Origin of the sequence: Streptomyces sp. NPDC058671 (assembly GCF_042716475.1) — a bacterium.
GTDB lineage: Bacteria > Actinomycetota > Actinomycetes > Streptomycetales > Streptomycetaceae > Streptomyces.
In genome coordinates this window covers 115,344-170,967 of sequence record NZ_JBHXSA010000016.1, presented here as the reverse complement: position 1 = coordinate 170,967, position 55,624 = coordinate 115,344, and the positions used below count along the sequence as shown (strand labels likewise).

Sequence of the window (55,624 nt, the reverse complement as noted above, 5' to 3'; positions counted from 1 at the left end):
GTGGTGTGCTCGGCCCGGTCGGCGGACCCGGGTTGCGTACCGGACGTCACAGGAGAGGGTGGGGGTATCCGCCCGCGCACCCCGCAGGGAGAGTCATGAAGCTGGACCTCACCGCACTCGCCGACGAACATCTCGCCGCGGCCCGCACCGCGCCGCACGGGCGCAGCGCGCATCTGCTCATGCATGACGGGGTGCTTCGGCAGACCGTCATCGCCCTCACGTCGGGCACGTCCCTCGACGAGCACAACGCGCCGCCCGCCGCGAGCCTCCAGGTGCTGCGGGGCCGGGTCAACCTGACGGCGGCCGGGTGGGCGGAGGAGCTGACGGCGGGCGAGCTGCGGATGATCCCCAAGGAGCGGCACGGGCTCACCGCCCTGGAGGACGCGGTGGTCCTCCTGACGGCGGTGAACGACTGACGGGGGGCGCAGGATCCGCGGTGACGACGGAGCCACGGTGGCGAAGGGCTGACCACGGCTGACGGCCCACCGCGGCGACCTGCGACCCGGTGCGCGCGGCCTCGGCTGCCAGGTGAGGGGCAGCCATACCCGGTGGCCCGGATTGTGGCGTCCTCGCCCATGGAGTACGGCTCCGGACCACCCGTAGCCTGCCGGCCGACCCTCCGTCAGGAACGAGCCAGCCGGGAGATCACATGCGTTCATTCCGTTCCCGCGGTCCCGACCGTCCCGCCCGTCCCGCCCGTCCCATCCGCCTCCGTCGGCCACGCCGGCTCGCGGCCCTGCTGTTGTGTGCCGCCGCCGTCCTGTTCCCCACCGCGGTCCCCGCCGGGGCCGCCGCTCCCCCGCCCGTGCCCGGCACGCTCACGGCGTACGACATAGGTTCCGTCCTCAGTGCCGGCGTGTCGTCCGGCGGCTACATGGCCACGCAGCTGCACGTGGCGTACTCGGGTACGTTCGAGGGTTCGGCGGTGTTCGCGTCGGGGCCCTACGACTGCGCCCGCGGGCAGCTCGCCACGGCGCTCAACGCCTGCATGGACACCACACAGAACCTTCAGCTCGCCGCCCTGGAGCAGACCACCCGCGACCGTTCGGCCCAAGGCCAGGTCGACCCGGTGGGGAATCTGGCCGGTGACCCGGTGTACGTCTTCAGTGGCTCGGGCGACTCCACGGTGAAACGGCCCGTGGTGGACGCGCTCGCCGACTATTACGGTCGTTTCGGCGCCCGCGTGCGCTACGACCGCTCGACGGCGGCGGGGCACGCCTGGATCACCCCGCTCGGGCCCAACTCCTGCACGGTGACGCAGAGTCCGTATCTCAACAACTGCGGGATCGACGCGGAGGGGGCGCTCCTCGGTCACCTCCTCGGCTCGGTCGCCGCGCCCGGGTCGGGCACGGGCGGCTCGCTGATCCGCTTCGACCAGAACACGTACGCGCCGGGCGGTTCGGCCGCCGCGATCTCGATGGGCGGGGAGGGTTTCGCGTACGTGCCGGTGTCCTGCGCCGAGGGGGCGCGCTGCCGGCTGCTCGTGGCGCTGCACGGCTGCAAGCAGGGGTACGCGTACCAGGGGTTCGGCACCCGGTTCGTCGAGGGCGCGTACCTCAACGAGTACGCCGACACCAACGACCTGATCGTGCTGTACCCGCAGGCGGCACCCACCGCGACCCTGGAGAACCCGAACGGCTGCTGGAACTGGTGGGGCTACCTCGGTGACACGGCCTACGCGCGGCATGGCGGGAAGCAGATCGAGGCGGTCATGGGCATGGTGCGGGCCCTGCGCGGCACGGGAACGCCGCCGCCCGCGTCAGGTCGGGCTGTCCTGTCCAGCACGGACGCCGAGGACGGATACGTGAAGGCGGCGGCGGACGGCTCGGGGGCGGCGATCGGCACCCTGGAGGACGTGTCCGGTCTCGCGCTCGGCCGGGGTACGGACGGCAGGGTGAACCGATCGCTCGTCTCCTTCGACACCTCGCGGATCCCGGCCGGCAAGGAGGTCACCCGGGCGTGGCTGACCGTCACACGGTCCGGAGGCTCCGGTGATCCCTGGGCCTCTCCCGCGGGCAACCGGCTCCAGGTCGACCTGCGCACGGGTTGCTTCGGCGGATGCGCGGTGGAGCCGGCGGACTGGTCCGCGGCGGCGTCGGTGGCGGATGCGGCGCGGATCGGGGCGTTCACCTCCGGGAGCGCGGTGTCGACGGATCTGTCGGCGGCGGCGCTCGCGGCGCTGAACCGGGGCGGGGTCACGCAGTTCCGGCTCGGGTTCGCATCGGCGCCGGCCGGGACGGCGTACCTGTTCGTGAACCGGGACACGCCGGTGACCCTGACGGTCGAGTACCGGTAGACCGGGGGTGGGTGCGGCCGGCCGGCTCGCTCAGCGGGACGGCCTCTCCCATTCGAGGGTGACCCGCAGACTCGCGTTCGCGCTGCCCTGCACGACCAGTGCGGTGAGTTTGCCCGCGTCGAGACCGAGCTGGCAGCCGAACTCGACGGTCGCGCGGTCCGGCGCCGCCCGGTGGAGGGCGTCCCCGATCTGCCCGGCGAAGGAGGAGAGGGCCTCGGTGACCGCGGAGAGGTCGGGCAGGCCGCCGCCGAACCCTTCGAGTTCCGAGTCGGGGCCGAGGCGCCGTGCCTCCACGAAGAGGGTCGCGTCGCCGACGTCGACCTGCGTGATGTCCGTCATCGAAGCTCCCTGCGGTCGGTGGGGGCGGTCGGTCCGTCGGAGACGACCAGGGCGGAGGGCGGTCGGCGGCGCGGCTTCCGCCGACGGGACGACGGCTCCCGTACGAGGGGTCCCGGGGCCCTCGCCGTCAGCGGGGCGGTTCCGGAAGCTCCTCGCCCGTTTCCAGCAGGGACTTGAGACTGGAGATGAGCGCGGGCCAGCCCTCGCCGATCAGGTCCTGCATCAGCCCGTCGGCCTCCAGCTCAGCGTGGGTGACCGTGAGCTTGACGGTGTCGCCGGAGGGTTCGATCGCGAACGTCACCTGGGACCGGCGCTCCCGGGCGAGACGCTCGTACACGTCCTGTCCGAGGTGCACCGCCTCCGCCCAGGCCGGGGTGAAGGTGTGCCAGGTGTACGAGAGGAGGCGGCCGGGCTCGGCCGCGAGGACGACCTGTTCGGGGTCGGCCGTGCTGCGGCCGCCCTCGTGCCAGACCATGGGCGCGCCGGGGGTCCATTCCGTCTCGAAGGCCACGCCCCAGTACCGACGGGTGAGGTCCGGGTCGGTGAGCGCCTTCCAGAGCTCTTCGGGAGTGGTCCGCATGTAGCTGGTGTAGACGAACGTGCCGCTGTCCATCGCGCTGCCCCTCGGGTCTGCCGTCCCCTCTGTCCAGCCTAGGCAGGGGCCAGGTGGACGTGCCAGCGAAGAGCCCCCGTACGGCAGGGGCCCAGCGGGTTGAATAGGTGCGGAAGAAACTATTCGCCCTGCTGCTAGCGTGGCCGGATGTCGCTCAAGCACGCCGTCCTCGCGGCCCTCCTGGAGGGCGAGGCATCCGGGTACGACCTGGCCAAGATCTTCGACGTGTCCGTGGCCAACTTCTGGGCCGCGACCCCGCAGCAGCTCTACCGCGAGCTGGACCGGCTCGCGGAGGCGGGACTGATCACGGCGCGTGTGGTGGAGCAGGAGCGGCGCCCCAACAAGCGGATGTTCAGCCTGACGGAACCGGGGGTGCGGGATCTGACCGCGTACACGGCGACGCCGCCGCGCCCCAGTGCCGTCCGCGACGAGCTGATGGTCCAGGTGCAGGCCTGCGACGAGGGGGACACGACGGCCGTCCGGGGGTTCGTGGCCCAGCGGATGGAAGCCTCGCGGGCGAAGCTTGCGCGTTACGACCGGCTGCGCGAGTGGATGCTGGCCGGCCGGGACGAGGAGCGGTACCTGGAAGAGGCCGAGCGGATCGGCCCGTACCTCACCCTGATGCGCGGCAGGTTCTTCGAGGAGGAGAACCTGCGCTGGGGTGAGCAGGTCCTGGCCGTGCTCGACCGGCGCGCGGCCGCGCGGAACAGCCGGCCGGAGGGGGCGCGCCAGGGGTGACGCGCCTACGGACGGGGGCCCGGCCGCGGGTGGTCGGGGGGTGACGGCGGAGCTACTGTGCGGTAACGTCACCGGCCGCGAGCACCGGAGGCGCCGGCGGCTCACTGGGACGGATCGGGAACGGGCCTGATATGAACGTCGGCGACCTCGTCGAGGACTTCACCCTTCCGGACGAGACGGGCGCCCCGCGCTCCCTGACCGGGCTGCTGGCCGAAGGGCCGGTCGTCCTCTTCTTCTACCCGGCGGCGATGACCCCGGGCTGCACCGCCGAGGCCTGCCACTTCCGTGACCTGGCGGCCGAGTTCCGGGCCGTCGGGGCCCAGCCCGTGGGGATAAGTTCCGACGGGGTGGAGCGACAGCAGGAGTTCGCCGAGCGGCACTCCCTCGGATACCCCCTGCTGTCCGACTCGGACGGCGCCGTGCGGGCACGGTTCGGTGTGAAGCGCGGCTTCTCGCTGGCGCCGACGAAGCGGGTCACGTTCGTGATCGGCCAGGACCGACGGGTGCGCGAGGTCGTGCGCAGCGAGCTGCGGATGAGCGCACACGCGGACCGCGCCCTCGCAGCCCTGCGCGACTCCTGACGGGGAGCTACCCGGCCCGGCCGCGCGTGCGCGACGCCCGGCCGAGCCGTCCCCGTGGTCGGTGCGGTGGGGTGGGTCAGCAGCCCATCGACCAGATGTGGGAATCACCGCGGTCGTTGGCCGCGCCGCTGTAGCCGACCTCCTGTCCCGGGGCGAGACAGATGGTCATGCTTCCGCCCTGCCAGGCGCTCTCGTAGACCTTGACGTGGTCCTTGATGCCGGGTCCTGAGATGCCGTGGTTGGCCCAGGAGGAGTCGGTGTCGGAGATCCAGCTCTCCCACCAGCCGTCGTCTCCGCTCCAGTTGGCGCGCTGGCCGCCGAAGTCGGCGTTCTGCCAGACGCAGAACTCGCCGCTGGGGCATTCGGCGGCGCCCGCGGAGGTGGCAAGGGCGAGGCCGGCGGCGGCGGCGAACAGCGCCGCGGCGGCGGTGGTGACGAGAATTCGCTTCACGAGAGGGTGGGGCCTTTCTGCGGGTGGGTCGGCGCGGGCAGATCGGCTGCCCGCCGCAGCGCGCGGTCGCGCAACTGCTTGTACGTGGTGAGCTCCTCGCGGCGCAGGGTGCGCACCGCGGCCAGCTCGGCGGGCTCCAGCCGCGCGCGGACCTCGTCGAGTCCGCTCTCGCGGGCGCAGCGGGTGGCGACGGCCGGGTCGGGGCGCTCGGGGCGGGGCCGGTCGGGCGGGGTCACGCACCGGGTCCAGCGGGCGAGCGCCGCACGGTGGTCGGGGTCGGCGCTCATCCTGGCCTGGGCTTCGACGCGGAGGTTGTCGACGATGACCTGGGCCCGGAACCAGCGGCGCTGGTCGCCGTAGAGCCGGTGCCGGGCGGTGGCGAGGCAGCCGTCCTGGTGGGCGGTCACCGTGGCGCCCGTGGCGAGGGTGACGGAGAGTTCCGGGGGGCCGGCGCCGAAGAGCGCCGCCCGGAAGGTCCGGTCCGCGTCGGGGGCTCGGGGCAGGGAGGTGAGGGACAGTCCCTGGTCCTCCAGGCAGTCGGCGACGAGCCGCTGTTCGGCGGCCTTGAGGAGCGCGTCCTGCGATGCCGTACCGGAAGGGATTCCGGGGGGACCCGCGGGCGCTTCGGCGCCGACGGTCGTGCAGGCGGAGAGCAGAAGCGCGGCCGATGCTGTCAGGAGCGCGCGGCGGGCGCGCGAGGTGGTGCCGAGCACGGTGGTTCCCCCTTGGATCGTCCCTGGTCGGAGGGGCCGGCGAGGGGCGTCTCGGCGGCTCGGGACGATCACTTCCCGGCAGTGCGGCCACCATGCCGGGCCTCACTCGAACGGGTCGAACGCGCCGGGGTGCGCGCCCCTCGGGCGCCGTCGATGTGCCGCGCGGGAGAGGCGGGAACGGCCAAGCCGTGCGGGACCGGCGAAGCCCCGGTTGGACGGGGGATTCCAACCGGGGCCTCTGGCCGTGACGCGAAGGGCGGTCACCTCGAGGGGGGGACCTTGGGGACCGGGCCCCTTCGCCGTCACATACGTATGAACGATAAACCTTTCCCCGATGTTCCGTGCGTTCCCGAGTGGGGCATGTGAGGCATCTCACCCGTTTTGGGTGGCTTGTCAGTCCTTCTCGGGGCGGTAGACGGCGCCCGGCTCGGCCCTGCCGGGGGCGAGGAGCTCCGGCACCGTCACGAAGGTGAAGCCTCGCCGCTTCAGCTCGTCGATGATCGACGGAACGGCCGGGACCGTGCCGTCGTATATGTCGTGGAGCAGGATGATTCCGTCGCCGTGCGCCTGTTCGAGGACGCGCCGGCGTATGAGCGCCGAGTCGGTGGTGGAGTAGTCCTTTGCGGTGATGCTCCAGAGAACCTGGGCGAGCCCGAGTTCCTTGCTGACGTCGGACACCGTGCCGTCCGTGCGACCCTGCGGCGGACGCATGAGGGTGGGCTTGCGGCCGGTGATCTTCTCGACGGCGTCCTGGGTGCGGGACAGCTCGTCGCGCACCTCCGCCTCGTCGAGGTCGGTCAGGATGCGATGGGTCCAGGTGTGGTTGGCGACCTCATGGCCCTCGTCGGCGATGCGCTTGACCACCTGGGGGTAGCGGTCGACGTGCTTGCGGCCGAGGAGGAAGAAGGTCGCGGGAACCTGCTTCTCCTTGAGGATGTCGAGGAGCCGGGGGGTGTCCTTGCCCGGTCCGGCGTCGAAGGTCAGCGCGATGCACTTGACCTCGGCACAGTCGACGCGGCGGGCCGTGGACCCGGCCTTGTCGTCGCCTCCGCCGTCCCCCCGGGCGTCCTGCGGGGTGACGGTGTCGACTCCGCAGCCCGCGAGCGTCAGCATCAGCGACGCGGCGGCGAGCAGGACGGTGGCCGTCCCCCGACGTCGACCCGGCCTGGATCGGAACATGGTGGAACCCGCTTTCCCCTCGGTGTCTTCGATACGGCCGGAAACCGCCTGGTCAGGGCGTGACACTCGGCCGACGGAGCACTCTACACACGGTGTATACCGGAGAGGTCGGCGGGGTCCTTCGAGGCAGCGGGCACAGACGGACCCCGGACGGCGCCCGTCCGCTCCGTCCGGGGAGTTCGCGCCTTCCGCTCAGCGGGAGGCGAGCAGCAGTCGGGCCTCGGTCTCCTGGTCACCGGAGACGGACTGCAGGGACTGGATGTCGAAGCCGGCGGCGAGCACCTTCTCGACCTCGTCGACGGCGTGGTAGCCACCGGTGAGCGTGACCCCGACCAGGGAGGTCAGCGGGGTGGGGCGCACCTCCTGATGCCGTCCCTTGGCCGTGTCGAAGGTGGCCGTCCAGACGGTGGGGCTCGGTCCGGTGGCCGCCTGCGGACCGGGCGCCGTCATGTCCTCGAGCTCGTAGACGCCGTCGAGGACGCCGAACACGGTCCGGGCGTCCTCCCGGCCGCAGTCGTTCAGCTGCACGGTGACGTCGGTGTCGATGTGCAAGTCGTACACGTCGCTCATCTCCTCGCGGCCCGCCGGGCGCTCGCGGCACCCGCGCTCGTCGTACCGGCGCTCGTCGTGCCAGGACTCCAGCATCCCTCTCGGGACGGAGTCGCGCGAGGTCCGACCGGCCTGTCAGTGCCGGCCGACGACCTCCTCGACCGTGTCGGCCTCCGAGGCCGGCTTGTCGGGTCGGTGGCGCAAGACGCGGGCGAAGCGGAGGGTGACCCCGGCCGGGTAGCGGGTCGAGTTCTGGAGCCCGTCGTAGGCGATCTCCACGACTAGTTCGGGCCGCACCCGTACGGTGAACCCGTCGTCCTCCACGGCGAGCGCACCGAGCCGTTCGGTCTGCCAGCGGAGCATCTCGTCGGTGAGCCCCTTGAAGGTCTTGCCGAGCATGACGAAGCCACCGTCGGCCGCGCGGGCGCCGAGATGGAGGTTGGAGAGGAGCCCGGTCCTGCGTCCGTGGCCGCGCTCGGCGGCGAGGACGACGAGGTCGAGGGTGTGGACGGGTTTCACCTTGAGCCAGGTGCGGCCTCTGCGACCGGCCACGTACCGCGCGTCCCATGCCTTGACCAGAGCGCCTTCGTGGCCTCGCGCCAGTGTGTCGGCGAAGAACCGCTCGGCCTCCGCCACCTGCGCGGGGTCGGCCGGGTCGGTGACGAGCACGCGGCGGACCCGCTGCGACTCGGGCAGCAGCCCGGCGAGGACCTCGTGCCGCTCGCGGCCCGAGCGGTCGATCAACCCCGTCCCGTCGACCGCGAGAACGTCGAAGAAGACCGGGGTGAGGGGCAGGAGGGCCTGCGCGCCGGCCACGTCGGTGCGTGACCCGACCCTGGCCGCGATGGACTGGAAGGACACGGGGCGTCCGGTGCCGGGGTCGAGGGCGATCACCTCGCCGTCCAGGATGAACCCGTCGGCGGGCACGGCACGGGCGGCCGCGACCACTTCGGGGAGCCGGTCGGTGATGTCGTCGAGCGAACGGGTGTGGACCCGGACCTCGTCCCCGCGCCGGTGGACCTGGATCCGGATGCCGTCGAGCTTCTCCTCCACGACACAGGCCCCGAGGGCGGCGATCGCCTCCGTCACGGATGCGGCGGTGTGCGCCAGCATGGGCTGCACGGGGTTGCCGACCCGCAGGGTGAACCGGTCGAGGGCGGCGACCCCCTCGGCCAGCACCGCCTGGGCGACCGGGGGCAGCGCGCCTTCGAGCATCACGGCGCGCCGCAGTTCGACGGCGGGCACCGCGGCGGCCAGGGCGACGCCCTCCAGGGCGATGGCGTCGAGGGCCCCCTGGCGCACCTCCCCGGTGAGCAGCCTCAGCAGGAGCTGTTGTTCGTCGTGGGTGGCGGCGGCGAACAAGGCGTGGACGAGCCGGGTCCGCTCCGCTCGTGCGCCGGCTCCGGAGACCGCCGCCAGTTCCGACATCACGTCGTCGACCTGTCCGAGCGTGAGGCCCGGCCTCTCGACGGGTGGGACGGCGGGAGGGACCACGCCCTTGAGGACGCTCCATCCGACGCCGATCCGCCCTTGGGGGAGCCGGCCGGACAGATACGCGATGACGAGGGGGCTCTCCTCCGGCGCCGCCTCCGCGAACAGCTCGGCCAGCAGACCGATCTTGCGCGAACGCGCGGAGGCGGCGGTGACCTCCCGGGACACCTCGGCGACACGGGCGAGCAGCATGGCCCCATCCTCCCCCACGACTTGCGGCCCCCGCACACCGACACCACCGCGCCACCGCGCCTCGTGCCCGCACCCGCACCCGCACCCGCACCCGCACCCGCACCGATCCGGATGACCACTCCTGATACGCAGGCGTCAAGGCCAGGACACCGGGCGCCTCCGTCGCCCGGCCCGCCCGGCGTCCGGCCTCCTGCGGCGGAGGCGGTCGAGAAACCTGATGCGGGCCGGACGACCCGGCGGCCGATCCGCAGCCACCGCACGCGGGAGCGGAACCGAGGGCGGGAGCTGCAGCGGTGCCGGAGGTGTAGGTGCCGGAGGTGCCGGTGCCGGAGGTGTAGGTGCCGGAAGAGCCGTCGATGCCCGCTGCGATGCCGGTGTCGGCGGCCGCGTCGATGCCGGTGCCGGTGTCGGGACCGGTGGCTGCGGTACGAGGGCCCGGCCCGCGGGTCCCACCCCCGGCGCCCCACCCCGCACGAAGGTGCCTGCCTCGCCGGGATACGGGGCCGATCGCTCGGCTCTCGCCTCGTCCAACGCCATCGCCAGGCTCATCCGCTGCCAGAGGATCTCGTCCGGGTCGTCGGCCCGGACGAGCCGCTCGGCGATCTCACGTGCCGCCGTCGCCCCCGGCATCCCCGGCGGCGGGGGCGGGCGCAGCCGGTCGAGGTGGGCGCGCTCGTAGGGGTCGTCCACGACCTCGGCCACCTGGACCGGGTCCAGCATCGAGGCGATGGCCGCCGCCCTCGCCCAGGGATCGTCCGTCGTGCGGAGCAGCACGGAGAGCCGCCTCGCCCGCCAGTTCCTGGGCCGCAGGTCCTCGTGCGCGGCGAGGCGTTCACGAAGGTCGAGGGGCAGCCGTCCCGTGAGCAGCGCCGGGCAGGCGAGGCCGAATTCGGCGACCTCCTCCGCGACGTACGTCCACACCACGGTCCGGTACCGGTTCAGCGAGAACCGTACCGGGCTGACGTGCCCCGTCCTGGCCAGTCTGCCGAACCGGTCCGGGGTGATCTCCAGGAGTGCGGCCGCCTCCCGCGTGCCGACCGCGCGCACCCGATCCCGCAGGCCGTCCGGAAAGTCCGGCGCCGCCCTGAGCCGGTCGAGTTCGCCCCGCTCGATCCGCCGCCGTCCTCCGCCGCCCTCCGCGGTCGGCACGGTCCTCACGAGACCCAGCTGGACCGCGAGCCGGAACTCGTCGCGCCCCAGCTCCAGTTCCTGTGCGGCCCGCGCCGGTGTCACCGCGCGCGCCCTCTCGTCCACCGTCATCCCGTCGCCCTCCCCGTACGTCCGTCCCTGTCTTCTCGGGCCGCGGATCCTTCCACGCCCCACAGGAAGGTAACGCAGAGTGACGACTCTCGCACGGTCTGTGGATAACCCCCTGTGGAAACAAGCCGGGAGAAACGCGACGACCCAGGGCTCAAGCGTCACTCAGGGCGTCAGAGCACCCCGCCGCCCGGCAGGCCCGGCTGCCGGGCCGCCACGCCGAGGTGTTCGCCGACGCGGTTGACCAGGAGCGTCATCTCGTACGCCACCTGGCCGACATCCGCCTCCGCCGCGCTCAGGACGCACAGGCAGCTGCCCTCCCCCGCCGCCGTCACGAAGAGCAACGCCTCGTCGAACTCCACCATCGTCTGCCGCGCCCGGCCCGCCCGGAAGTGCCGACCCGAGCCCCGGGCCAGGCTGTGCAGGCCGGACGAGACGGCTGCCAGGTGCTCGGCGTCCTCACGGGCGAGTCCGCTGCTCGCGCCCGTGACCAGTCCGTCGTTCGACAGCACCAGCGCGTGCCGTATGGATCCGACCCGCTGGGTCAGGTCGTCGAGCAGCCAGTCAAGTTCCTTGTCCAGCGCCATCAGTGGTCCTCCCCCTAGGTGGTGCGTCCTCCGTCGGCCGGTGTTCCGTGGTCCTGCGGTCCCGTGCCGGCGTGGTCCGCCGTGTCGCCGTGTCCACGCAAGCCTTACGCACTGTCGTGAACAGGGCAAGCACTCCACCGCACCCGCGCGTTCCGCCCCGCCTCGCCTCAGCCGGCGGTGTCGAGGAGCCGGGCGGTGTGCATCCGCCCGGCGTACTCGACGAGACGGATGAGCACCTCCTTCCCGGAGTCGCGGTCGCGCGCGTCGCACAGCACGACGGGCGTGCCGCGGTCCAGGTCGAGGGCGCGGCAGACGTCCGCCGCGCCGTACGTACGCGCGCCCGTGAAGCAGTTGACGGCGACCACGAAGGGGATCTTGCGGTGCTCGAAGTAGTCGACCGCGGGGAAGCAGTCCTCCAGGCGTCGCGTGTCGGCGAGGACGACCGCTCCCAGAGCCCCCTGGGACAGCTCGTCCCACAGGAACCAGAACCGGTCCTGGCCCGGTGTCCCGAAGAGGTAGAGGGAGAGCCCGGAGCGGATCGTGATGCGGCCGAAGTCCATGGCGACGGTCGTGGTGGTCTTCTGGTCGACTCCGCCGGTGTCGTCGACGGACTCCCCGGCGCGGCTGAGCCGTTCCTCGGTGCGCAGGGGCCGGATCTCGCTGACCGCTCCGACGAGGGTGGTCTTGCCGACGCCGAAGCCACCGGCGATCAGGATCTTCAGGGCGAGGGCGGTGGTGTCCGCGCCGTCGTCCGTGCCGGTGCTCTCAGAGCGCTCGTAGGCCATCGATTACTTCCCTCAGGATTCTTTCGTCGGGGAGCTGCGCGGGCGGTACGGGTCGGCTGACGCGTACGAAGCCCGATTCGAGGAGGTCACCGAGGAGGACCCGGACGACGCCGACGGGCAGGTCGGCGTCGGCGGAGAGTTCGGCCACCGACTGGGTCTCGGCCCGGCACAGGGCGAGCAGGGACCGGTGCTCGGGACCGAGGAGCGACTCCTCGGCCGGTCCGGGCGGCTCGTCGTCGACGACGACGAGGGCGATGAGGTCGAACCGCACGTTGCTCGGTCCCGGCTTGGTGCGTCCGCCGGTCATCGCGTAGGGGCGTACGAGCGGTCCGGCCTCGGCGTCGTACCACTGACTGCCCGGCGCGGGCGGGCCGCCGCCGGTGCTGTCCTCGTTCATGATCGAACTCCGGGTCAGCCGACGACGGGCGGGGTCACCGTGAGCCGCGGCGGGGTGTGGAGATGCTCACCGACGCGTTTGACGAGGCGGGCCATCTCGTAGGCGATGAGGCCGATGTCGGCGCTCGCGGAGCTGAGGACGGTGAGACAGGAGCCGTCGCCCGCGGCGGCGACGAAGAGGAAGCCGTCGTCCATCTCCACCATGGTCTGCCGGACGCCACCGGTGTGGAACTGGCGTCCGGCACCCTTCGCGAGGCTGTGGAAGCCGGAGGCGATGGCCGCCAGGTGCTCGGCGTCCTCACGACTGAGTCCGCTGGAGGCGCCCACGGCGAGTCCGTCGTTGGAGAGCACCACGGTATGGCGGACCTCCCGGACCCGCATGACGAGGTCGTCGAGGAGCCAGTCGAGCTCGCCGGACCGGTGGTGGGAGATCCTCTCGTGGTCGATCATGCGTGGTCTCCTTCGGTACGGGGGGCTTCGGGGGGTGTCGTGCCATGGCGGAGGTCGTGGCCGGTTCCCTTGCCGAACTCCGCGCGGGGGTCCGTACGGGGTCGGGTGGCGGGGCCCGCGGCGGGGTCGCCGTCGACGCCGGTGCCGAGCGGGCGCCTGCTGCCGGGGGCGGCGCCGCCGCCGCGCTGCCAGCCGTCCCGGTAGGCCGTCATCCGGTCCCGTACCCGCTCCGGGGTGCGGGTGTCCGCGTCGGGCACGGACGGTACGAAGGCCGGTGCGGGCGCGGGGGGCTCGCGCAGCTGCGGGACGAGGCTCGCCTGCCGTACGCGACGGGGAAGTTCGGCCTCGGGTTCGCCGTGCCCGGGAGGGGGGCCGGGCGGCTGGTCCCGTGTCGGCTGCGGTACGGAGGGCCCGCGGCGGCGCAGCTCGGTGACCCCGGCGGGCGGATGCCCGGACTCCGGCGGCGCCGCGAGTGCGGGGACGGCGGTCGGGCGTGGGAACGGCTGCGGTCCCGGTCGTGCGGACGGCGGGGTCTGGGGCTCGCCCGGAGGACGGGGGCCGCCCGTCTCCCGGGGCGGGTTCACGGGCCTGGCGCCGACGGGCGGCCGCGGGGCGGTCCGACCGGGTCCCGGGACGGGCCCTCGGTCGGCGGCACTCGCGATCGGAGGGTCGGCGGGCATGGGCGGGTCTGCCTGTCCCGGAGGGCGGCTCATCGGGGGACGGGTGGCCTGGGCGCGGGCCATCTGGGGGCGGCCGAAGCGGCGCGCCTCGGCGCGGTGCTCCTCCTCGCGCTCGCGTGCGGCACGCGACTCGTCCGTACGCCGGTCGGCGCCGGGCAGGTCGGCGGTGCCGTGTTCGGGGGCGCCGCGCGTCCCCGCGACGGCGGTCGTGCGGTCGTCGACGCGCGGGGCTCCCTCGTCGGCGGTGGGCGTACGGGCATCGCGCGCGTGCGGGAGGCCGGCAGGGGCCGGACCGGGCGCGTGGCCGGCCATCGGGTTGCCCCGGCCCGGTGGCAGCGCGCCCTGGAGCAGGTCCGTCGGGAGGAGCACGACAGCGGTCGTGCCACCGTACGGGGAGGTCCGCAGCTGGACCTTGATGTCATGGCGGGAGGAGAGCCGGCTGACCACGAAGAGACCGAGCCGGTCGCTGTCGAAGAGGTCGAGGGCCTCGGACTGGGCGATGCGGGCGTTGGCCTCGGAGAGGGTCTCCTTTCCCATGCCGAGTCCCCGGTCCTCGATCTCCAGGGCGTATCCGTTGCCGACGGGTTCCCCGCTGACGCGCACCTTGGTGTGGGGCGGGGAGAACTGGGCCGCGTTCTCGATGAGTTCGGCCAGGAGGTGGGTGAGGTCGGCGACGGCGCCGCCGACGACGGCCGTCTCGGGGAGTCGGCGCACCTCCACGCGCGCGTAGTCCTCGATTTCGGAGACGGCGGCGCGGACGACGTTGGTGAGCGGGACGGGCATGCGCCAGGCACGGCCCGGTGCGGCCCCCGAGAGGATGATGAGGCTCTCGGCGTGGCGCCGCATCCGGGTGGTGAGGTGGTCGAGCCGGAAGAGGTCGCCGAGTTCGTCGGGGTCGTCGGCCCGTCGCTCCATGCTGTCCAGGAGGTTGAGCTGGCGGTGGACGAGGACCTGGCTGCGCCGGGCGAGGTTGACGAAGACGCCTGAGATGCCGCTGGCGAGTTCGGCGCGTTCGACGGCGGCGGAGAGGGCGGCGCGGTGGACGGTCGTGAGGGCTTCGCCGACCTGGCCGATCTCGTCCTGGGAGACGGGTCCGGGTGGTGTCTCCGCCCGGACGTCGATCTCCTCTCCGGCGCGCAGCCGGCGCATGGCGGCGGGAAGTTTGCCGCGTGCGATGCCGAGGGCGGTGTTGCGGAGGCTGACGAGTTCGACGACGAGCCCGCGACCGATCCGCACCGAGATGACGAGGGAGGCGGCGACGGCCGCGAGGCCGAGGCCGACCGCCGCGCCGCCCGCGCTGAGGGCACCGCCCGCGAAGGGGTCGGCCCGGTCGGCCTCCGCGGCGCGCGCGTCGGTCTCGATCGCCGTGAGTGCGCTCCGTACGGCGGCGAGGGTGTCGTCCCAGTCAGCGGATGTGACCGTCTGAGCGGCCTGACGGCCGGGGGCCGCGGTCCGGATCCGGTCCTCCGCCCGGGTGAGCCGGGTGTGGTCCCCGCTCGCGGTGAGCCGGGTCCACGCGGCACGTGCGGAGACGGACAGGTCCGCGGTGGCCGAGGCGGTGAGGGTGCGTCGGGTCTCCACTGCGCCGGAGAAGGCGCGGAGCCGGTCCTCCGTGAAGCGGCCGCCCAGGTGGGCGGAGGTGAGGAGGGCGTCCTCGCGGGACAGCATCTCGCCGGCCCGGCCGAATTCCAGGAGTACGCGCGCGTCGGACCCCTGCTGGGTGTCCTGGATGCCGGTGAGGGCGCCGCCGACGGCGAAGGCGGCGGAGACGGCTGCCGTGTACTCCTCGTACACCTGGTCCCAGTCGGCCCGCCCGTCGGTGGCGGCGGTACGGAGCCGGGCGAGGCCCTCGACCTTGCCGACGAACGTGCCCACCCGGTCGCCGACGTCGCCGGGCAGGTCCCCGGTGTCGCCGACGGTGTGCGTGTCGTCCAGACGGAGCCGGTCGACGGCCTCGTCCGTGCGGCGTATCCGGTCCCTGAGTTCGGTGGCCCTGCCGGCGCCGGGGGCGGCGACCTGCCGTACGGCGGCACGGCGTTCGGCCTGGAGGGCGCTGAGGGCGGCCGTCACCGGCTCACGGATCTCCGCGTCGACGCGTTGGAGCTGGCGGAGCCGGGCGACGTCCTGGGCGGTGGTGACGGTGGCGAATCCCCACAGGGCCAGGAGCGAGACGACCGGGACCATGAGCAGCGAGACGATCTTGGCGCGGACGGTGCGGGGCCGTAGGCCGCGACGCTCGGGGCGGAGCCGGCGCGGGGCGGGGGCGGGAGGGGGCGGGGGTACGTCGGCGGCGGTCGTGTGTCCGGTGGCGGTGAAGGCCTGGGGAGCGGGCTGTCGCGGCTCGTCGGCGGGCGGCCCGGCGTGTGCGCGCCGCCCGCGCGCGGCCCCCGTCGGCGGCGCCGTCGCCTCGGCGTCCTTGGTCTTGCGGGGAGTTCGCATGGCCTCCTCGTTCCGGCTGCGGCTGTCTGGTGCGGTGGGTCCCTCGGGAGGGATGGGGCAGGAGGGGCGGGGGTCAGTGGGGCGTACGGGCGGGCCGTGCGGTGCGGAAGCCGGGCGGGGCGACGTCGACGGCATGTTCGTCGGGCTCGGTGAAGCGCCCCGCGGAGGCGTACGCGGCCCGTTCCCCGGCCGTCGGGGACAGGGCGACGAAGGCGGAGGTGATGAAGAGGTACGAACCGAGGCCGACCGCGAGCGGGAAGATGAACTGCATGACCGTGGCGCCCGGCAGGGTCGCGGCGGAGGGGACCACGTCCACCCGTACGGCGAGCATGCCCGTGTAGTGCATGCTGCTGACGGCCGCGCCCATCACGAGCGACGCGACGGCCACGGCGGCGGGCGCGTGGATGTGGAGGGCCGCCCACAGGGCCGCGGTCGCGGCGACGACGGCGATGAGGACCGAGAGCCCGACGAGAACGGGGTCGTACCGGACCTCGCCGTGGAGCCGGAGGGCGGCCATGCCCATGTAGTGCATGCTCGCCACGCCGACGCCTGTGGTCAGGCCGCCGATCAGGAGCGATCGGACCCTGTCACGGCCGTACCCGACGGCGAACACGCCGACGCCGACGACGGCCATGGCGATGACGAGGCTGAGGATGGTGAGCGGAACGTCGTAGCGGATGTCGGTACCGCTCACGCCGAAGCCGAGCATCGCCACGAAGTGCATCGTCCAGATGCCGGTGCCGAGGGCGGAGGCGGCGGTGAGCAGCCAGTTCCGTCGCGAACGACCGGTCGCGTCGAGCGCTCGTACCGTGCAGCGCAGCCCGAGGGCGGCGCCGACGCAGGCCATCGCGTACGACAGTGCAGGTGTCAGCCAGCCGAAGGTGGCGTGGTCCAGGTGTCCCATGGCTCAGGGACGCTAGTGCGCATCGGGGGGCGCACCAGGGGCGCATTTCGAAAGCTGATGGAATATGACAGAGAGATGGTCCCGAACGATCGCGCCGGGCTCGAACGTGCACACAGAACGTCCACCCCATCGGGTGCGGAATCATGAGCGCATGAGCGATGACCCCACACACGTCCGAGAGTTCTTCGGTGCTCGCGCCGCCGACTGGGACCGCCGGTTCCCCGACGACGGCCCCGCGTACGCGGCGGCCGTGGCCGAGATCGGCCTGCGTCCGGGCGACGCCGTCCTCGACGCGGGCTGCGGCACCGGGCGGGCCCTCCCGCCGCTCCGCGCCGCCGTCGGCCCCTCCGGCACGGTACTCGGTGCCGATCTCACCCCCGAGATGCTCGAAGAGGCCGTCCGGGCGGGGCGGGACGGAAAGGGGGGTACCGCGACGCTGCTGCTCGCGGACGTCGGCCGCCTGCCGGTACGCGACGGCGCGCTCGACGCCGTCTTCGGGGCCGGGCTCATCTCCCACCTCGCGGAACCGGTCGCCGACCTGCGGGAACTCGCCCGTGTCGTACGGCCCGGCGGCCGGCTCGCACTCTTCCACCCGATCGGCCGGGCCGCCCTCGCCGCCCGCCACGGCCGCCGGATCACGCCGGACGACCTGCGCGCCGAACCCCGGCTGCGCGCCGTGCTCGCGGAAGCCGGCTGGCGACTCGTCAGCTACGTCGACGAGGACACGCGCTATCTGGCCATGGCCGTCCGCGAGAGCTGAGAGCCGGCGGGCCGCACGCTGCCGTGCGGAGGCCGAGCCGACCTAGCGCACGCCGGCGCCCGGTCCCCGGTCCGGGGCCGATGACACAGGCGCGGCTTGCTGACTTCCACCGTCAACGCACCCTTCTGTCGCGGCACTTCACTCTCTACGGTGGATGTACCGGGCAGTGTGCCCGGGAAAGGCGGTGCGGCGTGGCACGGATACGGGAAAGACTCCGCAGGCTCCTCCCCTCCGCCCGGAGGGCGCCCGAGACGACCGCACCGTCGCCACCGCGCCCCCAGCACGGGCACAACCTCTTCGAGGCCGCGGCGGACTACGTGGCCGCGTGCGCCGAGGACGACGCGGCCAGGGCGGAGGAGGCCGCGGGGCGGGTCTCCCCCGGGATGCTGACGTTCGGCGTCAACGAACTGGCATGCCGGGCCCTCCTCACCCTGGCCCGCGAGCGGAACGAGTCGCCGAACGCCGTGGCGCGGTCGCTGCTCGGGCTCCGGAGTGAGCGGGCGGGTCGGCCGGGGGCATCGGAGGGTGACGCCCCTTGAGAGCCGCCGGCACCGGCTTCGGCTGAGGTTTCGGCTCTGGCTTCCTCTGGGGCTCTGGCTTCGGTTCCGGCCTCACTCCAGCGAGTCCCCATCGGCCTTTCACCAGCCGCTGAAAGACATCCCGTCACAGGTCACGTCATGTGAAGCCGCCGTGAAAACCCGGTGGAAGCGGTGTCAGTGGCCCCGCTTATGCTGCACCGGACTCACACACGGGGCCTGGGGAGGGCGCGGCGATGTTCGGCACGTTGTTCGGCAGGGGTGCGGACGGATCGGGGGCGGATCCGCACGCCCTTCGCGTCACCCGCAGGCACAGGAACGGTACGTACACCCTGCGCGCGCTCGGGGACACGCGGGTGCTCGCGCTGGTGGAGGCGGCCGACGCGGGTGACTGGGAGGCGGTCAAGGCGGCGCTCATACCCTTCGACCTCGGCCGTGACCACCAGGTCCTGGGCGAACTCGCCGACCTGGACGGCGTGCAGGACTGGATCGGCCGGGCCGTGGCCGAGGACAAGGAGCACCGTGCGACCGCCCTGCTGATATCCGGGGCGCGCCACATCACGTGGGGCTGGGAGGCACGCACCGCCGCGCGTGCCGTGGACGTCACGCAGGAGCAGTGGCGGATCTTCCACGAGCGGCTCGACCTCGCCGAGGAGCAGTTGCTGGAGGCCGCCGAGCTGCGACCCGAGTGGGTCACACCGTGGCGTCGGCTGCTCACCTCCGGCCGCGGCATGTCCCTGGGCGCCGCGGTCAACGAGACCCGGCGCGACGCCGCCCTGCGCCGCGAACCGCTGGACCTGGAGACCCACCTCGAATGGCTGTCGCAGTTGCAGCCCCGTTGGGGCGGCGAACCCGGTCAGGCCATGGCGTTCGCCCGTGACGCGCTCGCCCGCGCACCGCGGGGGCACCGGCTCGGCTGTGTGATCGCCATGGCACACATCGAGGACTGGGTCGAGTCGGATCAGGCGGACTGTCTCGTGGACTCCTCGATCCGGGCGGAGCTGCGGGACGCGGCCGATCACAGCATCCTCCACCCCGACCACCTGCGGGTCCCGGGCTGGCAGCACGACTTCAACATGTTCGCCATGGCCCTGTCGCTGGCGGGTGAGCGGCATACGGTCCGTCGGGTCTTCCAGGCGCTCGACGGCGCCCACACCACGTGGCCGTGGACCTACTTCGCGGAGCCCGAGAAGGAGTTCGCCCGCCGCCAGCGCCGCTCCTGAGCGCAACGCCGACCGCGCCCCCGTCCGCACCCGGACCCGACCCGGACGCGCGGACCCGAATCCGCACGCGCCGGACCCGTCCGCACCCACCCCCGCACCCGCCCGCGCTCTGCCGCCCCTCCCACCCCGGACTGCCCGATGACTCTGCCCGACACCTCCGCCGACCGCACCTTCCAGGTGGATCTGCGCGGCCTCGTCGACCTCCTCTCCCACCACCTCTACTCCAGCCCCCGCGTCTACCTGCGCGAACTCCTGCAGAACGCGGTGGACGCGCTGACCGCCCGGCACGGCCTCGAACCGGGTGCCCCCGCCGACGCCTTCGGCATCCGTCTGCACGCGGACGGCTCGGTGGTACGCGTCGAGGACGACGGCGTCGGTCTCACCGAGGCCGATGTGCACACCTTCCTCGCCACCATCGGCCGCAGCAGCAAGCGCGCGGATCGGATCGCCGAGCAACGCGGCGATTTCATCGGCCAGTTCGGCATCGGCCTGCTCTCCTGTTTCCTGGTCGCGGACGAGATCCACGTCCTCAGCCGCTCCGCCCGGACCCCCGACGCGCCCGCGGTGGAGTGGCGGGGGCGCGGCGACGGCAGCTACACCGTCCGTACCCTGCCCGCTTCCGCCCGCCCCCGGCCCGGCACCACCGTCACGCTGACGCCGCGCGCCGACGCGGGCGAGTGGACCCGGCCGGCGCGGGTGCACGCCCTTGCCAGACACTTCGGCTCGCTGCTGCGGCACCCGGTCACCTTCGACGACGGCACGGGCGGCCCGGGTGCGCCCGTCAACCCCGAGCAGGCGCCCTGGGCCCGTACGTACACCACGCCGGGATCCCGCGCGCGGTCGCTCGCCGCGTACGGCGAGGAGGTCTTCGGGTTCACACCGCTGGACACCATCGAGCTCGACCTGCCGGCCGTAGGCCTGAAGGGCATCGCGTGCGTGCTGCCGGAGGCCGTGCCGGCCGGGCGCCGCCACGGTCACCGCGTGCACGTCAAGGGCATGCTGCTGTCCGAGCAGGCCGAGGAGATCCTGCCCGAGTGGGCGTTCTTCGTCCGCTGCGTCGTCGACGCCGAGAGCCTGCGCCCGACGGCGTCCCGCGAGTCCCTGTACGAGGACGACACGCTCGCCGCCGTCCGAGACGCCCTCGCCGAGAGGCTGCGCGCATGGATCGCCAGGGCCGCCGCGAGCGACCCCGACCTGCTCGCCCGGTTCCTCCAGACCCACCACCTGGCCGTGAAGTCGCTCGCGGTGCACGACGACGAGATCCTGCGGATGCTGCTGCCCTGGCTGCCGTTCGAGACCACCGACGGGCACACCACCCTGGACGAGTTCGCGCGCACCCACCGCACGGTGCTCGTGACGTCGAGCGTGGAGGAGTTCCGGCAGGTCGCGGCGATCGCCTCGTCCGCCGGGCTCGGCGTCGTCAACGGCGGCTACACCTACGACCGCGAGCTGGTCCACCGGCTGCCCGAGATCCGCCAGGAGGTCAGCGTCGCCGACCTCGACCCGGCGACCCTCACCGCCCATCTGGACCCCGTCGACCGGGAGACGGAACTGGCCGCGGCGGCCTACCTCGCCCGTGCGCGCGACGCCCTCGCCGTCTTCGACTGCGACGTCGCGCTGCGGACCTTCCAGCCCGCCTCCGCCCCCGCCCTCCTCATCGACAGCCGCGAGGCCAGGCACGAGCGCACCCGCTCCCAGCTCGCCCGCGAGCAGGAGGGCGGGCTGTGGGGTGACATCCTCGGCGCCCTGCGCCAGGAGGCCCCGCGTGCCCAGCTGATCCTCAACCAGCTCAACCCGCTGGTCCGTACCGCTGTCGCCATCGACGAGCCCGAGCTGGCCCGTACCAGCGCCGAAGCGCTCTACGGGCAGGCCGCGCTGCTGTCCCGGCGCCCGCTCAGGCCGTCCGAGTCGAGCCTCATCAACCGCTCCTTCCTCGACCTTCTCGCCCACGCCCTCCGCAAGGACAGCTGACGATGCCGACCGCACCCCAGACCACCGACGAGCTCTACCAGGCGCTCCAGGAGAACCACCAGCGGCCCTACGGCCGTACCCGCACCGTCACCGCCGAGGACCTGGTCGAGGCCGCCGAGCAGTTCGGTGAGCCCGTACCGCTCGCGCGGGCGCTGTTCGAGCTCCAGGAGGCGTACACCTACGGCTCCGAGCCCCGGAAGTCCCCCGTCGTCTTCGCCCGCTTGCTCACCCTCTTCGACGAGCAGCCCGACGTCTTCGACGAGCGGCTGCGCCACCAGTTGTTCTGGCGGTTCAAGTGGGTGGCCAACGCATTGCGCGCGCTGCCCGAGATTCCGCTGACCAGCCTGCGCCAGTGGCTCACGGAGATGCGCGAGCGGTACGAGAAGGCCGGCCTCGGCCTCCAGCCCTACTACGGGCAGGCCTACCAGCTCGCCGCCCACCGGGGTGAGGACACGACCGCCGCCTACGAACTGTGGGCGGGCCGCGCGCGCACCCGGCTGAGCGACTGCGAGGCCTGCGAGATCTGCGAGCGCGCCCTCCACCACCTCGCGGCGGGCGACGACGAGCGGGCGCTGCGCGCCTGGGAGCCCGTGCTGGCCGGCAAGGAGTCCTGCCAGGAGGAGCCGGCCCGCTCCGTCTCGTACGCCCTCCTGCCCCTGCTGCGTGCCGGAAGCACCGACCAGGCGCGCGAGCTGCACCTCGCCGGCTACCGCGCCTGCCGCCGCAACCCCTCGATGTCCGGAGAGGTCGGCCGGCACCTGGAGTTCTGCGCGCTCACCGGTAACGAGGCCCGTGGCCTGGAACTGCTGGCGGAGAACCGGAACCTGTTCGACGAGGTGGACTCCCCGCTGGACCAGCTCGACTTCCTCACCGGCGTCGAAGTGCTCCTGCGGCGGGTCGCTCTCCTCGGCCACGGCGAACTGCCCGCCGCGGGCTACGCGGGCCGCACCTGGACGGTGGCCGGTCTGCGCGCCGAGGTGGGGAACCGCGCCGACGACCTCGCCGCCCGCTTCGACGCACGGAACGGCACCACGGCCCACGCCGACCGCCGCGACGTCCGCCTCGACCGTGCCCCGCTCCTGGACGCGCTGGAACTGACGCTGCGCAGCCGCGGTCTCGACGACGTGGCCCCGGCCGTCCCGGTCGCCGCGCCCGCAGCGCGCACGGCCGCCGCCGAGCCCGAGAGGCTGTCCGGACTCATCCTCCGGGCCAGGGCCCTGGGCGCGCAGGGGCATCCGGACGCGCAGGCCTGCTGGGCGCGCCTGCGCGTCCTCGCCGGCTCCCGCGACTACGTCCACCCCGACGACCCGGCCGTCGGCCCGCTCGTACGGCTGCGCGCCGATCTGCTGGCCGACGAGGCGATGTGGTCGGGCGACGACGAGCGCGATGTCGCCGTCGGTCTGTACGAGGAGGCCGCGGGCCTGTACGAGGACGCCGAGGAGCCCGGGGACGCGGCGGTCGAGCGCGCCGCCGCCCTGCTGACCGCCGCCGAGATCGCGGCGGAGGACGCCGACGGACCGGAGACGCCGACGGCTGCGGAGGGCGCCGCCGACGCCGGGACCAAGACGGCTGCCGACGGACCCGAGGCGAAGACCGGCGCGGACGGCGGCCATCGACCCGAAGCGAAGACCGGCGCGCAAGGCGGCCACGGTCCCGCAGCGGAGGTCGGCCCGGACGGCGGCCACGGACCCGAGGAAGAGGCCGGCGCCGAAGACGCGCGCGACCCCGCGGCGGAGCCGGGTGCCCACGGACCCGAGGCGAGGGCCGGCGCATTCACCACCGCCTACGAGGCCATCGTCCGTCTGCACGAGGAGACGGCCGGGCTCGCCCCGCACCAGGAGGCTCGGCTGCTGCGCCTCCGGGCCTCCGCGCTCGGCCTGCGCCTCCAGACGTCGGGGAGCGAGGAGCACGTCGCTCCGGTCTTCGCCGAGGCGGACCTGCTCCAGGCGTTCGCCGCCCGGTACGACCTGGTGGGGCAGGTGTCGAACGCCCTGCTGGTGCGGGCCAGCGCCCACGCCATGTCCGGCGACCTGACCGGCGCGGTCACCGAGATCGACGCCCTGCTCGACCGGCTCAGGACGCACGGCCCCGCCTGGCACCTGCCCCGCACGCTCGGGCTGCGCGGTCGGCTCCAGCTCGGCCTGCGGGACGCCGAGGCCGCGTACGCGGACCTGTGCGAGGGGCTGCGCCTGGCCGCCGACTGGCCGGTCGACGCGGTCGACACCTCCCGCCTCCACGGCGACCTTGCCGAGGTCTGCATGCACCTGGGGCGCCCGGACGAAGCGCTGCGTCATCTGACGCGCTCCGCCGAGCTGGGGCTGCGGCGCGGCAACCGGGTGGACGCGTTCTGCGCCTACAGCAACGCGGCCCAGCTCAGCCTGGACCTGGGCCGGGTCGAGGACTGCATCGCGCTGCTCGACTCCCTCCTGGCCGAACCTGACGTGGTCGCGGGTGAGCTGGACGACCGGCTCGTCGCACAGCTGCGTCTGACCCGCGCCCGCGCGCTGCACGCCGGGGAGGACCTCAAGGCCGCCACGGCGGAGTTCGTCGCCCTCGCTGCCGAGTCGGCCGGGTGGGACGACGACCCGGGCAGCCACGCCATGATCGCCGCCGAGACGGCGACACTCCTCGGCGAGTCCGGCGACTTCGGCCGGGCCCGCGGGGCCGTGGACCAGGCACTCGCCGCCCACGCCCGGGCTCCGCGCTACGAGCAGCTCAGCAACTGCCTGCGCGAACTGGCCCGCCTCCAGTGCCAGCGGCAGGGCGCCGACGGCCTGACGGGCGCCCTCGCCTTCCTCGCCGACGCCGGCGAGGTCGCCGACGAGGCCCGCGCCGCCGCGTACGAGGCCCGTGGCCGCTCCCTGGACACCGCCCTCGCCTACGAACACGGGCGGGTGAACGCCCTCGCAGGCGAACACGAGGACTCCCTCGCCGCCCTGGAGAAGGCCCTCGCCCTGCTCGGCGAGCCGGGCCCCGAGGACGACCGCGCCGGCGAGTGGGCCGAGTGCGTCCGGCTCGCGGGTGTCGTGGAGGGCATCTATCTGGAAGGTCTCGCCCCCGCCCTGTCGCGCATCGACGCGGCGGTCTCCCACCTGACGGCCCTGGGCCACACCGAGGAGACCGAGCCGCTGACCGCGCTGGCGGCCAGGCTGCGCGACGAGTGACGACGCCCCCTCGGCGCCTGCGTCGCCGTGCACGCTCCCCCGCCGAGGGCGGGTCAGGGCGCACGGCGACGCAGGTCACGGCGCCGAACTATGGACATGTCTCCCTCCTCACTGGTTAAGGTGCGCCGACAACCGGATGGGGAGGCAAGCGTGGCTGGGACGGACCCGAGCGCGGAGGCCGAGGCCGTCGGCGACGCCGACGCGCTGTTCGTGCTCACAGCGGCGCTGCTCACCCCGGCGCGGTTCCCGAGCGTGCTCGGTGACGACTATCCGGCGGCCTGCGCGGCGCTCGGGCTCGAGCCGTACGCCGAGGGGTACGGGCTCGTGTTCGGCCAGGACGGGCTCGGGGCGCGCTGGACGGTCGTGGTCGACGACGTGTCGCTCGTCGCGGTGGCCATCTCCTCCTGGGACTGCGGCATGGCCTACGACCTGTCGCCCGCCGAGCACACGGTGGTGGCCGGGCTGCCGGGCTGGCCGCTCGCCGTGGTGACCCGGGCGCCGGGAGTGCCGGCGCCGCACGATCCCGAGCCGGAGGAGGGCGATCCCGCTCCGCTCGTGCCGCCGTCGGGCGACGAGTGGGGCCCGGCCCAGCGGCGCCTCGGCGCCGACGAGGTGGCCCTCCAGTGGGCGACGTGGCGGGCCCGGGTGAGCGATGTCCCCCCGCCCGGGGAACAGCCGAAGGGCCCGGTCGGAGGCGCGGATCCCGCCGTCGGCACCGGCACGGATCCCGCCCTCGGCTCCGGCGCGGGCGTGGCTCCCGACACCGGCGCAGGCGTGACTCCCGGCGTCGGTGCGGGCACGGCTCCCGGCACGGGCGAGGATCCCGTCCGGGCCGAGGGTGCGCCCGTGGCGCCGGGGGGCGGGGCGGTCCATGACCCGTACGACGGGGTCCGGAGGGCGCTCGACGAACTGCGGCGGTACCTCGTGGAACCGCCGCCGGTCGGTCGGGTGCGGTCCGTGGCCGGTGCGGAAGGGGGCGTGCGTACGCTGCGCGCGGACGGCCCAGGATGGTCTCTCGTGGCCCGGGCGGACGACATGGCCTTCGTCCTGCTCGACGAGCTGCCGGGCGAGGTGTTGCCGGTGGCGCGGGGCGCGCGGCTGCCCGCGCTCCTCGCGGGGCTGGACGCGATGGCCGTACGCCCGTCCTGACCGCCTGTCCGACGCTCCCCCCCCGGGGTCAGGCCCTTCCGAGCGGGCGGTGCGGCCGGCGGGGAGGGTGAGCGATCACCACTTCACGCGTGATCGTTGTGACCCTGCTCGGCCCCTTCGGAGCGCAGCGGCGCGCCCACCTCGTGCAGGTGGCCGAGGGCCTGCCGGTACGAGTCGACGAAACCGGTCTCCGTGTACGGCACGCCCAGGGCGGCGCAGTGGGACCGGACGGCGGCCTGGGCGAGGCGCAGATGGGGGCGCGGCATGCTCGGGAAGAGGTGGTGCTCGACCTGGTAGTTGAGCCCGCCGAGGAACCAGTCGGTCAGGGCGCCGCCCCGGATGTTGCGCGAAGTGAGCACCTGGCGCCGCAGATGGCCCCAGCTGTCGCCGTCGACGTGCTCGTCCGGCCGTTCCATGCCCTTGTGGTTCGGGGCGAACGCCATGCCCAGGTGTACGCCGAACACCATCTGGTGGACGAGGGCGAACACCAGGGCCTGCGCCGGGGTGAGGAAGGTGAGCAGCAGGGCCGTGTAGCCGGCGAAGTGGGCGAGGAGCAGCGCGCCTTCGACGAGCCGCTCGCGCCGGGTGCGACAGGGACCGTCCTTGGCCAGCAGGGCCTGGACCCCGTACACCTTGAGCGCGATGCCCTCGAGGGTCGTCAGAGGAAAGAACAGCCAGGCCTGGTGACGGGTGAGGAATCCGCGCAGACCCGTGCGGCCCGCCGTCTGGTGCTCGGCGAAGACGAGGATGTCGGCCGCGACGTCGGGGTCCTTGTCGAGGTGGTTGGGGTGGGCGTGGTGGCGGTTGTGCTTGTCGTTCCACCACTCCCGGCTCATGCCGAGGAGGAGGTTGGCGTGGACGAGCTGGATGATCCGGCTGATCCTCCGGTTCGCGGTGATCTGGGCGTGGCCGGCGTCGTGGCCGACGAAGGCGGCCCGTGCCGAGAGCAGGGCGAGCGGTACGGCGAGCGGGAGCGCCCACCAGGAGGGGCCCGTCAGGGCGAGACCGGCCACCACGGCGGCGATGCCGAGGAGGTTGACGGCTATGCCGCGGGCGTACCAGCCGGGGCGGTGGTCGAGGAGGCCCTGCTCCCTCACGGTCCGCAGGAGCGGGGTGAACTCACTGCCGCCCCTGGCTCGGGCGGGCGCCGCGGCGGGGGCGGCGGCCGGGGGCAGAACGGTGGCCTGGGCCATGGAGGGCTCCGGTTTCTGTCGGTCGGGCTCCGGTGACGGTTCGGTCGGTGAGCGCCTACCCCGAACGTACGGGTACGTGATCGTCCGGAACGATGGCGTCACCACCCGGTCCGGACGGGGGGTCGTCCGGGGGCCGGGGGTGGGGGGAGCCCCACCCCCGCTGTCTGTGGTGCGGATCACTCGGCGACGGTGCGCGTCGGATCCGTCGAGCGAGGTATCCTCGGCCGCTCAGTCTTCAGGTAGTCAAATTTGAGGAATGCGTTGTCGCTGTCGCCCGGACCCGATGATCCCGCCCGCGAGACACCCCGTGAGACCACCCGGGACCCCCTCCTCGCACTCGCCCACCACTCCGCCGTCTTCCTTCCCGCCGATCCGCCGCGCGCGGGCCGGGTCGCGTTCTGGTCCCCGGAGGGCGAGGCACTCCCGGACGTGCGGGGCGGCGTGGGCGACTCGGATACGGCGGTCACGCCGAGCGGCTCCGGTGAGGTCGGCGGGTCGCGTACGGCGGGCGCCCCAAGCGCCTCGGGGCCGGCGGACACACCCGGCTCGGCAGGGCTCTTCACAGGCCTCGCCCCGGTGGAGCTCACGGTCGTGGACGGCGTCACCCTCCGTCCCCTGACCGTCCCCGCCCTCACCCTCCCCGTACGGGACGCCCTGCCGTTGCTCGCCAGGGCGCGGTTCTCCGCCACCGCGTCCCCCGCGACCGCCTTCTGGGGTGCCGCCTCGCTGCTCGCCCTCAGCCTTGTCGCTCGCGGGCTGCTGCTGCCCGGTCTCACCTCCGGCGACGTCGACGCCTGGCGCGCCGGTCCGCTCGGCCCCGAGGAGTTGGCGGAACTGCGGACGCTCGCCGCGTCGATGCCGCCCGCGGCCCACGCCGTACCGCTTTCTGCGGACGAGCCGCCGCTGCTTCCGGAACCCGAGGCGCTGCTCCGCGCCTTCGCCGACGCCGTCGCGGACACCCTGCCCCGTACCCCTGCGGCTCGACTCGCCGCCGACGGGCCCGCGTTCGCGGCCGACGAACCGCAGCGGATTCCGGGGCAGCGGACGTGGGCGGCCGACGTGGCGGCGGTGCACGACGCGGGCATCCGGCTGTCGCTCCGGCTCGAACTCCCCGGCTTCACCGCCGAGGCCGAGGAGGCGCCGGCGTTCCGCGCGGTCCTGCAACTGCACGCCGTCGCCGACCCGACGCTGGTCGCGGACGCGGCGGAGGTCTGGGCGGGTTCCGGCCGGGACGGGGCGGCCTTCGGCCCACGGGTCCGGATGGACGTCCTGCTCGCGCTCCGTCGCGCCGCCCGCGCTTGGGCCCCGCTGGCGCCCCTTCTGACGGCGGCGGTTCCCGACACCGTCGAACTCGCCGACGAGGAGGTCGCGGAGCTGCTGGGCGCGGCGGGCCGGGACCTCGCCTCGGCGGGTGTCCAGGTCCACTGGCCACGCGAACTCACCGACCGACTGACCGCCGGCGCCGTGATCGGCCCGGTCGGCGCGGACACCCACGGGGAGCCGGGGTCCGTCGGCGTGTCCCGGTCCCCCGGGCAGCCCGAGGACACCGGATCAGCCGAGGAGTCCTGGGCCGTCGGGTCCACCGAGGGCGCTCAGGGCCTTCGAGGCGCTCGGTCCGCCGGAGCGTCAGCCGGTGCCCTGTCCCCCGAAGGTGGCCCGTCCGGAGAGGAGTACACCGGGTCCCGGTCCGCGTCCGGGCTGCCCTCCTTCCTCTCCGCGGACGCCCTCCTCGGCTTCCACTGGCGCTTCGCCGTCGGTGATCAGGAGTTGACCAGGGCGGAGCTCGACCGGCTCGCCGAGGCCGGGCGGCCCCTCGTGCGCCTGCGGGACCGCTGGGTGCTCGTCGACCCGGCCGAAGTGCGCCGGGCCCGTGCCCAGCAGGACCGCAAGGTCACGCCGGTGGACGCCCTTTCGGCCGTCCTCACCGGCACCACCGAGGTCGAGGGGCAGCTCGTCGAGGTGGCGGCGACCGGCTGGCTCGAACGCCTGCGGGAGCGGCTCGCCGAGCCCGAGGGCAGCCGCCCCGAGGTGTCACAGCCGCCCGGACTCGCCGCGAACCTCCGCGACTACCAGCTGCGCGGCCTCGACTGGCTGCACCGGATGACCTCCCTCGGTCTCGGTGGATGTCTCGCCGACGACATGGGACTCGGCAAGACGATCACGGTGATCGCGCTGCATCTGCACCGTCAGTCCGACCCGGCAGCCGCCGGGCCCACCCTCGTCGTCTGCCCGACCTCCCTCATGGGCAACTGGCAGCGGGAGATCGAGAAGTTCGCGCCCGGCACGCCGGTGCGCCGCTTCCACGGTGCGACCCGCGACCTGGAGGACCTCACCGACGGCGGCTTCGTCCTCACCACCTACGGCACCATGCGGCTCGACGCGGCCCGGCTCGCCGCGCGGAGCTGGGGACTCGTCGTCGCGGACGAGGCGCAGCACGTCAAGAACCCGTACTCGGCGACGGCCAGGCAGCTGCGGACCATCGGAGCCCGCGCGCGCGTGGCGCTGTCCGGCACACCCGTGGAGAACAACCTCTCCGAACTGTGGGCGATCCTGGACTGGACGACGCCCGGACTCCTCGGCAGCCTGGGCGCGTTCAGGACCAGGTTCGCCGCCGCCGTCGAGGGCGGCAGGGACCCGGCCGCCTCCGCGCGACTCGCCGCGCTCGTCCGGCCGTTCCTGCTGCGCCGCCGCAAGTCGGACCCCGGTATCGCGCCCGAGCTGCCACCGAAGACGGAGACGGACCGGGCCGTGTCCCTGACACCGGAACAGGCCGGTCTCTACGAGGCGGTGGTGCGGGAGACCCTCGCGGCGATCTCCGAGGCCGACGGCATGGCGCGGCGCGGTCTGGTCGTGAAGCTGCTGACGGGACTCAAGCAGATCTGCAACCACCCGGCGCAGTACCTCAAGGAGGAACGGCCGAGGATCGAGGGCCGCTCGGGGAAGCTGGAGCTGCTCGACGAGTTGCTCGACACGATCCTCGCCGAGGGCGCGTGCACCCTGGTCTTCACCCAGTACGTGGGGATGGCCAGGCTCCTGGAGACACACCTCGCCGCGCGGGGCGTGCGGACGCAGTTCCTGCACGGCGGGACACCGGTCGCCCAACGTGAGGCGATGGTCGCCCGTTTCCAGGACGGGGAGGTCCCGGTCTTCCTCCTCTCCCTGAAGGCCGCCGGTACGGGGCTCAACCTCACCCGCGCCGAGCACGTCGTGCACTACGACCGCTGGTGGAACCCCGCCGTGGAGGCCCAGGCCACCGACCGCGCGTACCGGATCGGGCAGGACCGGCCGGTGCAGGTCCACCGGCTGATCGCCGAGGGGACGATCGAGGACCGGATCGCGACCATGCTCGACCGCAAGAGGGAACTGGCGGACAGCGTCCTGGGAACGGGCGGGGACACGCCGCCGGAACTGACCGAACTGACCGACGCCGAACTGGCGGAGCTGGTGCGACTGCGGGGGGACGGACGATGAGCGGGTACGGACACGGGGACGAGGAGCGTACGTTCGCGGCGCTGCCGCCCGCTTCTGGCGGGGCCTTCACCCGGACCTGGTGGGGCCGCGCGTGGCTCAAGGCCCTGGAGGACACCGCGCTCGACGGCGCGCAGCTCAAGGCGGGACGCCGGCACGCGCGCGCGGGAGCGGTCGGCGCCGTGTCGGTACGGCCGGGCCGGATCACGGCGGTGGTCAAGGACCGCGACGGCACGCCGTACCGCGGTGACGTCCTGGTGCGGGAGTTCTCGGAGGAGGAGTGGGAACGGCTCCTCGACCTCGCCGTGGACAGCGCGGGCCACATCGCGGCACTCCTCGAACGGGAGATGCCGCCGCACCTGGTGGAGGACGCGGCGGCGGCCGGGCTCGATCTGCTGCCGGGGATCGGTGACCTCGATGCGGAGTGCGGCTGCGAGGCCTGGGACCACTGTCCGCACACCTCGGCGCTCTGTTACCAGGTGGCACGTCTGATCGATGAGGATCCCTTCGTCCTGCTGCTCATGCGGGGGCGCGGGGAGCGCACGCTGATCGACCAGCTGCAGACGCGCAGTGCTTCGCGTGCCGTGCGTGGCGGTCCGGACACGGACGACACGCCGGATGAAGGGACCGCCTCGGGCGCCGGTGGGATACCCGGCGTGTCGCCAGAGGAGGCGTACGCGGCGGAGTTCCTGCTGCCGCCGCTGCCCGATCCTCCGGTCGCCTCCGACGCGCCCGGGCGGTCACCGTCCCTGGACACGGAGACGGAGCCGGAACCCGGGATCGACCCGGCGGCGCTGGAGTTCCTGGCTTCGGACGCGGCGGCCCGCGCGCACCGGATGCTCGTCGACGCCCACGGGGCGGCGCCGCTCGACCCGCGTCTGACGGTCGCTCAGGATGCCGCACGGCTGGCGACGGCCTCCCCCGCGCCCTGGATCGCGGCGCGGCTCGCCACGGGTTCGGGCCGGACGCGGGCGGAGCTTGACCTGGCCACGCGCGCATGGCGGTTCGGTGGCGCGGCCGCCCTCGCCGTACTGGAGGAGGAGTGGACGCCGGACCCCGAGGCGCTCACCCGGGCCGGGGCCCGGCTCCTGGAGGCCTGGGAGGACGACGAACGGCCGGTGCTGCGGCGGGCGGGCGGCGCGCGGTGGACGGCGGTGGGCGCGGAGGCACAGCTGCGACTCGGCGAGGACGGACGCTGGTGGCCGTACCTCAAGTCCGGTGCCCGCTGGGCCCCCGCGGGTCCGCCGGACCGTGATCCGGCGACGGCTCTCGCCACGGCCTTCGCCGCCGGTGCTACAGGAGCGGGCGGCTGAGCTTGCCACCGGTGGCGGAGGGAGCGACCAGGCTGCAGGCCACGGTGGCCGAGCCGAGAAGATAGCTGGTCCGGTACGGGTACTGGACGAAGGTGGTCCAGCGCGTGCCGAGCGGCTGCAACGCGGCCTTGCGGCGGAGGGGTTCGCGGCACAGTACGGCCGCCGCCTCGCGGACCGCCGTGTCGGTGGCGAGGACTCCGGTCAGTCGGAGCCGGGAGACGAGTTCGGCGTGGTGCGGCGTGTCGCAGGAGCGTCGGAGGGCGGTGCCCGGCGCGTCGCGGTCGATGTCGAAGCAGTCGCCGACGCGCAGCGCCTCGAAGGAGACGGGCCGGGCCGGTGTGCGGTCGCGCGTGACGGTGCCGGTCGGCCGGGGTGTGGGCGCGGTGGTTCCGCCACGGGAGGGGGTCGGGGACACGCGCGTCACACTGCCGTCGGCGCGGGAGGGCGGGTGGGCGGGTCCGGTGCGGGTCGGTGCGCCGTCGGCGGTCGCGTCGGCCGTCACGGTGGCGTCCGACGGTGTGGCATCCGTCGGTGTGATGTCCGCGCGGGCGTCGGGTGCGCCGCCTCCGGGCGTACCGCTGTGTCCGCCGCGCGTGTCGCTCGCCTGGCCGTCGGTCGATGAGGTGGCGTTCCCGGCGTCGGAGGCTCGGGGCGAGGGCAAGCCGACCTGCTCACCGCCCGGTCGGCCGTCGTGAGCGAGGTCCTGCTCGGCCCCGCCCCGAACGACCACGAAGGCGCCCGCCACCAGCGCGGCCACCAGCAGCGGGACGACCGGCGCGCCGAACCACTGCGCGCGCCCCGCGGCCGGCACCGGCTTGGCCGCGCCGAGCCGGCCGAGGCGTGGCGACCACCCGGACTCGGCACCGGCGCGCGCGGCGAGGACGTCGGAGCCGTCCGGCGCGGCAAAGGCCGCGCGTTCGGCGGACGCGGGGGCCGGTGGGGCGGAGGCCGCGCGTTCGGCGGGGGAGGCGTCCGGTGGGGCAGGCGCGTCGAGGGCCGCGCGTTCGGCAGACGCCGCGGAGACCACGGGCTCGGCTGACGTCTCGGACGCCGTCGGTTCGGTCGAGCCGGGAGCGTCCGGTCGGCGGTGCGGCGGCGGGGTGGCGGGGGACGGGTGGGGCACGGGGTCCAGGTTCGCCCGTCGGGGGGCCCGCGGCCACCCTTTTTCGGAGGATGACCGCCGCCCGTACAGAACCGTGACAATCCCCTGCCGCGCTCCGGTCCGCCACCACCCCTGCCGTCGCCCCGTCATGACTCCCCTACAGGCCGAGCTGACGCTCCGCGCCCTCGACCGTCTGGGCGAGGAGCACGGCGATGGTCATGGGGCCGACGCCGCCGGGGACCGGGGTGATGAGGGAGGCGCGTTCGGCGGCCGTCGCGAAGTCGACGTCACCGACGTTGCCCGGGTTGTAGCCGGCGTCGACGACGACGGCACCGGGCTTGATGTCGGCGCCCTTGATGAAGTTCGGCTTGCCGACGGCCGCCACGAGGACGTCGGCCTCGCGGACGACGGAGGCGAGGTCCTCGGTGCGTGAGTGGCAGTAGGTGACGGTGGCGTCGCGGCCGAGGAGGAGCAGACCGGCCGGCTTGCCGAGGATGGCGCTGCGGCCGACGACGACGGCGCGCTTGCCGCGGAGTTCCACGCCGTACGCGTCGAGGAGACGCATGATCCCGCCGGGCGTGCAGGAGACGAAGCCGGGCAGTCCGAAGCCCATGGCGGCGAAGGAGGCCATGGTGACGCCGTCGACGTCCTTGGCGGGCGTGATGGCCTCGAAGGCGGCGCGCTCGTCGATGTGCGGGCCGACCGGGTGCTGGAGCAGGATGCCGTGGACCTCGGGATCCTCGGAGAGGGCGGTGATCGCGGCGACGAGCTCCCCGGTCGTCGTGGCGGCGGGCAGTTCGACGTGCCGGGAGCGGATCCCGGCCTTGGCGCAACGGTTCTGCTTCATCTTCACGTACGTCACGGAGGCCGGGTCCTCGCCGACGAGGACGGTCGCGAGACACGGCGTGACGCCGGTGCGGCGGGTGATCTCGGCGGCGCGGGCGGCGGTCTCCTCGACCGTCCGGCGGGCGAGGGCCGTGCCGTCCATGAGGGTGGCGGTGCTGGTGGACATGGCGACTCCTGGGCTTCGTCTCCGACGGGTTGTTCGCCCAGGCGCACGGCATCCGGACGGGCCCGCCGGGGGGCGCTCCCGCCGGGCCGCTCCCCGGTGGTGATCCACCTCAAGCGCCAGTCACGGCCCGGGGCCACTGTACGTGAGGGGGCGGGGGACCCTTCCTGACGGGTGCGGCTCGCCAAGCCGTGGGGGCTGAGAGACTGCCGGCTCCCGTCGTTCCCTCCTCGTGACGTCGGTACGGCCGCCCCGGGCGCGTCCGGCTCCGGACCCGCCTGTGCCACGGCCCGGGGCATCACAGCCCCGCCCGGCACACTCGCGGTCCCACCCGGCGGCGCACTCGCGCTGGCGCCCGGCTCCGTCGGGGCTCCCCCGCCCCGCCCGCGCGTGGCTCCTCCGCGCTCGATTCGGGACATGGCCCAGGAACTGGGGGACACCGACACTCTGCACGCCGTCGTCCTGGACAAGATGACGAAACGCCCTGAACTCGCCACGTACGCACGTCGGTGGTCTACGGGCACACGCGGAAGAAGGTCATCGGTCCGATGTGACGCCCAGGGCGAGGGTCGTGGCCCCTCAGGCGACGTCCCGCGGGCGGAACTGCACGCTGATCCGCGGGCCGACCGCACGGCTCGTCTTCGGGATCGCGTGGTCCCAGGTGCGCTGGCAGGAGCCGCCCATCACCACGAGGTCACCGTGGCCCAGCGGAAGTCGGAGCGCGGCGGGCCCACCACCGCGCGGGCGGAGAGCGAGGTCGCGCGGATCACCGAGGGAGAGGATGGCGACCATCGTGTTCCGCGTGGAGGAGCGACCGGTCCGGTCACCGTGCCAGGCGACGCTGTCGCGCCCGTCGCGGTACAGACAGAGGCCGGCCGTGACGAAGGGTTCGCCGAGCTCGGACGCGACATGGGCGTCGAGGGCGGCGCGGGCCGCGTCGAGAGCGGGGTGCGGCAGGGGCTCACCCTCGCGGTAGTACGCGAGCAGGCGCGGTACGGCGACGACGTCGTCGTACATCTTCCGCTCCTCGGCACGCCACGGCACCTGTTCGACGAGCTCCTCGAACAGAACGTCGGCGCCCTGGAACCACCCCGGCAGATGGTCGATCCAGGCCCCGTGCGCGAGGGTGGTCCGCCTGATCCCGTCGAACGGGCCGGGGCGGGGGTCGTCACCCTGGTCGAACAGGGAGCCCTGGAGGCCGGGGATCGGCCGTGGTGCGGTCATGGTCCCAGGATACCCGCACAACCGAACACCTGCTCGAATGTCTCCGTTCGCCCGAGCCCCCTGCACAGCGGCCTGCCCGGGTTCACGGCAGAGGCGTGCCGCCGGTCGCGTTGACGATCTCGCCGGTGATGTAGCTCGCCCCGGGCGAGGCCAGGAAGACGTACGCGGGCGCCATCTCCGCCGGCTGGGCGGCCCGGCCCAGGGGCGACTGGCGGCCGAAGTCCTCCGTGTCCGGCATCGTCGCCGGAATCAGCGGGGTCCACACCGGGCCGGGCGCGACCGCGTTCACACGGATGCCGCGCTCGGCCAGCATCTGCGCCAGACCGTGCGTGAAGGAGATGATCGCCGACTTCGTCATCGCGTAGTCGAGGAGGTGCGGGCTGGGCTGGTAGCCCTGCACGGAGGTGGTGTTGATGATGGAGCCCCCGCGCGGGATGTGGGGCAGGGCACTGCGGGAGAGCCAGAACATCCCGTAGAGGTTGGTCTTCATCACCCGGTCGAACTGCTCGGTGGTGATGGCCTCGATCCCGTCCGGTTGCGCCATCTGGTAGGCGGCGTTGTTGACGAGGACGTCGACGCGCCCGTGCTCCTCCACGGCACGGTCGATCAGGGCCGCGCACTGGCTCTCGTCACGGATGTCACAGGCGACGGGGAGAGCCTTGCGCCCCGCCTCCTGGACCAGACGCGCGGTCTCCGCGGCCTCCTCGTCCTCCTCCGGCAGGTAGGTGAAGACGATGTCCGCGCCCTCCCGTGCGAAGGCCAGGCAGACGGCCCTGCCGATCCCGGAGTCACCGCCGGTGACCACCGCCACCCGGTCGACGAGCACGTCGTGACCGCGGTACGAGTCCTCACCGTGGTCCGGACGGGGTCGCATGGCCTCGGTCGAGCCGGGGTGGTCCTGCTCCTGGTCGGGGAAGGGCGGCCGGGGGTGGCCGGTCACGGGGTCGGGGACGGGTGCTTGTTCCTGAGGGGACATCGGGATCTCCGTGCTCTGGGGCGTTGGACGTACTGCCTGGTGGTGCTGTGCTCCGGGGCGTCGATCACCTCAGGACGATGCCGGGTACGGCACCGACTTGAGGCGGCGGGCGAGGTGGGCGGTGTTGGCGGCGAGGGTCGCGGTCGTGGCCGCGGTCTTCTCCGGCGTCTTCTCGAGGTCCTGGTAGTCCGTCCCCTGCATGGCTTCACCGACCCAGTAGGTGACGGCGTTCGGCGCGAGGGAGAACCCGACGTCGTTGAGCCCCTGGAAGAGGTCGGCGCTCACCTTGTGCGCCCCGTCCTCGTTGCCCACGACACAGACCGCGGCGACCTTGCCGTAGGTCAGCATCCGGCCTTCCTCGTCGGTCTCGGAGATCTCGGCGTCCAGCCGTTCCATCACCCGCTGGGCGATGCTCGACGGGTGCCCGAGCCAGATCGGGGTCGACAGGACGAGGATGTCGCAGCCGAGGATCGTGTCGCGGATCTCGGGCCACGCGTCCCCGTCGCCCATGTCGGTCTTCACCCCGGGGCGTACGTCGTGGTCGGCGATCCGGATGATCTTGCCGGTCACACCGTGATCGCTGAGGGCGGCCATGGTCTGCTCGGCCAGCAGCTGCGAGCTGGAGGCGGCCGGGGAAGGGGAAAGAGTGCAGACGAGGGCGACGGCGCGCAGGGGTGTGGTGTCGTTGGCGTCCATGGCCACCCCCTACCCCCGACCCGAGGTCGTATCTCACCTTTCGGGGGACTCCGGCCCGGATGGCGAGGGAGGGGTGGGCCAGGCGGCGGTCTCCTGGTCGCGCCCGGGGCGCGGTGGCCGAATAGTGCCGTACAGAGCGGGTAGGCGGCCTGTTGCCCGTCGCCGAGACACGCGGGTGCACGGTTTCCGCCCGCCCACGGACGGGCCGCCCGCCACCGCCACCCGAGGACAGGAGCCTTCGATGACGTCGCTCAGCACGAGCACCCCGGACGCAGCCACCGCAGGCCCCCGCCTGGTCGCGGGGCGCGGTGACCTCTCGGGCGCCGTGGAGAGGGCCCTGCGGACGGGTCGGCCGCCGGCGTACACCGAGGGAAGCATCCGGCGGGCGGACCCCTGGGGTGAGGACCTGCAGCTCGCGCTGTACCTGCTGTACGAACTCCACTACCGGGGCTTCGAGGGCGTCGACGACTCCCGCGAGTGGGATCCGGACCTGCTGCGCCTGCGGCGGGAACTGGAGGAGCGTTTCCTCCAGGCGCTGCGCACCGCACTCCCCGACGCGCCCCGGTCCGTCGACGAGGCCTTCGCACCGCTGCTCGTCGAACCGGTCGATCCGGCCGACAGCGTCAGCCGCCACCTGGAGACCGACGGCGAACTCTGGCAGCTGCGCGAGTACGCGGCACTGCGCTCCCTCTACCACCTCAAGGAGGCGGACCCGCACGTCTGGGTCATCCCCCGGCTGACCGGACGGGCCAAGGCCGCGATGGTGGCCATCGAGTACGACGAGTTCGGCGCCGGTCACGCCGACCGCATCCACGCCCGGCTCTTCGCGGACCTCATGACCGACCTCGGCCTGGACACGTCCTACGGCCACTACCTGGACCACGCCGACGCGACGCTCCTCGCGACCGTCAACCTCATGTCGCTCTTCGGCCTGCACCGTGCCCTGCGCGGAGCGCTGGTCGGCCACTTCGCCTGTGTCGAGGTCACCTCTTCGCCCGGCTCCCGCCGGCTCGCCAAGGCGATGCGCCGGTGTGACGCGGGGCCGGCCGCCGAGCGGTTCTACACCGAGCACATCGAAGCCGACGCCGTCCACGAGCAGATCGTGCGGCGCGAGGTGATCGGCGGACTCCTCGTCGACGAGCCCGCGCTCGAACCGGACATCGCCTTCGGCTGCGCCGCGACCGTACTGCTCGACGACAGGCTCGACGCGCACATCCGCGAAGCCTGGGCTGCGGGCCGCTCCGCGCTCCGCAGCCCTCTGCCGGACGCGGACCCGAGGTCCTGAGCATGGCCGGCCTCGATACCTTCGCCGAGGTGCTCGACCACCAGATGTACGTCGTGACGACGAGGGCCGGGGACGAACGGGCGGGCTGCCTGGTGGGATTCGCCTCGCAGTGCTCGATCGACCCGCCCCTCTTCATGGTGTGGCTCTCCCTGGCGAACCGCACCTACCGCGTCGCACACGGAGCCTCCCACCTCGCGGTCCACACCCTGCGGCCCGAGCAGCGGGCGACGGCGGAGCTGTTCGGGGGACGGACCGGCGACGACATCGACAAGTTCGACCGGGTGGAGTGGTGGCCGGGGGAGGGTGGCGTTCCCGTCCTCTCCGACTGCTGCGCCTGGTTCGTGGGCCGGGTGCTGGAGCGCGTCGACGGCGGGGACCACGTCGGTTTCCTGCTCGCTCCCGTCGCGGAGAGCCCGTCCGGCCCCGTGCGGCCGCCGCTGCTCCGGTTGGGGGACGTCGTGGACCTCTCCCCCGGGCACCCGGCCTAGAACACCGTGGTCAGCGCCCCGGATGGTCTCCGGGGTGCTCTCCCGGGTGCTCCCCCGGGCCGTCCCGTAGGGGGGCCAGAGGGGTGGGCGACAGGTCCGTCGTCTCCTCACCCGGTTCGAGCAGGGTGTCCGCCGCCCCGACGATGAGGGGATCGGGCGTACCGACCGCCTCCGGGTCCTTGCTCGCGTAGTCGATACGGGCCAGGAGGCTGCGCATGGCCTCGAGGCGCCCGCGCCGCTTGTCGTTGCTCTTGACCACGGTCCACGGCGCGTGCTCGGTGTCCGTCTCCCGGAACATGGCGACCTTGGCCGTGGTGTAGTCGTCCCAGCGGTCCAGCGAGGCGAGATCGGTGGGAGAGAGCTTCCACTGCCGTACGGGGTCGACCTGGCGGATGGCGAAACGGGTCCGCTGCTCCGAGCGGGAGACGGAGAACCAGAACTTCACCAGGTGGATCCCGTCCTCGACCAGCATGCGTTCGAAGAGCGGGCACTGGTGGAGGAACAGCTCGTACTCCTCGTCGGTGCAGAAGCCCATCACCCGCTCGACGCCCGCGCGGTTGTACCAGGAGCGGTCGAAGAACACGATCTCGCCAGGGCCCGGCAGAGGGGCCACATAGCGCTGGAAGAACCACTGCCCGGCTTCTCGCTCGGTCGGCTTGTCGAGGGCGACGATCCGGGCGCCGCGCGGATTGAGCCGCTCGGTGAACCGCTGGATGGTGCCGCCCTTGCCGGCGGCGTCCCGCCCCTCGCACAGCACCACGATCCGGGCGCCGGTGTCCTTCGCCCAACGCTGCAGCTTCAGCATCTCGATCTGCAGGATCCGCTTCTGCCGCTCGTACTCGGCACGTCGGACCTTCCGGTCGTACGGGTAGTTCTCCTGCCAGGTGCGGATGGGGTCGCCGGTGGCGCTGAGCAGGACGGGCTGCTCGGGCCGGCTGACGTCCACGCTGAGGCCCTCGAGCAGGTCCTGCTCACGCGCCTCGCCCCGGTCCTCGTCCTTGCCGTCAGCAGTGTTCATGTCGCCCATGCGTCGCCCCGCTCCTCTAGCCCGTTCGGTCCGACATCCTCGTACCCACGGACAGCCCGGTACCCACGGACATCCGCACACTCGCTGACATCCTCATACCCACAGGCATCCTCATACCCGCCGGTCCCTGGGGTCCCGGCGTCAGCGGCGACGGGCTTGGCCCCGGGGGCTCGGGGCAGACGGGCCACATGACTGTGCCCAAGGCTCTCGTCCTCGTCCTCGACTCCACCGACCCGGAACCCTTGGCGGGGTTCTACGCGGCGCTCCTCGGCGCCACCGTGGAGCCCCACCCGGGGGATCCCGACCTGCTGCTCGTCTCCGGCGATTCCGGGGCGGTGCTCGGCATCCGGCGTGACCACGGGCAGGCGCCGCCCAGCTGGCCCCGCCCCGAGGACGCCCAACAGGCCCACCTGGAGATCCTCGTGGCCCCCGACGCCCTCGACGAGGCGGAACGCGAGGCGGTCTCGCTCGGCGCGCGGCCCGTCGCGGCGGTGCGCGACGGCACCCGGACCGACCGGCGCACGGACCTGCGCCGCTACACGGACCCGGCCGGTCACTCCTTCGTCCTGGCCACGACGCCCCCGGTGGACGCCGACCAGGGTCTTCCCCGCGCCGGGCAGGCCTGAGCGCGGGCGACAGAGCGGCGCCCCCGCCTCCCCGTGGGGAGACCGGGGCGGCCGGCTCGGTCGTCGCGACACGCGTCGGACCTGCCTACTTGTCGCGGTCCAGGGAGTCGCGGACGCCTTCGGCGCGCTCGCGGGCCGAGTCGGCGGCGCCACGGGCCTTGCCCTTCATCTGGTCCGTCTTGCCCTCCGACTCCATGCGCTTGTTGCCCATGGCCTTCCCCGCGGCCTCCTTGATCTTGCCCTTCGCCTTCTCCGTGCCCTTGCCTGCCATGACGTATTGCCCCTTTCCTGTGGATGGGTTGCAGGTGCCACGCTAGGCAGACTCCGTGGATCCCGCCCGTCGGCCCGTCACTCCCCCGGGGGCGTTTGAGGTGGCCGGTAGGGGACAGACGCCGACCGCGTCACCGCATCCGCCGGCCGAGCCGCCGGGTGCGCGTTCCGATCCGCGAGAAAGGCGATCATGATCACATCCACTTTGGCAGCCGCGCCCGTCCTCACGTCCGGACCCGCTCTCGCGTCGGCAGGATCCAACGCCGTGTGGTTCGCCGTGGCCATCGGCGCGGTGGTCGTCATCCTGCTTCTCGCCGCGTTCTGGTGGGGCAGTCGCCGGGCCGCGCGTCGGCGCCGTCCGGTGGGTGACCCGACCGCCGCGAGCGGCCGGTCGGGCCGCGACTCGTGGACCACGCCCGACGCCGACCCGGACCTCGGCGACTCCAGCCGCTGACGCCGGTCGGGTGCGGAGCCGGCAGGGCAGGGAGGCGACGGATCACACCGTGAGCGCCCGGGCTCGGAGGCGGGCGCACTCCACCGTCGACCAGAGGACCCCGGTGAGGCCGTCCACGAGCCGGTCGTCGGTGACCTCGGGCAGGAACTTCCTTACTAACCCGCCGAGTTCGCCCCACACCCGGACCGTGGTCTCGTGCACTCCCCTGGCGCCGCTCCGGCTCCCGGCCAGGAAGTCGAGTGCGGAGTACGTCTCCTGGCCCACAGCCGCGAGCATGTGCTCGGCCGTGGCGGTGTCCATGGCCCGCAGCCGTGCGGAGCCCGCCGCGTCGCGCGGGCGCAGCGCGTGCCACCAGCCCGGAGCAGGGGTGAAAGGCGAACCGGCGGCCCACCTCGCCCTGCGGAAGCCGAACACGCCGTTCCCCGTGAGCGGCCAGGCCGCCACGACGGAACCGTCAGGCCCGCGCAGTTCACCGTGTTCCCGAGCGGCGGCGGTCATGCCGGTGACACCGATGACGCGGTGCACCGTACGGGGTACGTCGTCGCCCGGAAGGAACACCGGCTCGCACTCGGCCGGCTCCGCCGGGGAGCGCAAGCGCCGCCTGCCGTCGTAGGGCTCCGTCTCGAAGGCGCCGTCCCGCCAGAGCAGGCCCGTCGGCCAGGGCTTCCGGTAGTCGTACGCCTCGTCCTCCCACTGGGTGACGACGCCTTCCGGCTGCATGGCGACGGCCCGGCCGCCTCCCGCCAGGAGGAGGGCGTCGCCGCCGTCGCGGATCTCCGTCCACTCGCCCCGCTGCCAGGCGGCCCCTTCCCCGGGCAGTCCCAGTTCGTCGGGGAGGCCGGCGCGCAGGGTGCGTGCCAGGGCCAAGGCCGGATCGACGGCGAGGATGCGCTCGGCCTCGTCCTCGAAGTGGCGCCGGACGGCCGGCGCCGCGAACGGCTCCAGGTCCCGCAGCGCCGTGTGCAGCGGCAGCACTCCGCCCTCCGCGACCCGTCGGCCGTGTTCGCCGAGGAGCCCGGTGACGAACTCGTGCAGGGCCGGCCGGGTGGCGAGCGTCCTGAGCCGTCCTGTGTCCCCCGTCAGCCGGAGGGACGACGGGGGTCCTATCGCCAGGGTGGCCGTCGGGTCGGACAGCTCCGCGAGCAGTCGGGGCGCGAAACGGTCGTCCCTCGTGACGTACGGCAGATCGTCGCCCTTGGCCCGACCGAGCCAGGCGAGGAAACCGAGCGGTTCGGTCCCGTCGGTGTCGACCGGAACGCCCGCCGCGAGCAGGGCGTCGAGCAGCCCCAGGTCGACGCACCGGTCGCGCGCCGACGCCTGGGAGTCCGGCATCCGCAGCGACGGGAGCGCGCGATGGGTGGCGCCTCCGGCGCGCAGCCGGGCGGTCGCCCCTGCGAGCACCTCGTGGAGCCCGTCGACCGGCGCCCGCAGGCCTCGATAGCGCTGGGCGAAGCGGTTCAGCCAGGCCCGGACGTCTCTACTGTCGACAGTGGGTTCGGCGTCGACGGTGGGTTCGGCGTCGACGGTGGGTTCGGCGTCGACGACGGGCACGGCGGGGAAGACGAGTTCGTCCTCCGCGTCGTCCGGTGCGGCGCCGGTGCCGACGGGCTCCCCGCCCACCGACGCGGCGGCGCCGGTGGCGTGCGTTTCCCCGCCGAGCCGCGTGGCGCCGGTGCCGACGATCTCTCGGCCGATCAACGGGGCGCCGGTGCCGACGGCTTTCCCACCGGCCCGCGTTCCGGAGGTACCGTCCGCCTCACCGTCGGACCGCGTGGCGACGGGGCCTTCGGGCTCCCCGCCCACCGTCGCGACGCCCGCACGCGCGGCCTCGCCCGCCGCACCGGTGAGCAGCGCGTCGGTTCCCGTCTTCCGCAGCAGGCTCACCCAGCCGGCCGCGGCGTCGGTGAGCGCGGCACGGCCGCTGCCGGTGGGTGCGGCCGTCAGTTCGAGCAGGGTCTTGCGCGTGACCCTGCCCTCGGCGAGGAGTGCCAGCAGGACGGGAGTCCATCCGTCCCAGACGTCCGTCGTGGCGTCGTCCATGCCGCCGTGGGTGAGGAGGCCGACGAGCAATTGTCTGTGCTCCTCGTCCACGGGGGCGGTGCCCGGCGTGAAGCCGAGCACGGCGCCCGCGAATTCGGGCCGGGACGGCAGAGCGGCGCGGTGCCAGGCCAGGACGAGCCGTCGGTAGTGGGCGGCGGCGGCCGACGGGGCGGGCGAGCGGGCGACCAGGGCGTCGTGGTGGGCGGCGAGGGCACGCCTGGAGACGGCTCCCACCGCCGCGCCGGCGACGAACGACTCGATCACCCCGTCCTCGTCGACGGCGAGCCCGCTGTTGTTCTCGACCTCGCGGGCCCGCGCGAACAGCGGTTGTGCCATGCCGGGGCTGCCCGCGTCGGCGACGATCCGGGCGCCCTCGTCCAGTACGGCCGTCATCAGTCGCGGCGCCCGCTGCTCCAGCGGGGCGACGGCCGTCTCGAGCGCCTTGGCCGCGCGCCCCGGCTTGGTGGCCGCGGTGGTGGCGCAGGTGCGGAGCAGTCCCAGCAGCCCGATCGCCCGGGTGACGGCGGAGGGTTCGGCGCGGGAGACGCGGGCGAGGAAGCCCGGCGGGGTGGGCCGGACACGGCCGACGACCTCGCGTCCCGGCCCGCCGTCGGGGACGGGTGCGAGGCCGAGGGCGCGGGCCACGGTGTCCTCGGCGTCGGCGGCGCCGCCGGGCACCAGCCGTACGAGGCAGGCTCCTTCGTCCAGCGCGGCCCAGTCGTACCGGCAGACGGTGAGGACGTCCTCGTCGTCGGCGCCCGGGGTCGCACCGGGGGCGACGGCGCCCGCGTCGAGCAGTGCCTTCTCCTCCCAGGCCTCCGGCGCTCCCCCGGCGGCGCCCGGTTCGTCGCCCCCGCCGGTGTTCTCGGCGCAGCGGGTCAGGAAACGCTGGTAGGCGGCGGACGCGTCGGGGCGGTCTTCCTGGCGGTAGCCGCCGTCACGCGCGTCGTAGAGGTGGGCGGCGGCCCTCATCCCCTCGGACCAGGCGACGAGCGGGATGTCGTCGTACGCCCCGGGCCCTTCGCGGCGCCGGTCGCGGTGGCCCCAGTGGACGTCGTCCATGAGCGTGCTCGACAGGGGGCCCTGCCAGCGCAGCTCGATGCGCATGGGGTGCCGCGCGGGGCCGGCGTGCAGGTCGAAGCAGGCGGTCTCCCCGCGGATGCGGCCGCCGAAGCGGGACACGCCCCGCTCGAAGCGTGCCCCGCTGTCGAACTCGGCGCCGTCGAACGCGTCGACGCCGTGCCACGAGTGCCGGTTCGCGGGCGCCGCCCGGGGCCGCCACCACACGGTCCTGCGCAGCTGCTCCACTCCCTGCTCGCCGCCGTACGCGTCGAGGAGGCGACGCCAGAGCTCCAGGCGTCCTCGTCCGTCCGGGTCGAGCAGGACGGGGTGGGGGACGGTCACCAGGGGTGCGGTGAGGGTCAGTTCGCCTTCGGGGCGGACGACCCGCAGCCCGTCGGGCGTCCCGCGCCCGGCGTCGACGAGCAGTCCGGCGCGTGTCACGTCGGCCGAGCCGTCGGGCTCGTAGGGCGCGACGACCAGGTGGCGCAGGGCGCGCTGCCAGTAGGGGTCGGGCCATACGGCGCGCAGCAGGCGGGCCGGGACGGGCAGGGAGCGTGTCATCCAGCGCTCGGCCTCGGCGGCGGCCCGCGCGGTGTGGTCGGCCAGCCAGTCGGCGAGGGCGAGCAGCAGCTCCGCGCGCTCGTGCTTGCGCGCCTGCGGGGGAACCTTCTTGAGGACCTTGCCCGAGGCGTTGCGGCAGATGAGCGTCGGGTGGGGCTCCGCGTACGCGTCGAGTGCCAGCTCGTAGGACGGCCGTCCCGAGCCGCCCTGCTCGATGCCGTCGACCGCGACCCAGTCCATCCTGTCCCCCGTTGCTCTGCCCGTCGTTCTGTCGAGCGTCGTTCTGTCGAGCGTCGTTCTGCGCACGTCGTTCTTCCGAGCGTCCGACGGCGCGTCATACCGTCGTGATCACTCTAGGCGGGGCCACTGACAGGGCTCCTCGTCCTCGTGCCACGACGGGGTCGGCGCGGTGCAGCCGCCACACGCTTGTCACACGCGGATCGGAATGCCGTCCGCGTCCACGCCGGTTGTCGCCGACATGACTATCGGTGTGACCTTGAGTACGACCTCCCGGCAGCTTCCGGTCGACGCGACCGTCCGGCTGGCGCGGGAGGCCCGGGCCGCCGGGCTGACCTCCGGATGGTTCGGGCAGAGCTTCGCGTACGACTCTCCGCTGCTGGCGGCGATCGTCGGCCGGGAGGTGCCCGGACTACAGGTGGGAACGTCCGCGATCCCCGTCTTCGGCCGCCATCCCCTGCTGGTCTCCAGTCAGGCCCAGACGGCCCAGGCCGCGACCGGGGGCCGCTACCACCTGGGGGTCGCCCTCGGTACGCGGCACCTGACCGAGTACGGCTTCGGCATTCCGTACGAGCGCCCCGTCGCGCTGCTCAGGGAGTTCCTGACCGCGCTGCGGCCCCTGCTCGCGACGGGCCTGGCCGACTTCCACGGCGAGCTGCTGACGGCGAGGACCCCGCTGCCGGCGGCGGTGCCCGGCGGCGCGGAACCGCCCGTACCGCTGCTCGTCGCGGCCATGGGGCCGCAGACCCTCCGGGTGAGCGGGGAACTCGCGGACGGGATCCTTCCGTTCCTGGCGGGCCCGCGGGCCCTCGGTGAGCACATCGTCCCGGCCGTCACGGCCGCGGCGGAGGCGGCGGGCCGGCCGGCACCGCGGATCGTGGCCCTCGTCCCCGGAGTGGTGACCGCCGACGCCGGGAAGGTCAGGGAGGCCGCGGCGTCGGCGCTCGCGCTGTACGACGACATCCCCTCGTACCGGCGTGTGATCGGCCTGTCCGGCGGCACGCGGGCCGCCGACCTGGCCGTGATCGGTGACGAGGAGCACGTGGCCGCGGAGGTCCGGCGCTACCGGGAGGCCGGGGTGACGGAGGTGGTGGTCACGGCGACCGACCTCGGCGGGGAGGCCGACCGGCGCCGGACCTGGGCGCTGCTCGGGGAGTTGGCGCGCACCTGAAGCCGGCCGCCGTCCGCCGGTCCGCCCATCCGAAGCCCGGCCGCCGTCCGCCCACCTGAAGCCCGCTCGCCGTCCGTCCACCCACCCGCGCACCGGATGTCCGGTCGCCACCCGGCCGCCCGGGGTCAGCGTGTGCGCACACCGTCCGGGCGGCGGAGCAGGTAGACGGCGGCGGAGGCGACCAGCGTCAGCATGCAGGCGATGAAGACGAGCCCCGCGCCTTCGAGGCCGAGCGGATCGGCGAGGAGTCCGACGCCGATGACCGGGATCGAGATGCCGGTGTACGCGACCACGAACAGGGTCGAGATCACCGCCGCCCGCCGGTCGCCGGGCGCCGCCGCCGCGACGGAGGAGAGTGCCGCGCGGAAGGCGAGGCCCTGCCCGGCGCCGCCGACGACGGCGGCGAGGACGATGAGGACCAGGAGGTCGGTGTACAGCGCCGAGGCGAGGAGGACGAGGCCGGCGAAGAGCACGGCGCAGCCGAGGGAAAGGGAGCGCGTCACGCCGACGCGGTCGACGGCCAGCTGTCCGGCGGTGGAGGCGAAGAAGGCCAGGGCGACGACCAGGCCGCTCACGGCGTGGTCGTCCACGTGCAGGTAGCGGGCGAGGAACGCGGGGCTGACGGAGGTGAACACCCCGAACAGCGCGAACCCCACGAAGCAGGCGATGGCGGCCGGCACGAACGCCGCTCTCACCTGGGGCGGCAGGGCGGGCCGCTGCGGCCGTACGGCCGTCAGGGGTCGTCGCTGCCCCACGGTCTCGGGGAGGCGCAGCAGGACGACGGCGGACACGGCGACCAGGGCGAGGTGCACGGCGAAGGGGAGCAGCAGGGGTTCGGGGGCGTACTCCGCGAGCAGGCCGGCGAGCAGGGGCCCGCAGCCCAGGCCGCCCATGTTGGCGGCCGTGGCCACGAAGGTCGCCCGGGTCCTGCCCCCGTCCGGGGCCAGCTCCATCACGTAGGCGGTGGCGGCCCCGGTGAAGAGGCCCGCCGACAGGCCCGAGAGGAGGCGGCCCGCGTACAGCCAGGCCAGTCCGTCGGCGTACAGGAAGCAGACGGCGCTCGCCGCCGCGAAGCCGAGGCCACACAGCAGTGCGGGCCGCCTGCCGACGGTGTCCGAGGCGTTGCCCGCGAGCAGCAGGACTCCGATGACCCCGAAGGCGTAGACGGCGTACACGACGGTCACGGTCAGTTCGGAGAACCCGAACTTCTCCTGGTAGAGGGGGTAGAGCGGTGTCGGCAGCGTGGTGCCGGCCATGCACACGACGAACACCGCGCCCGCGAGCAGACACCGGAGCCAGCCCTGACGGTCATCTTCCATGCCGCCGACCGTAATCCCGCCGGTCGCCGATCCGGTGTCACGAACTGCGGCAACGGGGCGACGTCACCCCGACTGACGGGGCGGGTGGGCCCGGAACTGAGGATGGGTCAGAGAACACATGATTTGCGACTTTTCTTGCACAAGGCTGGAAGATTCCTTCACCGTGTGCATACCAATCCGCTCAGGGGCGTTCCGAACTGATCAAGAACGCCTCTATAGTTCCGACGTTCAACCCTCCTCCCCGTGCCTGCTCCCGAGAGTCTGGTCGATGTCGGCATCACCCACCCCGTTCCGCCCCGCCCTGATCGCCGCGCTCCTGACAGCCGCCGCGAGTGGCGCACTCGCCGCGGCGGCGACGACCGCGGCGCCGGCCGGGGTACGCCCCGCGCTCGGCTGGTTCACCGTCTGCGGCGTCCTGCTGCTGTCCGCGGCGGCCTTCGCCGTCACCTGGTACACGCGCACCGCGCGGGCGCTCGCCCGGCGGGCCGAGGTCCTCTCCGCCGAACTCGCCTCCCGCGACGCCTACGTCAGCCGGTTCAAGGCCACCGCCGAGCGGGAGGCGGCCGAGCTGAAGGAGCGTCACGAGGCGGAGGTCGTCCGTCACGCGGCACGGGCCGAGGAGCTCGTCCGGGCCCACCGGGCCGAGACGGCCAGGCTGTCCGAGGCGCGGACCGCCGAGCTCGAACGACTCGAAGGACGCCTGCGCCGGGCCGAGTCCGCCCGGTCCGCCGCCATGGCCGCCGCGGCCAACGCGGCCGGCCGCATGCAGGCTCTCGCCACGAGCATGATGGCCGACCTGCGGGAGATGGAGCACCGGCACGCCGACGAGGACGTCCTCACCGACCTCCTCCACCTCGACCACCGCACCGCCCAGGCGGGACGCCTCGCCGACTCCGTCGCGGTGCTGACCGGGGCCCGCTCCGGTCGACGCTGGGCGCGCCCCATCGTCATGGAGTCGATCCTGCGCGGCGCCATGGGCCGGATCGGCGGCTACCAGCGGGTGCGGCTGCACTCCGGCAGTGACGCGGCGGTCGCCGGGCACGCCGCCGAGGGCGTCATGCACGCGCTGGCCGAACTCCTCGACAACGCGGCGAACTTCTCCCCGCCGAGCGCCGAGGTGCACGTCTACGTGGAGGAGGTCCCGGCGGGCATCGTCATCACCGTGGAGGACAGCGGTCTGGCCATGAGCGACGTGCAGCTGAGGCGCGCCGAGGCCGCCGTCGGGTCGGCGACCCAGGATCTCGCCGGGCTCTCCGGAACCCGCCTCGGCCTCCACGTGGTGGGCCGGCTGGCGCGCAAGCACGGCCTGACCGTGTCCTTCCGCCCGTCCGCGCGCGGAGGGACCGGCGCCGTCCTGATGCTTCCGCAGGGGCTGATCAGCCACGGCGCCACGGAACCGGCCGGTACGGCGGGCGAACAGCGGCTGCCCGTGGCGGGGCGCGGCGTGACCGCGCCCGCCCCCGACCGGACGTCCGCCGCCCGGCCCGACGGCACCTCGGCCGCTCGGACCGTCGCACCGCCCGTGCTCGCCCCGGCCGCTCGGACCGTCCCCTGGCCGCCCGAGCCGGAGACCGTGCACGAGACCGCCGACGGCGACGCGTCGGAACCGGAGGCCGACGGGATCGTCCTGCCGCGCCGCCGCCGCGGCGAGACCCTGGCCTCCCAGCTCAAGAACGCGGAGGCGCCCGCGACCGGCCGGCCGGCGGCCCGCCGCACCGGCGCGGCTTCCGGGACCCCGCCCCGCTTCGGCAGCTTCCAGCGGGCCGTACGCGCGGCCGCCGCCCAGCCGGAGGACGGACCCGGGACCCCCGGGACCCGCACCGACGCAGCCGCACCCGACCCCGCCGGCTCCCCCGTGGGCCGGGCGGCCGACACCCCTGTACCGTCCGACCCTCAGGAGCCGACGGGCGCACCGCACCCGTCGCCGTCCTCGAACCCCCCGTATCCGGAAGGCAGTCCGCGATGACCGGCACCACCACCGACGAGAAGCTCAGCTGGCTCCTGGAAGGCCTGCTGGAACGCACCCCGGCCACCCGGCACGCGCTGGTGCTCTCCCGTGACGGCCTCAAGCTCTGCCGTACCTCCGGGCTCTCCGTGGACCAGGCCGACCAGCTCGCCGCCATCGCCGCGGGCATCCAGAGCCTGTCGCACGGCGCCTCCGTCGAGTTCGGCGACGGCAGCGGCGGGGTCCGCTCCGCGATGGCCGAGTTCTACGGCGGCATCCTGTTCATCGTGGAGGCCGGGGACGGCGCCCACCTCGCGCTGGTCGCCGACGAGGACGCCGACGCCGGTCTCGTCGGGCACAACATGTCGGAACTGGTCGAGCAGTTGGGCGAGCACCTCGTCGCCAGGCCGCGGGGATGAGCCGGGCCAGGCCGGGTCGGGACGACTCCCCCGACCGCCTCTACACCGTGACCGGCGGTCGCAGCCGTGCCGGATCCGACGCCTTCGACCTGGTGACGCTCGTGGTCGCGGAGAGCGACCCCGTGTCCGGCATGCAGTCCGAGCACGCCGCGATCCTGCGCATGTGCCGCTTCCCCACGGCCGTGGTGGAAGTGGCGTCCGGACTCGGCCTGCCCGTGTCGATCACGCGGATCCTCCTGTCCGACCTGCACGCCACCGGCCGGATCAGCGCACGACATCCCCGCCCCACGTACCGCCTTCCCGATCACGACATCCTGGAGCAGGTGCTCGTTGGACTCCGTAGCCTCTGAACAGCGCCAGACCCTGCACAGCACCGCCGACAACGGTCTGAAGATCGTCGTCGTCGGCGGGTTCGGAGTCGGCAAGACCACTCTGGTCCGATCGGTCAGCGAGATCCGTCCGCTGAACACCGAGGAGACGATGACGCAGGCGGGCGAGCACATCGACGACACCGTCGGCGTCGCCACGAAGACGGCCACCACCGTCGCCTTCGACTTCGGCCGGATCTCGCTCGACGCCCGCAACGTCCTCTACCTGTTCGGCGCCCCCGGCCAGGAGCGGTTCTGGTTCCTGTGGGACCGGCTCTTCTCGGGAACGCTCGGCGCCGTCGTACTCGTCGACACCCGGCGGCTCGCCGACTCCTGGTACGCCGTCGACCGACTCGAACACCACGGCACCCCGTTCGTCGTCGCCTGCAACGACTTCGGCGGACCCGCCCACACCCCCGCCCAGATCCGCGAGGCCCTCGACCTCGCCGACGGGGTCCCCCTGGTCTTCTGCGACGCCCGGTCGCGCGAGTCCAGCAAGCAGGTCCTCATCTCGCTCGTCGAGCACCTGCAGACCCTCGCCCCCCTGGACCCGCAGCCGATACCGGAGCCCACCCCGTGACCCACCCCGAGCCCCAGCCCGTCCCGCTGGGCGGCCCCCGGTTCCAGACCGACCCCGTCGAGCTGTACCGGCGGATACGGCGCGAGCACGGCGCCGTCGCCCCGGTCGTCCTCGACGGAGACGTGCCTGCCTGGCTGGTCCTCGGCTACCGCGAACTGCACCAGGTCACCGGCGACCCGGTGCTCTTCTCGCGCGACTCCGAGCTGTGGAACCAGTGGGACGCCATCCCGGCCGACTGGCCGCTGCTGCCGATGATCGGGCGGAAGCAGCCGTCCATCCTCTACACCGTCGGCGAACGGCACCGCGAGCGGGCCGGAGTCATCTCCGACGCGCTGGAGGCCGTCGACCCGTTCGTCCTCAGGGAACGGGCCGAACGCTTCGCGGACGAACTCATCGACGCCCTCTGCGGCAAGGGCGCCTGCGACATCATCGCCGAGTACGCGATGCTGCTGCCGGTGCGGGTCCTCGCCAGCGTCTACGGCTTCCCCGACGAACAGGGGCCGGGCCTGGTGACCGCCCTGAACGACATGATCAACGGCCAGGAGGGCGCTCTGGAGGGCCAGCGCCACCTGGCCGAGTCGATGTCCGCCCTGCTCGCGGCCAAGGCGGCGTCCCCCGGCGACGACGTCGCCTCGCGGATGATCGCCAACACCGCGGGCTTCACGGTCGAGGAGGTCGCCCAGGACCTCATGGTGATGCTGGCCGCCGGCCACCAGCCCACCGCCGACTGGATCGGCAACTCTCTGCGCCTGATGCTCACCGACGACCGGTTCGCCGCCTCCCTCTCCGGCGGCCGGCACAGCGTCGGCGAGGCGATGAACGAGGTCCTGTGGGAGGACACCCCCACCCAGAACGTCGCCGGGCGGTGGGCCTCGCGCGACACCCGGCTCGGCGGCCGCCGGATCGGCCGCGGCGACCTGCTCCTGCTCGGCCTCGCCGCCGCCAACTCCGACCCGCACGTACGGGCCGACTCCGGTGCCTTCACCGGGGGAAACAACGCCCACCTCTCGTTCGGACACGGCGAGCACCGCTGCCCCTTCCCGGCCCAGGAGGTCGCCGAGACCATCGCCCGGACGGGGATCGAGGTGCTGCTCGACCGGCTGCCGGACGTGGACCTCGCGGTGACGGAGGACGCCCTCACCCGCCGCCCGTCGCCCTGGCTGCGGGGCCTCACCGCGCTCCCCGTGACCTACACCCCGACCCCCGCCCTTGGAGCCTCCGTATGAGCTGCCCGTACGACCACACCGCCGCCCCCGGCACCGACGCGATCACCCTCGACCCCTTCGTGGGCGACCTCGACGGCGAGAGCGCCCGGCTGCGCGAGGCCGGTCCGCTGGCCCGTGTCGTCCTGCCCGGCGGGGTGCCCTGCTGGGCCGTCACCCGGCACGCCGAGGCGCGAAAGCTCCTCACCGACGCGCGCCTGGTCAAGGACATCGACGTGTGGGGGGCCTGGCAGCGGGGCGAGATACCTCTCGACTGGCCCCTGATCGGCCTCGCCAACCCCGGGAAGTCCATGCTGACCGTGGACGGCGACGAGCACCGGCGGCTGCGCACCCTGGTCGCGCAGGCGCTCACGGCGCGCCGGGTGGAGCGGCTCCGCGCGGGCATCGAGGCCCTGACCGAGGGCATGCTGGACCGGCTCGCGGAGCGCGCGGCCGGTGAGGTCGTGGACCTGAAGGCGGAGTTCGCGTACCCCCTGCCGATGAACGTGGTCAGCGAGCTGATGGGGGTCGACCCTGCCGACCACCCCCGGATGAAGACGCTGTTCGACCAGTTCTTCTCCACGCAGACTCCGCCCGAGGAGGTGCCGCAGATGATGGCGGACCTCGGCGCCCTCTTCGCCGGGATCGTGGCGGGCAAGAAGGAGAACCCGGGCGACGACCTCACCAGCGCGCTGATCGAGGCGTCGGAGGACGGCGACCGGCTCAGCACGGAGGAGATCACCAACACCCTCCAGCTGATGGTGGCGGCCGGGCACGAGACGACCATCAGCCTGATCGTGAACGCCGTCGTCGCCCTGGAGACCCACCCCGAGCAGCGCGCCCTCGTACTCAGGGGCGAGGTGCCGTGGGAGAACGTCATCGAGGAGACGCTGCGCTGGTCCACCCCCACCTCGCACGTCCTGATCCGCTTCGCGGCCGAGGACATCGAGGTCGGTGACCGGGTGCTGCCGAAGGGCGAGGCCCTGATCGTGTCGTTCGGCGCGATCGGCCGGGACGAGGAGCAGTACGGTCCGACGGCCGGCGACTTCGACGTGACCCGGACCCCCAACCGCCACATCTCCTTCGGCCACGGACCGCACGTGTGCCCGGGCGCGGCCCTCTCCCGCCTGGAGGCCTCGGTGGCCCTCCCCGCCCTGTACGCGCGTTTCCCGGAGCTCCGCCTCGCCGTACCGCGCGAGGAGCTCCGGAACAAGCCCGTCGTCACGCAGAACGACCTGTTCGACCTCCCGGTCTTCCTGGCCTGAGGTCCTCACGCCCCGGTCTCCCTCGACGGGAGGCCGGGGCGTACCTCCGCGCCGCAGGGCGCCGCCCGCCCGGTCAGCCGACCGGGTCGGTCGCCGTGACCCGGTGGGCCTCGAGACCGGGCGCGGCGAGCAGGTCGGCGACGAGTTGCTCGGAGCCGCCGACGTACGTGCTCACCAGGTCGACGTCGCCGCCGACACACCAGGCGCGGTCCTGCGGCCACCACAGGTCGGGGAGTTCGGCGAACTCGTCCAGGTCCACGGGGGACACGGCGTCGGCCAGCGGTCCCGACAGCAGGATCTCGTCCCGTTCCGGAGTCGGGAAGGTGGGAACGCCCTGCCACTCCCAGCGGCCGTACCCGTGCCACAGGCCGTACCAGCACCGCCCCGCCGTCCCCGTGTGCCGTGCCAGGACGGGGATCAGGGCCTCCGCGACCCCGGTGGGAGCGGGGCCTTCGTCCGGGTGTTCGTCCCAGACGCCGGGCAGTCCGTACTCGCCGCCGTTGCGGTGGAACCGCTCGACGCCGATCACCTCGTGCCAGTCGGTCAGCGCCTGCACCCGTCGGCCGTAGGCGGCGGCGACGGCGTCCCAGCGGACCGGGCGCTCGTCGAGAGCCGCGGGATGCAGCACCCGCGCGTACGCGGGGAACCCGGGTGCCGCGACCCCGGCCACGGTGCCGAAGTCCCCGAAGCCGGGACGGCGTTCGCTCAGCCAGCGGGCCGGACCCAGGTCCGTCCTCTCGACGCGCAGACGCCCGTACAGGTCGGGGCCGGGTTCTCGGTCCGACCGGATCCATGTGTCCATCCGGCCAGTCTCCCTCCCCCCGGCCGCCGTCGTACGCCCCCGCCCCCGTGCCGGGTCCCGGGGGTCGTAGGGTTGCCGCGATCACCGTCGGGACGACGTCCCGGCACGAGGACACACGGGGGACGCATGACCATGCACCGGCCCGGACTGCCGGAGGACCTTCCGCCTGGCGAGACGCTGTGGGGCCGCTGGGCACTGCTCGCCGCCGTCGCCGCGACCACCGCGGAGGAGCAGCGCACGAGCGGATACCGCACCGGCCGCTGGATCGACGCCGAGGGACTGCACTACGACGACTCCGGCTGCACCTGGTGGACCATGTCCCGGATGGGCGAGGGCCGGTACGTGCTGTACGGCGAGGACGAGTCGAGCGGCGTCAAGTGGCACGAACCGCCGATCGACATGCTGGCGGGCGGCCCGGAATGGCTCCCCTACGACGAGCTGCACGACCGGCTCAAGGGGTACGAGCTGGGGTGCGTCTACTGGTACGAGAACGGGGTGTGGGCCCGCGCGCCGTACCCGGACGGTCTGCGGGACGACGGCCTGGACTGCGGCATGAGCGGCTTCGTGGAGCGGGACCGGGTCCTGGGCGAGCTGTCGGACCACCTCGACGGCACGGTCGGCGGGCCGGACGCGGACCGTCTCCTCGCCGACGCGGAGGCGCACCGGCTGGAGCCGGGACCGTTCCTGGAGCGGCTGCGCCCGACCGGCCCCGACGGGGAACCGATGGACCCGCCGGCGGTCGCCAGGGCCCTCGTGCTCGCGGGCCTCGGCTGAGGGAAGGCATGCGGGTCCCTCGCCGGGGTAGCCGGGGCATGAGTCCGAGGGAAGGTGGAAGTGTCATGCGACGATCACGTCTCGTGTTCAAGCCGGTCTCGTTCGCCCTGGGTACCGGGGGCGGCCTGCTCGCGGCAGCCGCGTTCAAGAAGACCTGGCAGATCCTGGGGCACGAGGACGACGCGCCGAACGCCACCGACGAGGGGCGGCGCTGGCGCGAGATCCTGATCGCCGCGGCGATCCAGGGCGCGATCTTCGCCGTGGTCAAGGCGGCGGTGGACCGCGGCGGGGCCACGGCGGTGCGCCGCGTCACGGGCGTCTGGCCGGCCTGACCGGTCTGAGCGGCCCGCTGGGTGCCGGGGTCCCCGCCCTCGCGTGCGGGACCCCGGCACCCCGCTCGTCTCCGCCCCTCGGGTGAAGGGCCTGCCCCACCGGCCCATGAAGAGCACATTCCCTCCCGGCCCCTACGAAGCCCCCTGCCCCACCGGCCCGTGCGGAACTCCTGGCCCACCGACCCGCGGAGTTCCGGCCCCGCCCGTGCGAAGGCCCCCGCCACTTCGGCGGGGGCCTTCGCGCGGGACCTCGGCCCCGAGCGACCTCACGTGCCGGCGGTGGTGATGTCGGCGCAGGCCCGTACGACACCGGCGAGGTCCAGGCCTTCGTCGCGCAGGGCGCGCTGGCGGTCCGCGCCGCTGCCGCCGCTCAGGTGCGCGGCGATCCCCTCTCGCGCCGCGTCGAGGTCCCCGGTGTCCCGCAGGGCCTCCTCGGTGTACTGGAGGAGGGCCTCGAAGACCTCTGCGGGGGCGGCCTCCCGCATGGTCAGCGGGTGGAGGAGCGGGCCCCGGAGCCCGGACCGGGCGGCGCGCCAGGAGGCCAGGCGCAGCAGGCCGGCGGAGATACGGGGGGCGGGCTCGCCGTTGCGCCAGGCGCGGGCGGCGGTCTCCACGAGGGCGCGGGCGAGGGTGGCGACGAGAGCGGTCGTGCCGGGTTCCAGACAGACGTCGGCGACCCTGATCTCGACGGTCGGGAAGTTCTTGGAGAGCCGGGCGTCGAAGTAGATCATGCCGGCGTCGCGCAGGACGCCGGTCGCCAGCATGTCCGACACCTGCTCGTGGTAGCGCTCCGCACTGCCGAACAGTTCGTACGGACCGGCGGACGGCCACCGGTTCCACACCCTGCTGCGGTAGCTGCTGTATCCGCTGTCCTCGCCCTGCCAGAACGGGGAGTTGGCGCTGAGCGCGTTCAGGAGGTAGAGCCAGGGACGGATCCGGTCGAGGACGGCGACTCCCTCCTCGTCGGAGTCCA

The 55,624-nt window shown here is 73.7% G+C and carries 51 protein-coding genes and 1 riboswitch (1 of these 52 running past the window's edge); of the genes, 25 read left to right on the top strand and 26 right to left on the bottom strand.

Going from position 1 to position 55,624, the window contains the following annotated elements; all coding sequences use genetic code 11:
- The first annotated feature begins 95 nt into the window (after positions 1-95).
- Both ACFWV2_RS21215 and ACFWV2_RS21210 read left to right on the top strand, forming a co-directional pair.
- Positions 96-416, top strand: a complete 321-nt coding sequence (locus tag ACFWV2_RS21215) for a cupin (RefSeq protein ID WP_384406543.1) — start codon at positions 96-98, stop codon at positions 414-416.
- 233 nt (positions 417-649) lie between these two features.
- Positions 650-2,296, top strand: a complete 1,647-nt coding sequence (locus ACFWV2_RS21210; protein WP_384406541.1) for a PHB depolymerase family esterase — start codon at positions 650-652, stop codon at positions 2,294-2,296.
- Positions 2,297-2,326: 30 nt separating this feature from the next.
- On the opposite strand, the gene ACFWV2_RS21205 is transcribed toward ACFWV2_RS21210, so the two are convergent.
- Together ACFWV2_RS21205 and ACFWV2_RS21200 are read right to left on the bottom strand one after the other, a co-directional pair.
- Positions 2,327-2,635 (bottom strand): CU044_2847 family protein, encoded by a 309-nt coding sequence (locus tag ACFWV2_RS21205; RefSeq protein ID WP_384406539.1) that lies wholly within the window; start codon positions 2,633-2,635, stop codon positions 2,327-2,329.
- Positions 2,636-2,762: 127 nt separating this feature from the next.
- Entirely contained in the window at positions 2,763-3,248 is a 486-nt protein-coding gene (locus ACFWV2_RS21200) for an SRPBCC family protein (protein ID WP_384406537.1), read from the bottom strand.
- A gap of 147 nt (positions 3,249-3,395) precedes the next feature.
- On the opposite strand from ACFWV2_RS21200, the gene ACFWV2_RS21195 reads away from it, so the two are divergent.
- A complete protein-coding gene (locus ACFWV2_RS21195; protein ID WP_384406535.1) occupies positions 3,396-3,986 on the top strand; it encodes a PadR family transcriptional regulator in 591 nt (196 codons plus the stop codon).
- Between the two features lie 131 nt (positions 3,987-4,117).
- Entirely contained in the window at positions 4,118-4,567 is a 450-nt protein-coding gene (locus ACFWV2_RS21190) for a peroxiredoxin (RefSeq protein WP_384406533.1), read from the top strand.
- A 76-nt stretch (positions 4,568-4,643) separates the two neighbouring features.
- On the opposite strand, the gene ACFWV2_RS21185 is transcribed toward ACFWV2_RS21190, so the two are convergent.
- The 12 genes from ACFWV2_RS21185 to ACFWV2_RS21130 form a co-directional block, all read right to left on the bottom strand.
- Positions 4,644-5,018, bottom strand: a complete 375-nt coding sequence (locus tag ACFWV2_RS21185) for a peptidase inhibitor family I36 protein (protein WP_384406531.1) — start codon at positions 5,016-5,018, stop codon at positions 4,644-4,646.
- Entirely contained in the window at positions 5,015-5,731 is a 717-nt protein-coding gene (locus ACFWV2_RS21180; RefSeq protein ID WP_384406530.1) for a hypothetical protein, read from the bottom strand. The genes ACFWV2_RS21185 and ACFWV2_RS21180 overlap by 4 nt, the downstream gene beginning before the upstream one ends.
- Before the next feature lie 393 nt (positions 5,732-6,124).
- Positions 6,125-6,910 (bottom strand): polysaccharide deacetylase family protein, encoded by a 786-nt coding sequence (locus tag ACFWV2_RS21175; RefSeq protein ID WP_384406528.1) that lies wholly within the window; start codon positions 6,908-6,910, stop codon positions 6,125-6,127.
- Positions 6,911-7,102: 192 nt separating this feature from the next.
- On the bottom strand, positions 7,103-7,555 hold the full coding sequence (locus ACFWV2_RS21170; protein WP_384406526.1) for a hypothetical protein: 453 nt from the start codon (positions 7,553-7,555) through the stop codon (positions 7,103-7,105).
- Between the two features lie 39 nt (positions 7,556-7,594).
- Positions 7,595-9,142 carry an ATP-dependent DNA ligase gene (locus ACFWV2_RS21165; RefSeq protein ID WP_384406524.1) on the bottom strand — a complete coding sequence of 516 codons (1,548 nt, stop codon included), beginning with the start codon at positions 9,140-9,142 and terminating at the stop codon, positions 7,595-7,597.
- Between the two features lie 135 nt (positions 9,143-9,277).
- Positions 9,278-10,402: a DUF6397 family protein gene (locus ACFWV2_RS21160; RefSeq protein ID WP_384406522.1), complete on the bottom strand. Its 1,125-nt coding sequence runs from the start codon at positions 10,400-10,402 to the stop codon at positions 9,278-9,280.
- Positions 10,403-10,572: 170 nt separating this feature from the next.
- Positions 10,573-10,986: a roadblock/LC7 domain-containing protein gene (locus ACFWV2_RS21155; protein ID WP_384406521.1), complete on the bottom strand. Its 414-nt coding sequence runs from the start codon at positions 10,984-10,986 to the stop codon at positions 10,573-10,575.
- 167 nt (positions 10,987-11,153) lie between these two features.
- Entirely contained in the window at positions 11,154-11,771 is a 618-nt protein-coding gene (locus ACFWV2_RS21150) for an ATP/GTP-binding protein (protein WP_384406520.1), read from the bottom strand.
- Positions 11,752-12,168, bottom strand: a complete 417-nt coding sequence (locus ACFWV2_RS21145; RefSeq protein WP_384406519.1) for a DUF742 domain-containing protein — start codon at positions 12,166-12,168, stop codon at positions 11,752-11,754. The genes ACFWV2_RS21150 and ACFWV2_RS21145 overlap by 20 nt, the downstream gene beginning before the upstream one ends.
- A gap of 14 nt (positions 12,169-12,182) precedes the next feature.
- Positions 12,183-12,617: a roadblock/LC7 domain-containing protein gene (locus ACFWV2_RS21140; protein WP_384406518.1), complete on the bottom strand. Its 435-nt coding sequence runs from the start codon at positions 12,615-12,617 to the stop codon at positions 12,183-12,185.
- Positions 12,614-15,736, bottom strand: a complete 3,123-nt coding sequence (locus ACFWV2_RS21135) for a nitrate- and nitrite sensing domain-containing protein (RefSeq protein WP_384406517.1) — start codon at positions 15,734-15,736, stop codon at positions 12,614-12,616. The genes ACFWV2_RS21140 and ACFWV2_RS21135 overlap by 4 nt, the downstream gene beginning before the upstream one ends.
- A 73-nt stretch (positions 15,737-15,809) precedes the next feature.
- Positions 15,810-16,640 carry an MHYT domain-containing protein gene (locus tag ACFWV2_RS21130; RefSeq protein WP_384406516.1) on the bottom strand — a complete coding sequence of 277 codons (831 nt, stop codon included), beginning with the start codon at positions 16,638-16,640 and terminating at the stop codon, positions 15,810-15,812.
- A gap of 151 nt (positions 16,641-16,791) precedes the next feature.
- On the opposite strand from ACFWV2_RS21130, the gene ACFWV2_RS21125 reads away from it, so the two are divergent.
- From ACFWV2_RS21125 to ACFWV2_RS21100, 6 genes are all read left to right on the top strand, one after another.
- Entirely contained in the window at positions 16,792-17,400 is a 609-nt protein-coding gene (locus tag ACFWV2_RS21125; protein WP_384406515.1) for a class I SAM-dependent methyltransferase, read from the top strand.
- A 191-nt stretch (positions 17,401-17,591) separates the two neighbouring features.
- A complete protein-coding gene (locus tag ACFWV2_RS21120) occupies positions 17,592-17,939 on the top strand; it encodes a hypothetical protein (RefSeq protein ID WP_384406514.1) in 348 nt (115 codons plus the stop codon).
- A gap of 233 nt (positions 17,940-18,172) precedes the next feature.
- On the top strand, positions 18,173-19,159 hold the full coding sequence (locus tag ACFWV2_RS21115; protein ID WP_384406513.1) for a hypothetical protein: 987 nt from the start codon (positions 18,173-18,175) through the stop codon (positions 19,157-19,159).
- A 138-nt stretch (positions 19,160-19,297) separates the two neighbouring features.
- Positions 19,298-21,130, top strand: coding sequence for an HSP90 family protein (locus ACFWV2_RS21110; RefSeq protein WP_384406512.1), 1,833 nt, complete (start codon positions 19,298-19,300; stop codon positions 21,128-21,130).
- Positions 21,131-21,132: 2 nt separating this feature from the next.
- A complete protein-coding gene (locus ACFWV2_RS21105; protein WP_384406511.1) occupies positions 21,133-24,294 on the top strand; it encodes a hypothetical protein in 3,162 nt (1,053 codons plus the stop codon).
- 150 nt (positions 24,295-24,444) lie between these two features.
- Positions 24,445-25,443: a hypothetical protein gene (locus tag ACFWV2_RS21100; protein WP_384406510.1), complete on the top strand. Its 999-nt coding sequence runs from the start codon at positions 24,445-24,447 to the stop codon at positions 25,441-25,443.
- A gap of 83 nt (positions 25,444-25,526) precedes the next feature.
- Here the strand turns inward: ACFWV2_RS21100 and ACFWV2_RS21095 are convergent, their stop codons facing one another.
- Complete coding sequence (locus ACFWV2_RS21095) at positions 25,527-26,636, bottom strand: fatty acid desaturase family protein (protein WP_384406509.1); 1,110 nt, start codon at positions 26,634-26,636, stop codon at positions 25,527-25,529.
- Between the two features lie 261 nt (positions 26,637-26,897).
- Here ACFWV2_RS21095 and ACFWV2_RS21090 point away from each other — a divergent pair, with 261 nt between their 5' ends.
- The gene (locus tag ACFWV2_RS21090; protein WP_384406508.1) at positions 26,898-30,107 is read left to right on the top strand and encodes a DEAD/DEAH box helicase; all 3,210 of its coding nucleotides are present in this window, start codon (positions 26,898-26,900) and stop codon (positions 30,105-30,107) included.
- Positions 30,104-31,417: an SWF or SNF family helicase gene (locus tag ACFWV2_RS21085; RefSeq protein ID WP_384406507.1), complete on the top strand. Its 1,314-nt coding sequence runs from the start codon at positions 30,104-30,106 to the stop codon at positions 31,415-31,417. Before ACFWV2_RS21090 ends, ACFWV2_RS21085 begins: the two co-directional genes overlap by 4 nt.
- Here ACFWV2_RS21085 and ACFWV2_RS21080 read toward each other — a convergent pair.
- The 5 genes from ACFWV2_RS21080 to ACFWV2_RS21060 form a co-directional block, all read right to left on the bottom strand.
- Positions 31,398-32,540: a hypothetical protein gene (locus tag ACFWV2_RS21080; protein ID WP_384406506.1), complete on the bottom strand. Its 1,143-nt coding sequence runs from the start codon at positions 32,538-32,540 to the stop codon at positions 31,398-31,400. The two genes, ACFWV2_RS21085 and ACFWV2_RS21080, sit on opposite strands and share 20 nt — an antisense overlap.
- 136 nt (positions 32,541-32,676) lie before the next feature.
- Complete coding sequence (locus ACFWV2_RS21075; protein WP_384406505.1) at positions 32,677-33,531, bottom strand: bifunctional 5,10-methylenetetrahydrofolate dehydrogenase/5,10-methenyltetrahydrofolate cyclohydrolase; 855 nt, start codon at positions 33,529-33,531, stop codon at positions 32,677-32,679.
- 28 nt (positions 33,532-33,559) lie between these two features.
- A riboswitch (ZMP/ZTP riboswitch) is annotated at positions 33,560-33,665 on the bottom strand.
- Positions 33,666-34,107: 442 nt separating this feature from the next.
- Positions 34,108-34,752 carry an alpha-ketoglutarate-dependent dioxygenase AlkB gene (locus ACFWV2_RS21070; RefSeq protein ID WP_384406504.1) on the bottom strand — a complete coding sequence of 215 codons (645 nt, stop codon included), beginning with the start codon at positions 34,750-34,752 and terminating at the stop codon, positions 34,108-34,110.
- 82 nt (positions 34,753-34,834) lie between these two features.
- Positions 34,835-35,728 (bottom strand): SDR family oxidoreductase, encoded by an 894-nt coding sequence (locus ACFWV2_RS21065; RefSeq protein WP_384406503.1) that lies wholly within the window; start codon positions 35,726-35,728, stop codon positions 34,835-34,837.
- A 69-nt stretch (positions 35,729-35,797) separates the two neighbouring features.
- On the bottom strand, positions 35,798-36,424 hold the full coding sequence (locus tag ACFWV2_RS21060; protein WP_384406502.1) for a flavodoxin family protein: 627 nt from the start codon (positions 36,422-36,424) through the stop codon (positions 35,798-35,800).
- Between the two features lie 241 nt (positions 36,425-36,665).
- Here ACFWV2_RS21060 and ACFWV2_RS21055 point away from each other — a divergent pair, with 241 nt between their 5' ends.
- Together ACFWV2_RS21055 and ACFWV2_RS21050 are read left to right on the top strand one after the other, a co-directional pair.
- Positions 36,666-37,709 (top strand): iron-containing redox enzyme family protein, encoded by a 1,044-nt coding sequence (locus tag ACFWV2_RS21055; RefSeq protein ID WP_384406501.1) that lies wholly within the window; start codon positions 36,666-36,668, stop codon positions 37,707-37,709.
- Positions 37,710-37,711: 2 nt separating this feature from the next.
- The gene (locus ACFWV2_RS21050; protein ID WP_384406500.1) at positions 37,712-38,197 is read left to right on the top strand and encodes a flavin reductase family protein; all 486 of its coding nucleotides are present in this window, start codon (positions 37,712-37,714) and stop codon (positions 38,195-38,197) included.
- A gap of 10 nt (positions 38,198-38,207) precedes the next feature.
- On the opposite strand, the gene ppk2 is transcribed toward ACFWV2_RS21050, so the two are convergent.
- Positions 38,208-39,215, bottom strand: coding sequence for a polyphosphate kinase 2 (ppk2, locus tag ACFWV2_RS21045; protein ID WP_384406586.1), 1,008 nt, complete (start codon positions 39,213-39,215; stop codon positions 38,208-38,210).
- Positions 39,216-39,412: 197 nt separating this feature from the next.
- On the opposite strand from ppk2, the gene ACFWV2_RS21040 reads away from it, so the two are divergent.
- Positions 39,413-39,850 carry a VOC family protein gene (locus tag ACFWV2_RS21040; protein ID WP_384406499.1) on the top strand — a complete coding sequence of 146 codons (438 nt, stop codon included), beginning with the start codon at positions 39,413-39,415 and terminating at the stop codon, positions 39,848-39,850.
- 85 nt (positions 39,851-39,935) lie between these two features.
- Here the strand turns inward: ACFWV2_RS21040 and ACFWV2_RS21035 are convergent, their stop codons facing one another.
- The gene (locus tag ACFWV2_RS21035; RefSeq protein WP_384406498.1) at positions 39,936-40,121 is read right to left on the bottom strand and encodes a CsbD family protein; all 186 of its coding nucleotides are present in this window, start codon (positions 40,119-40,121) and stop codon (positions 39,936-39,938) included.
- Between the two features lie 189 nt (positions 40,122-40,310).
- Here ACFWV2_RS21035 and ACFWV2_RS21030 point away from each other — a divergent pair, with 189 nt between their 5' ends.
- The gene (locus ACFWV2_RS21030; RefSeq protein ID WP_384406497.1) at positions 40,311-40,574 is read left to right on the top strand and encodes a DUF6479 family protein; all 264 of its coding nucleotides are present in this window, start codon (positions 40,311-40,313) and stop codon (positions 40,572-40,574) included.
- A gap of 42 nt (positions 40,575-40,616) precedes the next feature.
- On the opposite strand, the gene ACFWV2_RS21025 is transcribed toward ACFWV2_RS21030, so the two are convergent.
- Positions 40,617-44,477 (bottom strand): DUF4132 domain-containing protein, encoded by a 3,861-nt coding sequence (locus ACFWV2_RS21025; RefSeq protein WP_384406496.1) that lies wholly within the window; start codon positions 44,475-44,477, stop codon positions 40,617-40,619.
- Between the two features lie 238 nt (positions 44,478-44,715).
- Here ACFWV2_RS21025 and ACFWV2_RS21020 point away from each other — a divergent pair, with 238 nt between their 5' ends.
- The gene (locus ACFWV2_RS21020) at positions 44,716-45,645 is read left to right on the top strand and encodes a TIGR03564 family F420-dependent LLM class oxidoreductase (RefSeq protein WP_384406495.1); all 930 of its coding nucleotides are present in this window, start codon (positions 44,716-44,718) and stop codon (positions 45,643-45,645) included.
- A gap of 125 nt (positions 45,646-45,770) precedes the next feature.
- On the opposite strand, the gene ACFWV2_RS21015 is transcribed toward ACFWV2_RS21020, so the two are convergent.
- On the bottom strand, positions 45,771-46,964 hold the full coding sequence (locus ACFWV2_RS21015) for an MFS transporter (protein ID WP_384406494.1): 1,194 nt from the start codon (positions 46,962-46,964) through the stop codon (positions 45,771-45,773).
- A gap of 268 nt (positions 46,965-47,232) precedes the next feature.
- Between ACFWV2_RS21015 and ACFWV2_RS21010 the strand changes: the two genes are divergently transcribed.
- Genes ACFWV2_RS21010 through ACFWV2_RS20985 form a run of 6 tightly spaced genes read left to right on the top strand, consistent with a single transcriptional unit; the run spans position 47,233 to position 52,743 of the window.
- Entirely contained in the window at positions 47,233-48,930 is a 1,698-nt protein-coding gene (locus tag ACFWV2_RS21010) for an ATP-binding protein (protein ID WP_384406493.1), read from the top strand.
- Complete coding sequence (locus ACFWV2_RS21005) at positions 48,927-49,328, top strand: roadblock/LC7 domain-containing protein (RefSeq protein ID WP_384406492.1); 402 nt, start codon at positions 48,927-48,929, stop codon at positions 49,326-49,328. Before ACFWV2_RS21010 ends, ACFWV2_RS21005 begins: the two co-directional genes overlap by 4 nt.
- Complete coding sequence (locus tag ACFWV2_RS21000; protein ID WP_384406491.1) at positions 49,325-49,678, top strand: DUF742 domain-containing protein; 354 nt, start codon at positions 49,325-49,327, stop codon at positions 49,676-49,678. The genes ACFWV2_RS21005 and ACFWV2_RS21000 overlap by 4 nt, the downstream gene beginning before the upstream one ends.
- Complete coding sequence (locus tag ACFWV2_RS20995; RefSeq protein ID WP_384406490.1) at positions 49,659-50,276, top strand: ATP/GTP-binding protein; 618 nt, start codon at positions 49,659-49,661, stop codon at positions 50,274-50,276. The genes ACFWV2_RS21000 and ACFWV2_RS20995 overlap by 20 nt, the downstream gene beginning before the upstream one ends.
- Positions 50,273-51,502: a cytochrome P450 gene (locus ACFWV2_RS20990; RefSeq protein ID WP_384406489.1), complete on the top strand. Its 1,230-nt coding sequence runs from the start codon at positions 50,273-50,275 to the stop codon at positions 51,500-51,502. The genes ACFWV2_RS20995 and ACFWV2_RS20990 overlap by 4 nt, the downstream gene beginning before the upstream one ends.
- Positions 51,499-52,743, top strand: coding sequence for a cytochrome P450 (locus ACFWV2_RS20985; RefSeq protein ID WP_384406488.1), 1,245 nt, complete (start codon positions 51,499-51,501; stop codon positions 52,741-52,743). Before ACFWV2_RS20990 ends, ACFWV2_RS20985 begins: the two co-directional genes overlap by 4 nt.
- 73 nt (positions 52,744-52,816) lie before the next feature.
- Here the strand turns inward: ACFWV2_RS20985 and ACFWV2_RS20980 are convergent, their stop codons facing one another.
- Entirely contained in the window at positions 52,817-53,545 is a 729-nt protein-coding gene (locus ACFWV2_RS20980) for a hypothetical protein (RefSeq protein WP_384406487.1), read from the bottom strand.
- Positions 53,546-53,671: 126 nt separating this feature from the next.
- Here ACFWV2_RS20980 and ACFWV2_RS20975 point away from each other — a divergent pair, with 126 nt between their 5' ends.
- Entirely contained in the window at positions 53,672-54,319 is a 648-nt protein-coding gene (locus ACFWV2_RS20975; RefSeq protein ID WP_384406486.1) for a hypothetical protein, read from the top strand.
- Between the two features lie 65 nt (positions 54,320-54,384).
- Positions 54,385-54,651 carry a DUF4235 domain-containing protein gene (locus tag ACFWV2_RS20970; RefSeq protein ID WP_384406485.1) on the top strand — a complete coding sequence of 89 codons (267 nt, stop codon included), beginning with the start codon at positions 54,385-54,387 and terminating at the stop codon, positions 54,649-54,651.
- A 266-nt stretch (positions 54,652-54,917) separates the two neighbouring features.
- On the opposite strand, the gene ACFWV2_RS20965 is transcribed toward ACFWV2_RS20970, so the two are convergent.
- Positions 54,918-55,624: the 3' portion of a glutamate--cysteine ligase gene (locus ACFWV2_RS20965; RefSeq protein ID WP_384406484.1), read on the bottom strand. 391 nt of this gene lie beyond the right edge of the window; the window shows 707 of its 1,098 coding nt (coding positions 392-1,098); its start codon lies off the right edge, out of view — the gene reads right to left on this strand; it ends in the stop codon at positions 54,918-54,920.

Coding starts and splice junctions, on each gene's coding strand:
- ACFWV2_RS21215 (WP_384406543.1), top strand. CDS start 96: ATGAAGCTGGACCTCACCGCACTCGCCGACGAACATCTCGCCGCGGCC.
- ACFWV2_RS21210 (WP_384406541.1), top strand. CDS start 650: ATGCGTTCATTCCGTTCCCGCGGTCCCGACCGTCCCGCCCGTCCCGCC.
- ACFWV2_RS21205 (WP_384406539.1), bottom strand. CDS start 2,635: ATGACGGACATCACGCAGGTCGACGTCGGCGACGCGACCCTCTTCGTG.
- ACFWV2_RS21200 (WP_384406537.1), bottom strand. CDS start 3,248: ATGGACAGCGGCACGTTCGTCTACACCAGCTACATGCGGACCACTCCC.
- ACFWV2_RS21195 (WP_384406535.1), top strand. CDS start 3,396: ATGTCGCTCAAGCACGCCGTCCTCGCGGCCCTCCTGGAGGGCGAGGCA.
- ACFWV2_RS21190 (WP_384406533.1), top strand. CDS start 4,118: ATGAACGTCGGCGACCTCGTCGAGGACTTCACCCTTCCGGACGAGACG.
- ACFWV2_RS21175 (WP_384406528.1), bottom strand. CDS start 6,910: ATGTTCCGATCCAGGCCGGGTCGACGTCGGGGGACGGCCACCGTCCTG.
- ACFWV2_RS21170 (WP_384406526.1), bottom strand. CDS start 7,555: ATGCTGGAGTCCTGGCACGACGAGCGCCGGTACGACGAGCGCGGGTGC.
- ACFWV2_RS21165 (WP_384406524.1), bottom strand. CDS start 9,142: ATGCTGCTCGCCCGTGTCGCCGAGGTGTCCCGGGAGGTCACCGCCGCC.
- ACFWV2_RS21160 (WP_384406522.1), bottom strand. CDS start 10,402: ATGACGGTGGACGAGAGGGCGCGCGCGGTGACACCGGCGCGGGCCGCA.
- ACFWV2_RS21155 (WP_384406521.1), bottom strand. CDS start 10,986: ATGGCGCTGGACAAGGAACTTGACTGGCTGCTCGACGACCTGACCCAG.
- ACFWV2_RS21150 (WP_384406520.1), bottom strand. CDS start 11,771: ATGGCCTACGAGCGCTCTGAGAGCACCGGCACGGACGACGGCGCGGAC.
- ACFWV2_RS21145 (WP_384406519.1), bottom strand. CDS start 12,168: ATGAACGAGGACAGCACCGGCGGCGGCCCGCCCGCGCCGGGCAGTCAG.
- ACFWV2_RS21140 (WP_384406518.1), bottom strand. CDS start 12,617: ATGATCGACCACGAGAGGATCTCCCACCACCGGTCCGGCGAGCTCGAC.
- ACFWV2_RS21135 (WP_384406517.1), bottom strand. CDS start 15,736: ATGCGAACTCCCCGCAAGACCAAGGACGCCGAGGCGACGGCGCCGCCG.
- ACFWV2_RS21130 (WP_384406516.1), bottom strand. CDS start 16,640: ATGGGACACCTGGACCACGCCACCTTCGGCTGGCTGACACCTGCACTG.
- ACFWV2_RS21125 (WP_384406515.1), top strand. CDS start 16,792: ATGAGCGATGACCCCACACACGTCCGAGAGTTCTTCGGTGCTCGCGCC.
- ACFWV2_RS21115 (WP_384406513.1), top strand. CDS start 18,173: ATGTTCGGCACGTTGTTCGGCAGGGGTGCGGACGGATCGGGGGCGGAT.
- ACFWV2_RS21110 (WP_384406512.1), top strand. CDS start 19,298: ATGACTCTGCCCGACACCTCCGCCGACCGCACCTTCCAGGTGGATCTG.
- ACFWV2_RS21105 (WP_384406511.1), top strand. CDS start 21,133: ATGCCGACCGCACCCCAGACCACCGACGAGCTCTACCAGGCGCTCCAG.
- ACFWV2_RS21095 (WP_384406509.1), bottom strand. CDS start 26,636: ATGGCCCAGGCCACCGTTCTGCCCCCGGCCGCCGCCCCCGCCGCGGCG.
- ACFWV2_RS21085 (WP_384406507.1), top strand. CDS start 30,104: ATGAGCGGGTACGGACACGGGGACGAGGAGCGTACGTTCGCGGCGCTG.
- ACFWV2_RS21075 (WP_384406505.1), bottom strand. CDS start 33,531: ATGTCCACCAGCACCGCCACCCTCATGGACGGCACGGCCCTCGCCCGC.
- ACFWV2_RS21070 (WP_384406504.1), bottom strand. CDS start 34,752: ATGACCGCACCACGGCCGATCCCCGGCCTCCAGGGCTCCCTGTTCGAC.
- ACFWV2_RS21065 (WP_384406503.1), bottom strand. CDS start 35,728: ATGTCCCCTCAGGAACAAGCACCCGTCCCCGACCCCGTGACCGGCCAC.
- ACFWV2_RS21060 (WP_384406502.1), bottom strand. CDS start 36,424: ATGGACGCCAACGACACCACACCCCTGCGCGCCGTCGCCCTCGTCTGC.
- ACFWV2_RS21055 (WP_384406501.1), top strand. CDS start 36,666: ATGACGTCGCTCAGCACGAGCACCCCGGACGCAGCCACCGCAGGCCCC.
- ACFWV2_RS21050 (WP_384406500.1), top strand. CDS start 37,712: ATGGCCGGCCTCGATACCTTCGCCGAGGTGCTCGACCACCAGATGTAC.
- ppk2 (WP_384406586.1), bottom strand. CDS start 39,215: ATGAACACTGCTGACGGCAAGGACGAGGACCGGGGCGAGGCGCGTGAG.
- ACFWV2_RS21040 (WP_384406499.1), top strand. CDS start 39,413: ATGACTGTGCCCAAGGCTCTCGTCCTCGTCCTCGACTCCACCGACCCG.
- ACFWV2_RS21035 (WP_384406498.1), bottom strand. CDS start 40,121: ATGGCAGGCAAGGGCACGGAGAAGGCGAAGGGCAAGATCAAGGAGGCC.
- ACFWV2_RS21030 (WP_384406497.1), top strand. CDS start 40,311: ATGATCACATCCACTTTGGCAGCCGCGCCCGTCCTCACGTCCGGACCC.
- ACFWV2_RS21025 (WP_384406496.1), bottom strand. CDS start 44,477: ATGGACTGGGTCGCGGTCGACGGCATCGAGCAGGGCGGCTCGGGACGG.
- ACFWV2_RS21020 (WP_384406495.1), top strand. CDS start 44,716: ATGACTATCGGTGTGACCTTGAGTACGACCTCCCGGCAGCTTCCGGTC.
- ACFWV2_RS21015 (WP_384406494.1), bottom strand. CDS start 46,964: ATGGAAGATGACCGTCAGGGCTGGCTCCGGTGTCTGCTCGCGGGCGCG.
- ACFWV2_RS21010 (WP_384406493.1), top strand. CDS start 47,233: ATGTCGGCATCACCCACCCCGTTCCGCCCCGCCCTGATCGCCGCGCTC.
- ACFWV2_RS21005 (WP_384406492.1), top strand. CDS start 48,927: ATGACCGGCACCACCACCGACGAGAAGCTCAGCTGGCTCCTGGAAGGC.
- ACFWV2_RS21000 (WP_384406491.1), top strand. CDS start 49,325: ATGAGCCGGGCCAGGCCGGGTCGGGACGACTCCCCCGACCGCCTCTAC.
- ACFWV2_RS20985 (WP_384406488.1), top strand. CDS start 51,499: ATGAGCTGCCCGTACGACCACACCGCCGCCCCCGGCACCGACGCGATC.
- ACFWV2_RS20980 (WP_384406487.1), bottom strand. CDS start 53,545: ATGGACACATGGATCCGGTCGGACCGAGAACCCGGCCCCGACCTGTAC.
- ACFWV2_RS20975 (WP_384406486.1), top strand. CDS start 53,672: ATGACCATGCACCGGCCCGGACTGCCGGAGGACCTTCCGCCTGGCGAG.
- ACFWV2_RS20970 (WP_384406485.1), top strand. CDS start 54,385: ATGCGACGATCACGTCTCGTGTTCAAGCCGGTCTCGTTCGCCCTGGGT.